The 52544-nt window shown below is 61.5% G+C and carries 61 protein-coding genes, 1 tRNA gene and 2 pseudogenes; 42 read left to right on the top strand and 22 right to left on the bottom strand.

Translation table 11 applies throughout. From position 1 onward, the window contains the following. Window positions 1-111, top strand: a pseudogene (locus tag D7T59_RS17285) (IS110 family transposase); the annotation flags it as partial. Window positions 112-335: 224 nt separating this feature from the next. Here D7T59_RS17285 and D7T59_RS17280 read toward each other — a convergent pair. After that, window positions 336-923 carry an FMN-dependent NADH-azoreductase gene (locus tag D7T59_RS17280; RefSeq protein WP_180853002.1) on the bottom strand — a complete coding sequence of 196 codons (588 nt, stop codon included), beginning with the start codon at window positions 921-923 and terminating at the stop codon, window positions 336-338. Window positions 924-1050: 127 nt separating this feature from the next. Between D7T59_RS17280 and D7T59_RS17275 the strand changes: the two genes are divergently transcribed. Continuing rightward, the gene (locus D7T59_RS17275) at window positions 1051-2043 is read left to right on the top strand and encodes a LysR family transcriptional regulator (RefSeq protein ID WP_049429058.1); all 993 of its coding nucleotides are present in this window, start codon (window positions 1051-1053) and stop codon (window positions 2041-2043) included. A gap of 55 nt (window positions 2044-2098) precedes the next feature. Here the strand turns inward: D7T59_RS17275 and D7T59_RS17270 are convergent, their stop codons facing one another. Continuing rightward, on the bottom strand, window positions 2099-3172 hold the full coding sequence (locus D7T59_RS17270; RefSeq protein ID WP_180853001.1) for a DUF4241 domain-containing protein: 1074 nt from the start codon (window positions 3170-3172) through the stop codon (window positions 2099-2101). A 125-nt stretch (window positions 3173-3297) separates the two neighbouring features. On the opposite strand from D7T59_RS17270, the gene D7T59_RS17265 reads away from it, so the two are divergent. The 9 genes from D7T59_RS17265 to D7T59_RS17225 all read left to right on the top strand — a co-directional run bounded on the left by D7T59_RS17265 (window position 3298) and on the right by D7T59_RS17225 (window position 10119). Beyond that, a tRNA-Ser gene (locus D7T59_RS17265) sits at window positions 3298-3387 on the top strand. Window positions 3388-3471: 84 nt separating this feature from the next. Next, entirely contained in the window at window positions 3472-4995 is a 1524-nt protein-coding gene (locus D7T59_RS17260) for a site-specific integrase (RefSeq protein WP_180853000.1), read from the top strand. After that, a complete protein-coding gene (locus tag D7T59_RS17255; RefSeq protein WP_180852999.1) occupies window positions 4995-5726 on the top strand; it encodes a hypothetical protein in 732 nt (243 codons plus the stop codon). The genes D7T59_RS17260 and D7T59_RS17255 overlap by 1 nt, the downstream gene beginning before the upstream one ends. Before the next feature lie 280 nt (window positions 5727-6006). Then, window positions 6007-6183 (top strand): hypothetical protein, encoded by a 177-nt coding sequence (locus D7T59_RS21360; protein ID WP_258013157.1) that lies wholly within the window; start codon window positions 6007-6009, stop codon window positions 6181-6183. 108 nt (window positions 6184-6291) lie between these two features. Beyond that, window positions 6292-6939 carry a DNA N-6-adenine-methyltransferase gene (locus tag D7T59_RS17245; protein ID WP_180852998.1) on the top strand — a complete coding sequence of 216 codons (648 nt, stop codon included), beginning with the start codon at window positions 6292-6294 and terminating at the stop codon, window positions 6937-6939. After that, the gene (locus tag D7T59_RS17240; protein WP_180852997.1) at window positions 6932-7183 is read left to right on the top strand and encodes a hypothetical protein; all 252 of its coding nucleotides are present in this window, start codon (window positions 6932-6934) and stop codon (window positions 7181-7183) included. The genes D7T59_RS17245 and D7T59_RS17240 overlap by 8 nt, the downstream gene beginning before the upstream one ends. Before the next feature lie 9 nt (window positions 7184-7192). Further along, a complete protein-coding gene (locus D7T59_RS17235) occupies window positions 7193-7456 on the top strand; it encodes a hypothetical protein (protein ID WP_180852996.1) in 264 nt (87 codons plus the stop codon). Window positions 7457-7947: 491 nt separating this feature from the next. Next, window positions 7948-8130 (top strand): ribbon-helix-helix protein, CopG family, encoded by a 183-nt coding sequence (locus tag D7T59_RS17230; protein ID WP_141098938.1) that lies wholly within the window; start codon window positions 7948-7950, stop codon window positions 8128-8130. A gap of 69 nt (window positions 8131-8199) precedes the next feature. After that, window positions 8200-10119 (top strand): DNA primase family protein, encoded by a 1920-nt coding sequence (locus D7T59_RS17225; RefSeq protein WP_180852995.1) that lies wholly within the window; start codon window positions 8200-8202, stop codon window positions 10117-10119. A 57-nt stretch (window positions 10120-10176) separates the two neighbouring features. Here D7T59_RS17225 and D7T59_RS17220 read toward each other — a convergent pair whose 3' ends face one another. Beyond that, window positions 10177-11139 (bottom strand): hypothetical protein, encoded by a 963-nt coding sequence (locus D7T59_RS17220; protein ID WP_180852994.1) that lies wholly within the window; start codon window positions 11137-11139, stop codon window positions 10177-10179. Beyond that, window positions 11130-11837, bottom strand: coding sequence for a YaaW family protein (locus D7T59_RS17215; protein ID WP_049408735.1), 708 nt, complete (start codon window positions 11835-11837; stop codon window positions 11130-11132). The genes D7T59_RS17220 and D7T59_RS17215 overlap by 10 nt, the downstream gene beginning before the upstream one ends. Window positions 11838-11984: 147 nt before the next feature. Here D7T59_RS17215 and D7T59_RS17210 point away from each other — a divergent pair, with 147 nt between their 5' ends. Further along, the gene (locus D7T59_RS17210; RefSeq protein WP_049408734.1) at window positions 11985-12200 is read left to right on the top strand and encodes a hypothetical protein; all 216 of its coding nucleotides are present in this window, start codon (window positions 11985-11987) and stop codon (window positions 12198-12200) included. 67 nt (window positions 12201-12267) lie between these two features. Continuing rightward, window positions 12268-13293: a zincin-like metallopeptidase domain-containing protein gene (locus tag D7T59_RS17205; RefSeq protein WP_180852993.1), complete on the top strand. Its 1026-nt coding sequence runs from the start codon at window positions 12268-12270 to the stop codon at window positions 13291-13293. A 4-nt stretch (window positions 13294-13297) separates the two neighbouring features. Here the strand turns inward: D7T59_RS17205 and D7T59_RS21440 are convergent, their stop codons facing one another. Continuing rightward, on the bottom strand, window positions 13298-14059 hold the full coding sequence (locus D7T59_RS21440) for a DUF4145 domain-containing protein (RefSeq protein WP_180852992.1): 762 nt from the start codon (window positions 14057-14059) through the stop codon (window positions 13298-13300). 130 nt (window positions 14060-14189) lie between these two features. Between D7T59_RS21440 and D7T59_RS17195 the strand changes: the two genes are divergently transcribed. The 3 genes from D7T59_RS17195 to D7T59_RS17185 all read left to right on the top strand — a co-directional run bounded on the left by D7T59_RS17195 (window position 14190) and on the right by D7T59_RS17185 (window position 16183). Next, on the top strand, window positions 14190-14765 hold the full coding sequence (locus D7T59_RS17195; RefSeq protein ID WP_180852991.1) for an outer membrane lipoprotein: 576 nt from the start codon (window positions 14190-14192) through the stop codon (window positions 14763-14765). Next, the gene (locus D7T59_RS17190) at window positions 14765-15097 is read left to right on the top strand and encodes a hypothetical protein (RefSeq protein WP_180852990.1); all 333 of its coding nucleotides are present in this window, start codon (window positions 14765-14767) and stop codon (window positions 15095-15097) included. The genes D7T59_RS17195 and D7T59_RS17190 overlap by 1 nt, the downstream gene beginning before the upstream one ends. Window positions 15098-15730: 633 nt before the next feature. After that, window positions 15731-16183 carry a hypothetical protein gene (locus D7T59_RS17185; RefSeq protein ID WP_180852989.1) on the top strand — a complete coding sequence of 151 codons (453 nt, stop codon included), beginning with the start codon at window positions 15731-15733 and terminating at the stop codon, window positions 16181-16183. Between the two features lie 28 nt (window positions 16184-16211). On the opposite strand, the gene D7T59_RS17180 is transcribed toward D7T59_RS17185, so the two are convergent. Genes D7T59_RS17180 through D7T59_RS17170 form a run of 3 tightly spaced genes read right to left on the bottom strand, consistent with a single transcriptional unit; the run spans window position 16212 to window position 17559 of the window. Further along, complete coding sequence (locus tag D7T59_RS17180) at window positions 16212-16523, bottom strand: hypothetical protein (RefSeq protein ID WP_180852988.1); 312 nt, start codon at window positions 16521-16523, stop codon at window positions 16212-16214. Window positions 16524-16567: 44 nt separating this feature from the next. Then, window positions 16568-17026, bottom strand: a complete 459-nt coding sequence (locus D7T59_RS17175) for an AbiJ-NTD4 domain-containing protein (RefSeq protein WP_180852987.1) — start codon at window positions 17024-17026, stop codon at window positions 16568-16570. 50 nt (window positions 17027-17076) lie between these two features. Beyond that, the gene (locus D7T59_RS17170; protein WP_180852986.1) at window positions 17077-17559 is read right to left on the bottom strand and encodes a GNAT family N-acetyltransferase; all 483 of its coding nucleotides are present in this window, start codon (window positions 17557-17559) and stop codon (window positions 17077-17079) included. A 329-nt stretch (window positions 17560-17888) separates the two neighbouring features. On the opposite strand from D7T59_RS17170, the gene D7T59_RS17165 reads away from it, so the two are divergent. The 7 genes from D7T59_RS17165 (at window position 17889) to D7T59_RS17135 (ending at window position 25941) form a co-directional block, all read left to right on the top strand. Further along, the gene (locus D7T59_RS17165; protein WP_180852985.1) at window positions 17889-18200 is read left to right on the top strand and encodes a hypothetical protein; all 312 of its coding nucleotides are present in this window, start codon (window positions 17889-17891) and stop codon (window positions 18198-18200) included. A gap of 65 nt (window positions 18201-18265) precedes the next feature. After that, the gene (locus D7T59_RS17160; RefSeq protein ID WP_180852984.1) at window positions 18266-18700 is read left to right on the top strand and encodes a hypothetical protein; all 435 of its coding nucleotides are present in this window, start codon (window positions 18266-18268) and stop codon (window positions 18698-18700) included. A gap of 587 nt (window positions 18701-19287) precedes the next feature. Continuing rightward, a complete protein-coding gene (locus D7T59_RS17155; protein WP_180852983.1) occupies window positions 19288-20064 on the top strand; it encodes a fimbria/pilus outer membrane usher protein in 777 nt (258 codons plus the stop codon). 325 nt (window positions 20065-20389) lie between these two features. Next, the gene (locus D7T59_RS17150; protein WP_180852982.1) at window positions 20390-22321 is read left to right on the top strand and encodes a site-specific DNA-methyltransferase; all 1932 of its coding nucleotides are present in this window, start codon (window positions 20390-20392) and stop codon (window positions 22319-22321) included. Next, the gene (locus D7T59_RS17145; RefSeq protein ID WP_180852981.1) at window positions 22311-24695 is read left to right on the top strand and encodes a DEAD/DEAH box helicase family protein; all 2385 of its coding nucleotides are present in this window, start codon (window positions 22311-22313) and stop codon (window positions 24693-24695) included. Before D7T59_RS17150 ends, D7T59_RS17145 begins: the two co-directional genes overlap by 11 nt. A 61-nt stretch (window positions 24696-24756) precedes the next feature. Beyond that, window positions 24757-25038, top strand: a complete 282-nt coding sequence (locus tag D7T59_RS17140) for a hypothetical protein (RefSeq protein WP_180852980.1) — start codon at window positions 24757-24759, stop codon at window positions 25036-25038. Window positions 25039-25128: 90 nt separating this feature from the next. After that, window positions 25129-25941 (top strand): hypothetical protein, encoded by an 813-nt coding sequence (locus D7T59_RS17135; RefSeq protein ID WP_180852979.1) that lies wholly within the window; start codon window positions 25129-25131, stop codon window positions 25939-25941. 23 nt (window positions 25942-25964) lie between these two features. On the opposite strand, the gene D7T59_RS17130 is transcribed toward D7T59_RS17135, so the two are convergent. The 5 genes from D7T59_RS17130 to D7T59_RS17110 all read right to left on the bottom strand — a co-directional run bounded on the left by D7T59_RS17130 (window position 25965) and on the right by D7T59_RS17110 (window position 29454). After that, entirely contained in the window at window positions 25965-27227 is a 1263-nt protein-coding gene (locus tag D7T59_RS17130; protein WP_180852978.1) for a Y-family DNA polymerase, read from the bottom strand. A 202-nt stretch (window positions 27228-27429) separates the two neighbouring features. After that, complete coding sequence (locus D7T59_RS17125; protein WP_180852977.1) at window positions 27430-27837, bottom strand: hypothetical protein; 408 nt, start codon at window positions 27835-27837, stop codon at window positions 27430-27432. Window position 27838: 1 nt separating this feature from the next. Continuing rightward, entirely contained in the window at window positions 27839-28300 is a 462-nt protein-coding gene (locus D7T59_RS17120; protein WP_180852976.1) for a LexA family protein, read from the bottom strand. Window positions 28301-28486: 186 nt separating this feature from the next. Next, on the bottom strand, window positions 28487-28987 hold the full coding sequence (locus D7T59_RS17115) for a hypothetical protein (protein ID WP_180852975.1): 501 nt from the start codon (window positions 28985-28987) through the stop codon (window positions 28487-28489). A 23-nt stretch (window positions 28988-29010) separates the two neighbouring features. Then, entirely contained in the window at window positions 29011-29454 is a 444-nt protein-coding gene (locus tag D7T59_RS17110) for a hypothetical protein (RefSeq protein WP_180852974.1), read from the bottom strand. 183 nt (window positions 29455-29637) lie between these two features. Here D7T59_RS17110 and D7T59_RS17105 point away from each other — a divergent pair, with 183 nt between their 5' ends. The 3 genes from D7T59_RS17105 to D7T59_RS17095 all read left to right on the top strand — a co-directional run bounded on the left by D7T59_RS17105 (window position 29638) and on the right by D7T59_RS17095 (window position 31272). Beyond that, a complete protein-coding gene (locus tag D7T59_RS17105) occupies window positions 29638-30336 on the top strand; it encodes an ankyrin repeat domain-containing protein (protein ID WP_180852973.1) in 699 nt (232 codons plus the stop codon). A 10-nt stretch (window positions 30337-30346) separates the two neighbouring features. Next, window positions 30347-30961, top strand: coding sequence for a relaxase domain-containing protein (locus D7T59_RS17100; protein ID WP_180852972.1), 615 nt, complete (start codon window positions 30347-30349; stop codon window positions 30959-30961). A gap of 98 nt (window positions 30962-31059) precedes the next feature. Further along, window positions 31060-31272, top strand: coding sequence for a ribbon-helix-helix protein, CopG family (locus D7T59_RS17095; protein ID WP_180852971.1), 213 nt, complete (start codon window positions 31060-31062; stop codon window positions 31270-31272). Here D7T59_RS17095 and D7T59_RS17090 read toward each other — a convergent pair. Then, window positions 31238-31537, bottom strand: a complete 300-nt coding sequence (locus tag D7T59_RS17090) for an HNH endonuclease (protein ID WP_258013159.1) — start codon at window positions 31535-31537, stop codon at window positions 31238-31240. The two genes, D7T59_RS17095 and D7T59_RS17090, sit on opposite strands and share 35 nt — an antisense overlap. Window positions 31538-31885: 348 nt before the next feature. Between D7T59_RS17090 and D7T59_RS17085 the strand changes: the two genes are divergently transcribed. The 5 genes from D7T59_RS17085 to D7T59_RS17065 all read left to right on the top strand — a co-directional run bounded on the left by D7T59_RS17085 (window position 31886) and on the right by D7T59_RS17065 (window position 37433). Next, window positions 31886-33766: a DUF262 domain-containing protein gene (locus D7T59_RS17085; protein ID WP_180852969.1), complete on the top strand. Its 1881-nt coding sequence runs from the start codon at window positions 31886-31888 to the stop codon at window positions 33764-33766. A 104-nt stretch (window positions 33767-33870) separates the two neighbouring features. Next, on the top strand, window positions 33871-34389 hold the full coding sequence (locus D7T59_RS17080) for an H-NS family nucleoid-associated regulatory protein (RefSeq protein WP_180852968.1): 519 nt from the start codon (window positions 33871-33873) through the stop codon (window positions 34387-34389). A gap of 2 nt (window positions 34390-34391) precedes the next feature. Continuing rightward, window positions 34392-34811, top strand: a complete 420-nt coding sequence (locus D7T59_RS17075; RefSeq protein WP_180852967.1) for a hypothetical protein — start codon at window positions 34392-34394, stop codon at window positions 34809-34811. 431 nt (window positions 34812-35242) lie between these two features. After that, window positions 35243-35662, top strand: a complete 420-nt coding sequence (locus D7T59_RS17070) for a hypothetical protein (protein ID WP_180852966.1) — start codon at window positions 35243-35245, stop codon at window positions 35660-35662. A 28-nt stretch (window positions 35663-35690) separates the two neighbouring features. Continuing rightward, complete coding sequence (locus D7T59_RS17065) at window positions 35691-37433, top strand: hypothetical protein (protein WP_180852965.1); 1743 nt, start codon at window positions 35691-35693, stop codon at window positions 37431-37433. A 147-nt stretch (window positions 37434-37580) separates the two neighbouring features. Here D7T59_RS17065 and D7T59_RS17060 read toward each other — a convergent pair whose 3' ends face one another. The 4 genes and pseudogenes from D7T59_RS17060 to D7T59_RS17045 form a co-directional block, all read right to left on the bottom strand. Next, complete coding sequence (locus D7T59_RS17060) at window positions 37581-37895, bottom strand: hypothetical protein (RefSeq protein ID WP_180852964.1); 315 nt, start codon at window positions 37893-37895, stop codon at window positions 37581-37583. A gap of 110 nt (window positions 37896-38005) precedes the next feature. Then, window positions 38006-39145 (bottom strand): HNH endonuclease, encoded by a 1140-nt coding sequence (locus tag D7T59_RS21350; protein WP_343203085.1) that lies wholly within the window; start codon window positions 39143-39145, stop codon window positions 38006-38008. 729 nt (window positions 39146-39874) lie between these two features. After that, a pseudogene (locus tag D7T59_RS17050) lies at window positions 39875-42625 on the bottom strand (UvrD-helicase domain-containing protein); the annotation flags it as partial. Between the two features lie 42 nt (window positions 42626-42667). Next, a complete protein-coding gene (locus D7T59_RS17045; RefSeq protein WP_164263279.1) occupies window positions 42668-43051 on the bottom strand; it encodes an HNH endonuclease in 384 nt (127 codons plus the stop codon). Between the two features lie 429 nt (window positions 43052-43480). On the opposite strand from D7T59_RS17045, the gene D7T59_RS17040 reads away from it, so the two are divergent. The 5 genes from D7T59_RS17040 (at window position 43481) to D7T59_RS17020 (ending at window position 44837) form a co-directional block, all read left to right on the top strand. After that, entirely contained in the window at window positions 43481-43690 is a 210-nt protein-coding gene (locus tag D7T59_RS17040) for a hypothetical protein (protein ID WP_180852963.1), read from the top strand. Window positions 43691-43740: 50 nt separating this feature from the next. Further along, window positions 43741-43935 (top strand): hypothetical protein, encoded by a 195-nt coding sequence (locus tag D7T59_RS17035; RefSeq protein ID WP_180852962.1) that lies wholly within the window; start codon window positions 43741-43743, stop codon window positions 43933-43935. A 170-nt stretch (window positions 43936-44105) separates the two neighbouring features. Beyond that, the gene (locus D7T59_RS17030) at window positions 44106-44474 is read left to right on the top strand and encodes a hypothetical protein (protein ID WP_180852961.1); all 369 of its coding nucleotides are present in this window, start codon (window positions 44106-44108) and stop codon (window positions 44472-44474) included. Beyond that, entirely contained in the window at window positions 44455-44643 is a 189-nt protein-coding gene (locus tag D7T59_RS17025; RefSeq protein WP_180852960.1) for a hypothetical protein, read from the top strand. Before D7T59_RS17030 ends, D7T59_RS17025 begins: the two co-directional genes overlap by 20 nt. After that, window positions 44640-44837 carry a hypothetical protein gene (locus D7T59_RS17020; RefSeq protein WP_180852959.1) on the top strand — a complete coding sequence of 66 codons (198 nt, stop codon included), beginning with the start codon at window positions 44640-44642 and terminating at the stop codon, window positions 44835-44837. The genes D7T59_RS17025 and D7T59_RS17020 overlap by 4 nt, the downstream gene beginning before the upstream one ends. A 144-nt stretch (window positions 44838-44981) precedes the next feature. On the opposite strand, the gene D7T59_RS17015 is transcribed toward D7T59_RS17020, so the two are convergent. Then, complete coding sequence (locus D7T59_RS17015; protein WP_180852958.1) at window positions 44982-45860, bottom strand: hypothetical protein; 879 nt, start codon at window positions 45858-45860, stop codon at window positions 44982-44984. 386 nt (window positions 45861-46246) lie between these two features. Here D7T59_RS17015 and D7T59_RS17010 point away from each other — a divergent pair, with 386 nt between their 5' ends. Further along, the gene (locus tag D7T59_RS17010; RefSeq protein ID WP_180852957.1) at window positions 46247-46948 is read left to right on the top strand and encodes a uracil-DNA glycosylase family protein; all 702 of its coding nucleotides are present in this window, start codon (window positions 46247-46249) and stop codon (window positions 46946-46948) included. Continuing rightward, window positions 46945-47733, top strand: a complete 789-nt coding sequence (locus tag D7T59_RS17005; protein WP_180852956.1) for a DUF6988 family protein — start codon at window positions 46945-46947, stop codon at window positions 47731-47733. The genes D7T59_RS17010 and D7T59_RS17005 overlap by 4 nt, the downstream gene beginning before the upstream one ends. Here D7T59_RS17005 and D7T59_RS17000 read toward each other — a convergent pair. Together D7T59_RS17000 and D7T59_RS16995 are read right to left on the bottom strand one after the other, a co-directional pair. Then, window positions 47730-48026 (bottom strand): hypothetical protein, encoded by a 297-nt coding sequence (locus D7T59_RS17000; protein ID WP_123958753.1) that lies wholly within the window; start codon window positions 48024-48026, stop codon window positions 47730-47732. The two genes, D7T59_RS17005 and D7T59_RS17000, sit on opposite strands and share 4 nt — an antisense overlap. Before the next feature lie 96 nt (window positions 48027-48122). Next, a complete protein-coding gene (locus D7T59_RS16995) occupies window positions 48123-48401 on the bottom strand; it encodes a helix-turn-helix transcriptional regulator (RefSeq protein ID WP_324618463.1) in 279 nt (92 codons plus the stop codon). Between the two features lie 230 nt (window positions 48402-48631). Between D7T59_RS16995 and D7T59_RS16990 the strand changes: the two genes are divergently transcribed. From D7T59_RS16990 to D7T59_RS16980, 3 genes are read left to right on the top strand one after another with little or no spacing between them, the layout of a single operon-like run. Continuing rightward, a complete protein-coding gene (locus D7T59_RS16990) occupies window positions 48632-49504 on the top strand; it encodes a hypothetical protein (RefSeq protein ID WP_180852955.1) in 873 nt (290 codons plus the stop codon). Then, window positions 49501-49863, top strand: a complete 363-nt coding sequence (locus D7T59_RS16985) for a hypothetical protein (protein WP_180852954.1) — start codon at window positions 49501-49503, stop codon at window positions 49861-49863. The genes D7T59_RS16990 and D7T59_RS16985 overlap by 4 nt, the downstream gene beginning before the upstream one ends. Window positions 49864-49922: 59 nt before the next feature. Then, window positions 49923-50405 (top strand): ABC transporter permease, encoded by a 483-nt coding sequence (locus tag D7T59_RS16980; RefSeq protein ID WP_180852953.1) that lies wholly within the window; start codon window positions 49923-49925, stop codon window positions 50403-50405. Window positions 50406-50617: 212 nt separating this feature from the next. Here D7T59_RS16980 and D7T59_RS16975 read toward each other — a convergent pair whose 3' ends face one another. Beyond that, a complete protein-coding gene (locus tag D7T59_RS16975) occupies window positions 50618-51202 on the bottom strand; it encodes a helix-turn-helix domain-containing protein (RefSeq protein WP_180852952.1) in 585 nt (194 codons plus the stop codon). A 131-nt stretch (window positions 51203-51333) separates the two neighbouring features. Between D7T59_RS16975 and D7T59_RS16970 the strand changes: the two genes are divergently transcribed. Beyond that, complete coding sequence (locus tag D7T59_RS16970) at window positions 51334-52200, top strand: DMT family transporter (protein WP_219629842.1); 867 nt, start codon at window positions 51334-51336, stop codon at window positions 52198-52200. Window positions 52201-52544: the final 344 nt, after the last annotated feature.

Raw genomic sequence — 52544 nt, 5'->3', positions numbered from 1 at the left:
AAGGCCAAGGGTAAAGCGAGCAAGGTGGCACTGGTGGCGGTCATGCGGAAAATGCTGGTGATCCTCAATGCCCGCAAGCGGGACGCCGAGGTGGCCCTCGGCAGCCCCTGACAAGACAGTTGCTACTGGAGGGTGTTGCACGCGCCCGGCATGAATTCACCGATGCCCCAGTAGATCCACGCCATGCGTGGATAGCGCGGACCCTCAGACCAGGCATCACAAAAAAAACGGCCCCGCACAGCGGGGCCGCCAGGGTGGGCCGGGATGGGGGAGGGGATCCCGGCCCGCGTTCAGCGCCCAGACGAGGAGAGAGCGGCGCCGAACGCTGGAACGCGTTACGCCGCGGCGGCTTCAGCCGCTTCGTGCGACGGCAACGCGGCCAGTGCGCCGGCAATGGCGTCTTCACGGTGCTGCGGCGAGTAGGCGATGCCCTCTGCACGCACGAACTCGACATCGTTGATGCCCCAGAATGCGAACGTCTGGCGCAGGAACGGCTCCTGGAAGTCGGCCGGCGAATCGGTGTAGATGCCGCCGCGGCTGCTGACCACGATCACGCGCTTGCCGCCGGCCAGGCCGATCGGGCCATTCTCGGTGTACTTGAAGGTGCGCCCGGCCACGGCCACGCGGTCGATCCAGGCCTTCAGGGTGGACGGGATGCTGAAGTTGTACATCGGCGCGCCGATCACCACGATGTCCGCGGCAAGGAACTGCTCGAGCACCTGTTCAGCATCGGTCGCTTCGGCTGCGTCCGCCTTGGCCAGCGAGCTGCTGCGCAGATGCGGTACCGGATTGGCGTCAAGATCGCGATAATCGACCTGCAGGCCGTCGATCTGCTGCTTGAACCGGGCCACCACGGCGGCGGTCAGGTGGCGGGAGACGGAGTTCTCGCCAAGCACACTGGCGTCGAGATGCAGAAGCTTCATGGCAGTCACCTATGTTCTGGAAGGAAGAAGCGGGTAGGCCCCGCCGACGGAGAGAACGATAGGTTGTTGCAAAGGCGGAATAAAGGTGATTGAATGCCACGTATTGTTCTAGATATGGAACTCGGGCATGCATGACCTGAATGATCTGTACTACTTTGCGATGGTGGTCGACCACGGTGGATTTGCTGCCGCCGAGCGCGCGCTGGGCATCCCCAAGTCGCGCCTGAGCCGGCGCATCAGCCAGCTGGAGACCGACCTGGGCGTGCGCCTGCTGCAGCGCTCCACGCGCCGTTTCGCGGTCACCGACGTCGGCACCAGCGTGCACCGCCACGCCCAGACGATGCTGGCCGAGGCGCAGGCCGCCCGCGAAGTGGTCGACCGCCTCAGCGCGGAACCGCGCGGCGTGGTGCGCGCCAGCGTGCCGGTGTCGCTGGCGCAGATGCAGCTGCCCAAGCTGCTGCCCAAGTTCCTCGAGCAGTACCCGAAGGTGCGGCTGCAGCTGAACATCAGCAACCGCCGCGTGGACATCATCAATGAAGGCTACGACGTGGCCCTGCGCGTGCGTTCGCGCCTGGACGACGACGGCAGCCTGGTGATGCGCAGCTTCGGCCAGGTGCAGGAACTGCTGGTGGCCAGCCCGAAGTACCTGGACCGCGCAGGCCGCCCGAAGGACCCGGAAGAGTTGACCCAGCACGTTACCCTCAGCATCAGCGAAGACGAAGCACGCCAGCGCTGGGAACTGCATGGCCCGGAAGGTGAAGTGCGCCGGGTCGACCTGCAGCCGCGCGTGGCCGGCTTCGACTTCCCGCTGCTGCAGAGCATGGTGAAGGACGGCTTCGGCATCACCATGTTGCCGGAAACCGTGTGCGCCGATGCCGTGCGCAATGGCGAGCTGGAAGTGGTGTTGCCGGACTGGTCGCTGCCGCAGGGCGTGTGCCATGCCGTGTTCGCCTCGCGCCGTGGCCTGTTGCCGGCGGTGCGCGTGTTCATCGACTTCCTGGCCGAGCACCTGCCGCCGCAGCTGGAGGCCTCACGCCTGCATTGTGATGGTGCGTGTGAGAAGGCCAAGGAGCGGATCAAAGCCAGTGCTCTGGGCGCGCTGGCGGTGGATGCGGGCTGAGAGAGCTGAACGGTAGCGCCGGGCCATGCCCGGCGTTGCTGTATTCCGGCGCCGATCAGTTCCGGCCGAACAGCCGGTCCCAGAAGCTGCGCTGCGGTGCCGGCATCGGCGTGGGGGCGGCAGCCACGACCGGCGCTTCCAGTACTGCCATCAGCTCCGCGCTGCGCGGCTTCTTCAGGAAGCGCGCGTAGTCCAGGTAACTGGTCACCTTGCTCATGTGCAGGCGCTCCGGCATCGCCGGCAACGCGCCGCCCTGCAGCAGCACCCGCAACGCCCCTGGACGGTCCAGCCGGATCGCCTCGAACACTGCGGTGCCGCCACAAAGCGGTTCGATCTGGTTGGCGCGCTGCGGCGCATCCTTCAGCAGGATGTGCAGCGCATCGGCATCATCGCGTTCCACGGCCGCAACCAGCCGTGCCAGTGCTTCAGCTTCTTCGGGTGGAAGGCTGTCGCGATAGGCCTGGTCGGCGATCTCGCGCTCGTCGCGCCCGTCACCGCCCTGGATGCACAGGAAATCGGTGACCAGTGCTACCGGAATGCCGGAGGTATCCAGCGCCCAGTAGCTGGGATAGACGCCGTCGCCCCAGCCGCTGGTGAACACCACTAGGCCGTGCGGCGAGTCCTCGCCCCAGGGGCGGTACTCGGCGCCTTCATCCAGGCCATCGTGGTCGATCAGTGCATCCGACCATTCACTCTCTTCGTCGCCATCGGCCTGTTCGATCAGGGCCAGCAGTGCCTGCTGGGTGTCGGTGTCCATGAAACAGCCGATGCCGGCGTCGACCGGATAGCCGATGAAGCTGTCGTCATCCAGGCCGGTCAGGTCCTGCGTGGTCCAGCGCGCCATCTGCCAGTGCAGGGCAGACGCAGTGAGGGCTTCGCGGGGTTTGAACCAGACCACGGCCAACGCCGGGCGGCCGCTGTGCACGATGATTTCGACCGGATGCCGGCCCAGCGGGGCGGTGTAGTCGGCCAGCGCGGGCGCCTCGGCCTGGACCAGCGGATCGCAGACCACCAGATGCCCGCTGCTGACCGGCAGGTGCCCGGCGAACGTGCGATGCAGGGCCATTGCGGCCAGCTGGGTGTCGTCCAGCAGGGTGGTGCGCAGGTTGGCCAGATCGAGATGGGCCATGGCGGCTCCGAGTGCGGTGAAGGCCCCCACCGTGCCGGATGCGGAGGGCAGGGGCAAGGTGGTCTTGGGCAAATGCCCTTCACGTGCGAGAATACGGCGCTGCCCGGCGCGACCGGGACCCGATTGGAGAGATGGCCGAGCGGTTTAAGGCACCGGTCTTGAAAACCGGCGAAGGGTTAAACCTTCCGTGGGTTCGAATCCCACTCTCTCCGCCAATCCTGAGTAAGTGCTTGTTTTTTAAACGACATTTTTCAGGGGTTTGAAGGGCGGCTTGGGGCACAAATCGGGGCACAACTCCGATGCGGTTACCAAGCTATCTGACTCGCTCTTCCACTGGCCGTTACCAGTTTCGCATGCGCGTTCCGACGGACATGCGCGGCATCGTCGGCAAACCCTTCGTCAAGCATCCCCTGGGCATCCACCTGCATAGCGCAAGAGTGGCTGCCTTGGCTATCGCACAGCGTTATGCTCAAGCATTCGATGCGATCAGGGATGGGTGCATGACCAAGAAGGGACTCACGGTTGAGGATGTTCTGCGCAGCGTCGCGGAGAACGGCTCCCGGCGTTATGAAATTGACTTGCCGGGCTTCCGTCTTCGGACCACGGATGCGGCCGACCATGCTCGCGCAATGGAGGCGCTGGAAGAAATCGGCAAGTTCCACTTCCGTGATGCGGGTGCAGTTCCGGCGGCGGCTGGGCCAAGCCCGTTGGAATCAGCGGCGGCGCAGCCCCTGCCAGCTGAGACCATCAGCCTGATCGATGCGAAGCGAATCTGGCAGGACAAAGTCGCCGCCGAGGACATTGAGGTCAAAACGGTCGGCATCAAACTGCTTCCCGTGACAGAGCTGATCGAGTTCTTGGGCGCCGAGCGCGAGCTGCACACCATCACGCGGCCTGAGATGGCCCGCTTCTACGACCATTTGACCAAACGCGGGTTAACGCGTTCTACGCTCAACAATCGCCAGAGCTACCTCGCAGGAAAGAGAGGATTTTTCACTTGGGCAATGGCTTCAGGCTATGTGCTCAAGGGAGACAATGTCGCCGCAGGTCACGTCAGCGTTTCGATGGCGGAGAAGCGCAAGCGCAGGAAGTTTGGCTTCCAGGCCTTTACCTTGGATCAGGTTCATCAACTCTTCGCGCCCGATAGCTTCAAGCAGCTTTCAACGGGAGCGCGCTGGGCGGCTTTGCTGGGCCTGTATACGGGCGCCCGGGCGGGTGAGGTGGGGCAGCTTTTCACCCTCGACGTCAAGGAGGAGGAGGGAATCCCGTGCATACGGTTTACCGATGAGGGGGAGGATCAGCGGTTGAAGACCGATGTTTCCAATCGGGTCGTCCCGTTGCATCCCGACCTGATCAAGCTCGGTTTCTTGGACTACGTCGCCGAACGAAGGGAGAGCGGGGACTGGCGGTTGTTTCCGCAGGCCGACAGTAAGGCGAAGAATGGTGCGGGGAACTGGATATCGAAGGCGTTCAGCTACTACCTCCAAAAGCATAGCGGAGGGTGGCCGAAAGCAAAGCGTGGTTTCCATAGTCTCCGAAAGACCGTGATTCAGGAGATGCAGGGCAGCGGTGTGGCCTCTGAAATGCGAGCCCAAATCGTCGGCCACGAATTGGACGACGAACACCACGCGACTTACAGCAGGCCCTTTACGGTGAGTGAGAAGCTCAACGGTGCCGGAGGAACGCCAGCTTTGGGTGTCCTAGATTACGGAATCGACCTAGAGGCGCTGAGCACCCTGCCGGCACGCAAGGTCGGGCGGCGCAGCAGCAATACCTCTGCACGCCCTACGAAGGTCGGTGGTAAGGGGAGGGAGCGAAACTAATGGCCCTCACTGCCGCCGATGCTTACCGCCGAGCCATCGACCGCTTTCTCGGCAAACTCTCTGGCTCCGAAAGCGTGGGCCAGATGGAGAAGAAGGTTGCAGACCATTTGCGCCTAGCGAAGCAGCGCCCCAAGGTGGACGTGCCGTTGAGCTTCAATGAGGCCGCTGGGGTATTGGCGATCAGCACGGCCCAGTTGCAACACCTCTTGAAGGAACACCCCCCAACGGGGACGCTGTTCACGGTGAAGGGAACTCGCAAGCGCTCGACCACCCTTGTCCCGTTGATGGCCTGGGCAGCCGAGCTCAAGGCCAAGGGCCTCTGGAAGCCGCTGAGCGAACGGGGCGTTGCGATCGACACCCTCCTAACTGCAGAACTGCCGTTTCTGGTGGCCAAAGGGTCCAAGGCTAAGCAGTTCTTCCTGGAGCCACTGACCGACCAACCGATCACCGATGCGTTGATTCGCCGGCTCCAAGCATTGGGCGCGCAGATCGGGCTTGGGATTCGGGTCTGCACGCTGGCCGAGGCATTCGCCCAGCCTTGGCAGAACCCTGACGTAAAGCGCCAGTGGGTGGACGCATTCAACAACGCAGCCCAAGCCCAGGCCAGCCGTCTGCGAGACCTGGCTCAGCAGCTCGACGCCTCGCGAGCTAGGCTGATCGAACAAGCGCTGGACGAACGCCTGCGGCCGGCGCCTCCAAAGATGCCCGACAAGCGCAATGGGCGAATGTAACGGCCGCTAACGGATATTGGAGGCCTCCAATATCCGTATCGATGGAAGCTCTCAGTTCGGATGATTACTCCAACGCCTCGGTGGTCGGGGCGATGGAGCAAGCCGATGGGCCTCGATATGAATGCGGTCAACCCGCACTGATGTGCGAGATCGCACTCAAGAACTATTTTTCTACTGGCGAAAGCATCCGAACCTTCACGGTTGGATGTGCAAGTTGCACAGTGCTAGGACGGGGCATGTTGATCCCTTCGACTTCAACCAAGTTCCCGTATTCCTTGGATTGGACGATCTTGATGCGTTGGAACTGGCTGTCCTGAACGATGATTTGCCTTATACCCAGGGCTTCTTCTTCGGTGAATCGGATCCCGATCGAGCTGAAGAAGATCTGGACTTCATTGCGCAGGCCCGCGCATTGATCAACGACGGTTGGGACGTGTTCTACAACTCTTGGTGGTAACCCGCCGCCAGCAGCGCCTCTCGGGCTGGTTCAAGCCCAACTCCCGAAACCCATTCCTTCAACGCGGCAAAGCAGCCGTGTTGGCGGAGCTTTGCCTGGAGATCTCTCATGCAACCCAAAACCAATGTTGTGCCGTTCAAGACTGCCAACCGCCTCGCAGCGGCTAAACCCACCCGGCTCAGCTCCGTTTGCTACAAAGCAAGCGACAAGGCCCACACGAGCGTGGATTGGTATACCCCGCCTGCCATCGTCAAGGCGCTGGGAGGAAGGCGCGGCTTTGACCTCGATCCTTGCACGCCCGAAGATCCGTCGCGGCTGCCCGCGCCCACGGCTCGCCGGATGATCCCGCCGAGCCAGGACGGCTTGGCAACGCCGTGGCCGATGCAGGCGTTCGTGTGGATGAACCCGCCCTACGGCAAGGGGATGGAGAAGTGGCTGAGCAAGCTGGCCAACCACCCCGGCGGCGGTATCGCCCTGGTGCCGGTCAGCATGGAGACGGGATGGATGCACGACTGGGTGCTTTCCCACCCCAACGCGACGGCGATCCTGCTCACCCGTGGGAGGCTGAAGTTTGTGCGTCCCGACGGAACCACCGGCACGGCAGCGCCTTCGGGATCGTTGGTGGTGGCTTACGGCAAGCGCGCCGCCGGTCACCTTCAGCAAGCGCAGGCAAGCGGTGTGCTGCGCGGGAAGTTCTTTGTCATCCAGCGCGTGGCGCAGGTTGCCACTGCGAACCAGGAGAGCTGCAATGGCTGATCAATGGAGCGTTGTTGTCTTGGGCCGCGCGACGGCCGAATTGGAAATCCGAATCGACGCGGACTCAGAGGCGGCAGCCCTGGAGATTCTGAACTCGATGGGAGTGGCTGACATTCATGCCGGTGGTTGGCGTACCGAGTTGGAGGAGGTCTACGGCTTTGTGGAGGTCATCAGCCCCGATGGTTCCGATCGCGAAGATCTCAACTGGCCGTGTCCACCCATGCGCAACCACCTCAACTATTAGGAGAAGCCGATGGGAACTTACGAATTCGTCGTCCGGGGTGACTACTTGGTGAGCAAGGTGATTGAGGTCTCCGCCCAGACCCAGTCCGAGGCAATGGAGGCATTCGCGCGACTGTCCTTGGCGGAGTTGGATGCCATCGATTGGCACCATGGCGCCCTTACGATTGAAGAACACGTGGTGGTGACGGAGGTGGAAAGCGGGAGGGAGATTCAGCACCCGTTCTTGACCGTTTGCAAACGCGAACAACTGGAGTGTTTGGCCGAAGATGAGTAGGAACTTCCGGCTGCTGGTCTTCCACTAGCCAGCAGCGATCGAAGGCCAGCAGGAAGACCGGCAGTGCAAGGTCGTTGAATCCCAAGGGATTTCTGTGACTAAAAAGTGCGCTGCTGGCTTGCTGGCTTTCGATTCAACTCCCCTGTGCAAATGCGTCCAAAGAGCATGGAAAGTGTTGGTATCTCAAATTTCAAAACCGATTCTTTTTTGACCCAGCAGACCAGCGGAACGGTTTTCTATGAATGGAAAGCTTTTGGAATCAAGGGTTTGTAGGTGCTGGTCTTCCTGCTGGTCTTCTCTTTCTGCTGGCTAATGGAAGACCAGCAGGGAAGGGAAAGTCAGCAGAACAGGGGTTCCGGAAAAAGTGCGAGAGATTCCGCAGTTTTCGTGTTTAGTCAAAAACCGTGGGTTGCGGAAAGCTCTTGGAGTGGTTGAGTGGAAGTGTCCCCCATGTGGGACACACCAAACCTTTCACCTTCGGAGTTGCCACCGTGAACGCCGCCACCCATCCCTCATCGCCGCCGACTTACAGCATCCGCGCCAGCGTGAAAAAGCACGTTCGGATCAAACGCCCCTTGGCGGAACGCCTTCGTCTCGCCGCGGCCGAAAACGAGATGACAGAGAGCGAGTTCATTCGCCGCGCCTTGGAAACCGCTCTCCCACGCGCTGCCTGAGCAAGCCTGTCCCCCCACAACGACAAACCCCCACCGGCCAGGGCGAGGGTTTGAGAGGAGCCAACAACAATGTCTACAACCAATGTGTCCCCAAAAGGGAAGGCTGTCAACCCGACGACGGAAGAGCCGAGCAACATCGTGCCATTCGAAGCGTCGCGTTTCCTGGGTGCGGAAGCCTCCGCCCGCAAGATCAACCTGGAGGCAGAGGAGCACAAGCAGCTCTACCGCCACTCGGTTGATCGAGAGGGCCAGCGCAAGCCACCGTCGCTCCCCATCCTGTTTGCCCGCCGCACCACCGAATGCGTCGATCGCTTGTGGGCGTGCCAAGCCACCAGCGGCACCGGCGAGATCGTACACCATTGGAACGGTACCTACTGGCAAGCGATCAGCGACGCGGAAGGTGTGGGTGTGGCATCCGATTGGATTGACCGCAACGCCGATTTCGCGGGCAGTCCCAAGCTCGCCAAGGACTGCTGGGACATGGCTTCCCTTCGGCTGCGCCAGAAGAACCCCATGCCGACCCAAGCCAAGCGGGCCATCGTGCCGGTGGCAGACGGCTACGTGGAAATCCTTCCCGGCGGTTTCCATGTGCTCGCTCCTGATCCCGCCTTGGGCATGACCCACGCGGTCAGGGTGGCCTGTGGTGGCAGGCAGGGTCATGCATACAAGCCCCAGCCTTTGCCGGCTGACTCGCGATTCGCCAAGTTCCTCCGCCAAGCCCACGACGACCCGCGCGTCATCGACCTGCTCCAGGAGCAGTGCGGCATGACCCTGTTGCCGGGGGTCTACAGCCAGGCCGCCTGGTGGCACGGCGTCGCAGGCTCTGGCAAATCCACCCTGGCGGAAATCGTGGAAGCGATGCACCGTCAGGTGGCCCGCTGCAACCTCGAAACTTTGGGCGACCGCTTCAGCCTGGAACCCATGATTGGCGCCAGCCTTATCCTGGTGGACGAGGTGGAGTGCGAGAAGTGGGCCGAAGGTCGGTTTAAGACGATGGTCTCCGGCAATGGCATTGGCATCGACCGGAAGAACCAGAAGCAGCTGGCGAGCTACCATTCCACGGCCAAGTGGATCATCACGTCCAACTCGGCACCCTTCATCCGCGACAAGAGCAACGGGGTGTGGCGCCGCCTCACCGTCGTGCACTGGAAGAAGGCGGTACCGGTCAACCAGCACGACCCTGATCTGGTCAAGAACATCCTGGCAGAGGAAGGCCAGCTTGTGCTGGACTGGATGCTCGAAGGCGCCCGGCGCATCGTGGCCCGTGGTAGGGCGTTGTCCGACACCGACGCCGACATGCCCGAAGCCGTGCGCGCAGCGAAGCTGGCCGCCCGCCATGGCAGCGACCAGGTCATGGCTTGGGCTCAAGCCGAGCGCGTGGTGCGCATTGAGACGGATGAGTGCACGCTTTCCATGCGGCAGGTCTACGAGAACTACAAAAACTGGGGCTACCGGCAAGGGCTGGCGGACATCGATCTCCTCACCGGTCGCCAGTTCTGGCGAGGCTTGAAAGAGATGGGTCTGGACGACGGCGCCCGCTCGAACCGCCGCATCAACGGCAAACAGGAAGAATGCGTGCGCCTGCGGATCAATGGAGCAGCCACCGTAGGCGAGGCCTGTGGCGATGTGCCGTTGAGGTCATCGGCGACCGTGACAGCACTGCACGTGGCGCAGGAGCGCTCTCAGTCTTTGGAGCCTTGGGAAACCGATGTGACGCCCACCCTCGAACAACAAGTGGCTCGGCAGGAAGAGATGGGGCGTCGATTCGACCGCTTGAGCGCTCAGCAGCAGGCGGCTGAGGTGGAGGCTCTTCAGGCGGATGCACTGAGGGAGGATGTAGGGCGCACCAGAGCCCGAGTGATTCAATTCCAGCTGCAGGAGCGTATCAATGAGCTGGAGATTCGCGCGCTGTTCGGTGAGCCGTTGTCGGCCCTTGAAAGCAGCGAGGCTCAAACTGACATTGGGCCGGTAGGTGGGGCCGCGAGCTGAGGGTGAACGCGAAAGCGGGAGAGGCCAAGGCAGACCTTGGCCTCCCCCGAGTGCCGATCAGGCAGCCACAAGCCTGATTTCCGCGGATTCAGAGGCCTGCTCAAGGAGGCCGCGACGACGGATTTCCAAGTCGATGACGTCGGCTTGGTAAGCCAGCGCCGGGACCATCTCCTTCCCAGACTTCAAGAACGAGGTGATCTCGCTGAAATCGCTCTTGCGTACCTGTGTTGCAACTTCGCTGCCAAGCATTGCTTCGATGCGCTTGGCGTTGAGGGCGCTCACGGTCTCGGCCAGATTGACGAGCGATGCTTTTCCATAGTCTGGAGAGCCGCTCTTCAGTTGAACATGAGTCAAGCCAAGGCCAAGGTGGATCAAGCGTTCCTGCAGCAACTGAATTTCGCCGAATCGATCCAGATTGCTGCTGCCGATGGGAGCATGACGCTCCAGTATGAGCTTGGTGAACTCGTATTCCTCGTGGAACCTAGGGATCAACGTCCGGAGTTGATGCGTGTCACCCTCACCACAAAACTGTTGGGCGGACAGAAGGAGAGAGCGGAACCTTGCTTCATCGTTCAGCAGGCTTCTCTCGTGCACCTCGCCTACCAAGTGAAGTGTCCGCGCGATGCCTTCGGACTGCTCTTGTATCTGGGCGCTGATCTTGTTCAATTTCTTGCATACGACCACGAACCCGGCTGTCGTGACCGCAAGATTCAACCCCGTCATGGCCAAGTTCGCGACCTGTAGGCCCTGCAGAACATTCATGCTCTGCTGGAGGCCATCCATTCCGGTTTGGATGCTGTTCATGCCCTTGGACAAGGCTGACTGGAGCTCTTGAAGTCGCTGCTGCGTCTGGAGCGCATCTCCTGGGAAGATCAAGTGGCCTACGATCTGTCCTCCTCTGCCAGTGCCGGCTGCGTGGCGAATGACGCCGCCATGGAGCGTGTAAGTGCCATCGGTCAGCTTGGCCAACACGTCGGGAAACTCGGGCAGAGCCCGAGAGAGGTCGGGATTCACTTGCATGCTAGTAGAGCCTCGCGGTATGAAGCCAGGTCAGAATCGAACTGGCGGCGACGTATGACAGCAATTTGGAGGACGGCTGGCACCGTGATACGGAAGGCTGGCGTCGCCGCTTGAAGCGCGGTCGCCCCAACCGCAGTGGCCGCCAGAGGGACCAAAACTAGGGGGGCAACGCGAGCGCCCAAGAACCCTGCGATCCCAGAGGCTCCGCCATTGGCGAGGGCGCCCCAGGCCGATCCTGCCTCTTTGATCATTCCGTTGATGGTTGGCCGCATGAGGTCCGCCAACTGCGCACCGCTTTTCTTGGAGACATCGACGGCAACGTCCTTGAAGGCCTTCTTCACCGCTTGGATCAACGCGATCTCTTCAAGATCCCATGGAGCAAGCCCGCTGGAGGGCTTTCCATCCAACTGCTTGGCCACGTCCGATGCCAGTTCTTGATAGGACACCCCGCCTTTGCGCACGGCATTCACAAGGGTGTTGCCACCGAATGCCGAGATTTCTCCGGCAAGAAGTTCCGAGATGTCTTGGAGGCGACCTCGCTCCTTACAGGCCAGAATCTGAGACTTGACCGAGCCATCCAAGGCGACTCGGCCCTTGCCGAAGTCGGTGATGAGGTCGGCGAGCACATTGAGATCGCCGGATGAAGCACGTGAAAGCAAATCGGGCAGCTCCCGATCGCGCGGAACAACCAAATCCATGTTTCCCCCTGTATCCATCGCTAAGCCTGGCCGTCTGAGGCCAAGCGAGGCCAGTATCCACGGCCTCAGTCTCAATTCTAGCGGATGGATTGCCCTGTAGATCGATTCAAGGCTTGCCAAATCCCCATCCTGTCGCATGCTGAAACCATGACTGCTTCCAATGCCTTCGTGGATAACAGCATGGACCGCCAAGACGCCCTGGCGGCCTCCCCCCGTTTCACCGTGCAACGAACCCCGGATGGCGTCCGTGTGCAGCTCCAGGAGGGCGACGGAGACCCCGGCACCGGTTTGACCATCGACCGGGCCTTGGCGTTGCTGGAGAACCTATTGGAGCAAGGACGCGCCGTCACCATTCGCGATTGATGTTCCCAGCCCAACCCCTTGGCGTTGCCGACAGGCGCCTTTTCTTGCCTTCCAGGAGAGCCTGTCCGTGTCCGATGCCACCCCCAACGAAAGCTTCCTTCAGCGCCACTCCCGCGACGTCGTCGAACGCCTGATTCGGCAAATGGAGGAGGGCACCGGTCCCTTCCTCAAACCCTGGGACGCCCGCGTGGACCTCGGATTGCCAATGAACCCCACCACCGGCAAAAACTACCGGGGCGGTAACTTGCTCCACCTGTGGGCCCTGCAGAGCACCTGGGACAGCCAGGACAACCGGTGGATGACTTACAAGCAAGCCGCGGCCGTGGGCGCGCAGGTTCGCAAGGGCGAGAAAGCCAGCGTTATCGAATACTGGGATTGGTCCCCGGTCGAAGAGGCAAAGAAGAGCGGGGACCCAGAGCTCATCGCCAAGGCCCACCCCAAGGTCTTCTTCCCCCGGGTGTTCAACGCAATGCAGATCGATGGGTTGCCGGCACTGGTCCTGCCACCCCCGCGCCCAGAGCCCGACATCCACCAGGCCTGCGAAGCGGTGCTCAAGGGCAGCGGGGCTGAGATCCACCACGACGGGGGCAACCAAGCGTTCTACCGTCCGATGACGGACAGCATCCATTTGCCCCGGCGCAACAGCTTCCACTCGGCCAGCGGCTACTACGCCACCGCGTTGCACGAGCTGGGCCACTGGACCGGCTTTCCCACCCGCCTCAACCGCGACCAGAAAGGGGCCTTTGGGAGCATCGACTACGCCAAGGAAGAACTGGTCGCGGAGGTGTCATCCATGCTGATGGGCGAACGCCTGGGCATTGGTCACGACCCTACCCAGCACGCGGCTTACGTGAAGTCCTGGATCCAAATCCTCCGGGATGATCCCCGGGAGCTCTTCCGAGCCGCGGCGGCGGCCGAGCGGGTGGTGGAGTTCTTGAAGGTGCCCGAGTTGGTTCGCGAGCCGCTCCCGAAGGTTGATTGGGAGCGGCAGCCGGTGGCGGCCAACCAGCAGGAGCTTGAAAAACCTGCAGGCAAGTCTTCCACAAATCCGCGCAATCGGACGAAGCAGCGAAGCCGCACGATGGTCGCGTGACGACCTAGCTGTATTTCCCATTCGTTGCTATCAGCTTCTGCCTCAGCGCTTCGATGCGGTCCTTCCGTTGGCCACACAGCGCGTCGAGGGTGTATTCGTAGACTTCGAAAGCGTCCAGGATTGCTTCCTGTTGGACGTCTTCTCCGTGCGAGCCTAGGTTGCCGATCATTCGCAGGGCCGTCAGCGAAGGCGCGTGCTCGGCGTTTGATTGCTCGTAGTGTGCAATCCGGGCGTTCAGATCCAGACGATTTGTTTTTCCGCTGCTGGCATTGACGGTTTCGCGAGGGATCTCAAGGAAATCCAGCAGGAACTCAACGCTGGCCCGGAGTCGATTGGCGGCTGCACTCGTATCAAACCAGTAGTGTGAGGAGGCAAGGCGGATGTTGTCCCTCACGTTCCTTGGAGCCTGAGAGGGAACCTCAATGGTGAGCGGGGCTGGAAACATCGCGCGCGGGCGAAGATAAGACGAATACACCCAGCGGTCATCTTCATCGTCGTAATACTCGACCAGTGACGTATCTCCGGAGACAACCACCACTTCACCGCAGCTGCCGTTGTCGCAGATCAGTTGGAGGCTGAAACGCTCCACATCCCAACGCGGCTCCCAATCCGGGTGGTCGCGGTCTTTGGTTGAGTAGGTGGGTTCGGAAATCTGGACAGTCTTCCCATCGTGCCTGACGCGTCCCTTGTCGCATTTCGGGCAAGGGAAGTGGGGGAAATGGGCTCGGTCGTAGGTCCCGGACCAGCGTTCACGATCGAATGCCACGGATGACTTCCTTAGTGGTGGTTGCATCGATTATCTGGCTTGGATCGTTGGTTCTCAAGCCGCACCCCCTTGCGCATTTCCAGAATCGATCTATGCATAGGTGAACCTACTCACGAAATGGAGGTGCACCTTGAAACCCATCGTTCTGGCCCTTGCATTGGCGTTGTCTGCTCCGGCCGCCTTTGCCGCCGATTCCACCTCCGCTCGCCGTTACGGCTCGTCCGAAGCCCTGTCCGTCCAGGACGCCCGCTTGGGCGAAGTCCTGATGGTCCGCACGGTTCAACTGAAGTCCGACCAGCGGCTTAACGCTGGTTCTGCCATTGGGGCGGCCGTTGGTTATGGGGCTGCTAACCAAGTCAAGAACCGGGATTACCGCAATGCTGCCCGCGTGGCCGGTGGCATCATCGGTGCGGTTGCTGGAACCGCCGTCCAGAAGGGCCTGAGCGGCCGGCGCGCGGTGGAGATCTACGTGCGGGACTTGTCCGATCGCCGCCAGCGCGTCCTCGCGGTAGTCCAAGACGCCGACGTGCAAGTGCGCGAAGGTGATCGGGTGTTCCTGGTGGGGAAGGGTAAGAAGACCCGGGTGGTGCCGATGGCGCGGATTGAAGTGTGGGGTGGTGCCGAGAACGCAGCGTGGGGTGGTGCCGAGAACGCAAGTGCGTGCGGGGTGGGCGCTTGTGGCGTGAGTTTAGGGGACATGCGCTGATGGACATCGCGAACCCCATCCTTGCTGTTCTGTTCCTTGGCGCGTTTGCCTACGTAACCGCGTTTGCGCCGATCTGGGCCGGGCACCGTTTCCGACTGGTGTGGGACGGACTGCGCCGACGACGCAAGGGAATCTCCACGGTCGTCGTTCTCAATGCTTTGGCTGGGCTGCTCAGCGTGTTGTTCCTGCTCGGAATCTGGTTGGTCTTGTTCTCAGGGGCGCAAACGGAAATCTCAGCTTCCAAAGTGGTTGTTCTACTCGCAGTTGTCCTCGTGGACGCTCTGCTCTTCCAAAAAGGGTGGAGCCGGGCAGCACTGAGAAGCCAGGGTTGAGCCGAGACCTTACCCACCGCCGCTCCGAGGTCGCCCGGATGTTTCGAGAGGGACACCGCCGGGCCGCCATCGCCCAAGCCTTGGCCGTTCCATCGCCTGTGGTGAGCGCCGACCTGGCCCACCTGGGCTTGCGTCAAATGCCCCGGCGCCCACTGGCTGACCAGCACGGCTTCGTGGTGCGCCTCTTGGAGGAGGGGAACAACGGCCCTGCAATTGCCCAGCGCTTGGGCGTGACCCGACAGGCGGTTCACGCTTACCTGCAGGCCCATGGCCTGCTCCCAACCCAGAGGAGGACCCCATGACCGTTTTTCTGGTGGTCGTGCTGTTTGAGCTCGCAATGTTTGCGGTCACCTTCGGAATTGCGTGGCTGTGCGCCTCCAAAGCCCGCAGCGCACGCAGGGGCTGAGAGGCGTTCCAAGCCGGCCGAGAAGACGCCCCATCCGTGGCTGCGTTGGTGTGGCATTTGGCCGTGTTCTACGTGTGTCTGGCATTGCTGGCCTACCAACTTCAGCACCTAGTGACCGGGGTCTGGCTGAATCCTTCCAACTTATACCTGTCATCCTCGCTGGCTCTTGTGGTCTATTCGATCGCGTGTGGGCTGCTTCAGGGCAGCGGGATGGCACGGAGGCGAGCATGAGGACCAGCCACGGCCGGTTTCGCCAAGACCCCGTCGACGCCCGCCCTCGCCACGATGGGCTGTTCCAGGGCGAAGGCACGGGCGAAGAAGCTCATCAAGAGCGTGACTCATTGCTTCAAGCGCTCTACATCGAATCGCTCCACGCCCGCGAGGACGTGGACGCGGTTGATCGCTTGCTTGACGCTCACCGGGAGGCGTTTGGGGAGCCCGAGCAAGTCGCCCATGCCCGTCAGCAAGACGAACGCCATGATCGGGTGTTGCCCTTGCCCAACATTGGTCGGCCGTTGAGACCGTCCCTGGAGCGCTACCTGGACGAGCATCGGGGGTGGAACCCTCCGACCGCCAAAGAGGCCGCGATCGCACGTTCCAGAGGCCCCTCCATGGTGCTCGAAGGGAAGGCATGGCGTGCTGCAGACGACGTTGTCGAGGTTCCCGTGGAGGCGCCCTAAGACGCCCCACGGCAGCGGATGCGCTGAGTTAAGGACGGCGGACTTTGTGTCCCAAGTAGCGGCAAAGCACCCCTGACAAGCCCACGATCAGTTCGGCCTCTTCCAACGACGGGTCACCGCCCTCCTTAAGGTGGCGCCCGTTGTTAGACGCGAATCCATAGACTTTGGAAACTGCTTCTCCAAGAGGCGAGGGGAACAGGCTGGGGTTGTTTTTCACCAACGCCCCCAGCGTCTCCTTGTCACCACCCGTCAAATCCTTTGCCAAGCATTCCAACGCAGCCATTCCGTGTTGAATGGCGCCGGTGAGCTCGGGGTTGGGGCGACGAGACAGGTCGCGCAATGCCTCGTGCAGTTCGTTTGCCGTCGTGTTCTTCCCAGCGCTTCTCAACTCGCTGGTGCCCTTCCTGATGGCGACTTCAAACGCCTGTGAACCGGGAACTCAATGCGGTTTCCCAACATCTGCCAACCGATTCCGTTCTTCCGAAAGACCTTGTTGATTCCGTCCGAGAAGACGTCCGAAGGTGCTTTGGGCTGCCCATAGGCAGGTGGGCGACCTTGAAGGGACGTGGCTATGCTTTCGATGACGTCATACACCTCAAACCATTCGCACTCTTCCAAGTGATGCTGCACCTCCGCAATCACGTTGGGTTCGCTCCAGTTGCCCCGGGTGTCTGGTGCCACGCCAAGCGCACCGCAGACTTCCTTGCGCAGGTTGTCGTATCCAATCCCCGCTTTGCCAGCGATGGCAACAACGGCTCCGCGCAAAACTTCGGGCGCATCTTCACGAATGGTGATGTCTGCATCGGGTGAGCTGTAGTTGTGGCGCTCTGAGAAGGTGCTCATGTGCTTTCCTTGCTGTATGTAGGGTCCAAAGTAGGCGCGGCCGTCGCCGTCTACTTGCCGGTTGGGAACAGTTTTGCGTATCGAAGGGCGGGCTCGTCCGAATGGTTGTCCACGATTGGCTCAGGTTCGCCGCCCAGAACCTCTTGGGCCACGTTCTGCGAAGCGGGGTTGTTCACGCTCACCACCGCTTCGATGTAGAAGGGCGGATGCCCGCGAAAGCCGTTTTGGAGCTCTGCAATGCCGGCCGCAAGGATGGCTTTGGCGCGCCCCTGGTTTCGATAACGCTCGGGAACCGCGTAGCCAACCGCTAGGTTTGGATGGCCTTCAAAGGTTCCATTGGGAACGAATTTGGCAAAAGCCGTTACGGTCTGCCCGTCCATCTGAACGTAAGTGAATCGCGGTTTGCCTTGGAGGTGATCCACGTGCAGGTAGACCGTTGGATCGATGCGGCCCCGCTCCAGCCGAAGGCCGCCCGCAGCCAGGGCTTCTTGGAAAGAGATTAGGGCTTGATTGGGATCGGCCATGTTGGACATGGGGGCTTCGTGAGAGGACAGGTCGTCCCATCGTCGCTGTTCCGACCGAAGCTCTCAAGTTCCCGATGGCTGGCCCACTTGGGAGCAAAGGCCAGTGCCGGAAGCCGCCGCCGGTCGCTGCGCGCCGGCATCTGAAGAAGCATCCGCATGGATGGAAAGCACAAACGCCTTCGGCGCGAAAAACGATGAGGTGGAAAACTGCGGCCTTCGCTTCGCACTTTTTGTATCTAGTCAAATTATTGTCCACTCGTGGTGTGGACAAAATGCCGTGGCGATCTACCTTGAATCTATAGGTAGGCAATACCGCCGACCAAGCCAAGAGGTGTCACATGAGCGCAGCCGTCACAACCAACGAAGCCGCGATGACCGAGTTGGGGTTGAACCCCGGTTTGATTGAAGATTATGCAGCGGTCTCCTTGGAGCCCGTGAGCTTTGAAGAAGAGGACCGCCTGGGCTGGGCGACCACTTGGAGTGCGGTTCATGCCGTCGAGCTCCACAACGGCGGGAAGGTCTACGTTAACGGCCGATCCTTCCACGTCACCCAAGCCAAGCCCGGCTACAAGCATTTGCTCAGGTGCTGGCGAGAGGAGCAGGGTCGGCGCGCAGAACTGGCTTACTGGAAAGCGCGGGGAGGGCACTGACCTTGGCTCCTTTTCTCACCCAGGCCAAAGATGCGCCGGTTGTGATGGGGGACTCGATCCCCCGGATGAACGGACATTGGGGGGAGGGAGAGCTCGGAAAGAGTGAGAGGGCAACCGTGCTTCACGGCATCCATTTCATCAGTCCCTCGGTGGGTGGCCCGCTGTTCAATACGGTGTGGCTTCCCACGCTGGTCGACTTGCGGGCGCTGCTCGCTGACGCCGACCTCTGCAAAGCAGCCGAAACCGAGGTGGGCGCGTTCATTGACGCGCGCGTTGATCCGTTGCCTCCTGAGCTCGATGAGGTCATTTACCAGCCATCGATAAGGCAGATTTCCAGCCTGCCGGATAACTATGGGATCGGCGTGGGCGTCTTTGTGACTGACGCTTTTGCGTTTGTCCTTCAGCGCATGATTCAGGAGGCAATGGCTCAGCACCGGGCGCGTGAGCTGGATCGGGTATGGGAACAGTCAGCCACCGGTGGCAAACGTCCTAGGCTCTAACGGCTGGCTGGGTGGCCCCCTTGCGAGCTTTCAGATTCGAGGTATCGGTAAAGGGATGGCCTTTTCGGGGGCTACTCATCCCCACTCAATTCCTCGCCAAGGAGACGATACCCATGACATGCAAGACCTTCCTTCGCGCCCTGCTGCCCATCGCCCCGGCTTCGCTGGCGCTGCCCGCCTTCGCCGCCGACACCACCGCAGATCTGACGATTCAGGGCACCCTGACCAACACCTGCAATTTGTCCGTTTCTCCGGTCACGGACATGGATTGGTCGGGCACTTCTGACAACTCCACCCGAACCTCTGCGTTGAGCATCGTGTGCAACCAGGGAACCACTTACTCCATTTCCCCAGGACAGGGACAGAAGGTTTGGCGTGCGCCTGGAGCACGAGCGCCAACAGGACTACTGGCGCCTGCGCGCCCCCGGTGCGGTGGAGTTGTAGCAGCGCACCCGGGGTTCGGTGTTCTGGCGGCCCACGCCCCAGCGGCCCCTCCGAGCAGGGTTCTCCGACGTGCGCACGCCACGCTTTCGCACCGCTTACGCCGACGCCGCGCTGAGCTGAGCTGGCGTGGCAAAGGGCACACCGTGGCCGTCTCCGCCTTGCGGCATCTGGAGCGCAAGGAAACCTCGGTGGAGCTGGGCTACAGCTACGATTTCGGCCGGGGCAAGGGCGTGAGCGTTAGGGCCCGGCAAGCCACCGATGCCACCGCCTCGGCTGTTCAAGGACGCGTCCGTCCCACGCTGTTGGGAACCCCGGTCGCCTTGTCCGCTTCGGTGGACGAGGGAGCGGCCGGCCAGACGGCCCGGGCCAACGCCAACCGGACCACCCGGGCAGGGTGGGCGCAGATCAACGCCGAGCACGGGCCCAGCGGCACGTGGGCTTCCGGTTCGATGGCCGGTGCCGTCCACCTGGACGGCCAGGGCGTGACGTTCCTAGGGCCGGCCGAATCCTTCGCCGTGGTGGACGTGCCCCGCCAAGCCGGGGTGCCGGTGAGGCGGGGCGGCAGATTGGTGGGGAAGACCAACGCCCAGGGCCGCCTGGTGGTGGGCGAGGTGACCCCGATGGTGCCCACCGAAGTCCGAGTGGACGATCGGGCCTTGCCGCTGGGCACTCAACTGGCCGAGATCGAGCAAACCGCCACCGCTGGCCGCCAAGCCGGCATGCACCTCACGTTCCCGGTCCTGACCGAGACCGCGCGAACCTTCCGCCTCACGGGCGTGGCCCAGGTGGGCTACGACGGGGTGCTCTACCTGGAGCAGCCGCGCCCCGGCCAGACGGTGGACGTGGAAGGGGTCTGCAAGGCCCAGCTGCCTGCGGACCTTGGGGCTGCGCAAACGGTGGCCGAGGTGGCTTGCCGGTGAGTGGGAAAAGCGCTGTCTGCGCAGTGCGAGTTGGATGGCATAGATGGTCCCCTAGCGCCTTCGTTGCAGCTCAACGGTTTGCGGGTCCTACATCCATGCGCGGAGGGGCTAACTTGCTGATTGTATTGGTCGAGGCGAAAATGGCGAAGGGGATGAGTTGCGACCATTCGGAGGCGCAACGGCTGTGCGGCGGCGCAGCCCATGAGACGGAGTTCGGGTATGTTCCGAAGCGTCGTCCTAGGGCTTTTTCAGCGCACAGGCTTCCCATGGCCCTAAGGGGCCATTTTTGCGGCTGGTCCGCGATCGAAGAACACAAGGTAATCAGATGAAATACGAAGAGCTGTCCAGGGCAGCGCTCATCAAGCTGCTGCAAGAGCACGATGCCGAACGCGCTGAAGCAGGGAGAGATGGCATCGTCTTGAACTACAGTGGGCGCACAGCTCCTTGGCAGATCGTTCGTCAGGTCAAGCCTCGGATGTTTGACTTCAACAAGCGCGCTTCCGTGGGCAGCGCTGACGAGGAGTGCGTTAACGAACTCTGGGATGGCGAGAATCTCGCCACCATGGTCACGCTTTACAAGTATCGTGGCCAAGTGGATCTCGTGCTGACGGACCCGCCATACAACACCGGCGAGGACTTCCGTTACAACGACAAGTGGGACAAAGATCCCAACGACCCGGATATGGGCGATTTGGTGGCCAAAGACGATGGTTCGCGCCACAGCAAGTGGCTGCGATTCATGACGCCTCGCCTTTGGATGATGCGAGAAATGCTCAAGCCTGGTGGCGTCATCGCCATCTGTATCGATCATCGAGAACTCTACAGGCTGGGGATGCTGATGGATGAGATTTTCCACGAGGAGAATCGCATTGGCATCATCAATTGGCAGAAGAGCTACTCTCCAAAGAATAATGTTGGCAAGAAGTCCCATGTGTCCACTTCCACAGAGTATGTGTTGGTGTATGCCAAGGATATTGATCGCGCTAAGACCACCTTGATGGAGCGCAGCGAATCAATGAACTCGCGCTATGGTTCCCCCGACGGGGACCCCGAGTTGTGGACACCTGGTGACCTGACGGGGCGTGGAGCGGACACTCACTGGGGGCAGGTGTATGCAGTTCAATCGCCTTTTACAGGCGAATTGATGTCTCCATCGGAGGGGCGGTGCTGGGCGCTCGAAAGGTCGAAGCTTAAGGCGCTGCTTGAGCAATGGGGTTGTGAATACCGGAACGAGGACCAACACGATGGCCGAGCTCCAGCTCTGGTCATCAAAGGGTCTTTGAGCGCAGCAAAGAAAGCCGCTGAAAAAGTGCTCAAGGCTGGGAACTGGCCCCGCGGATACTGGCGCGACCAAGGAAAGGGCCATTTCCGTGCGAAGGTCTACCTCAATGAGGTCAAGAAGGGCGTTGTGCCAATGACCTACTGGGCAGATGAGTCATTCGACTCCATCGATGATCTGGGTAGCACGTCTTGGGATCATGAGCAGAGCGGGCATAGCCAGAGCGGGCTGAAGGAGCTCGGTGCTGTCGTTGGGAAAGATCACGGATTCACGACCGTAAAGCCGCTCAAACTGTTCAAAAAAATTATTCAAATCTGGTGTCGAAAGGATGGAATCGTATTGGATCCGTTCGCTGGGTCCGGGACAACGGGGCACGCGGTTTTGGAGCTGAATAATGAGGTGGCTGCCACTCGTCGCTTCATCATGATTGAGCAGGGGAACGACGAGAAAGGGGATCACTACGCCAAGACCTTGACGGCTGACCGCATTAAGCGCGCCATCACGGGGAAGTGGAAGTCAGGTGAGCGGGAGGGCTTGGGCGGAGGCTTTCGATACTTCTCTCTCAAACGAGAGAAAGTGGATGCCAACGCAGTGAATGCTCTCGCTCGCGAAGAGATGATGGACCTGCTGTTGGTCAGCTACTGGGATCGCAATGACAAGGCCAAGTCCTATCTTCGGAGATTGGCTGCCGGGGATCATAAGCACCTGTTTGCTGTGAACAGCCGCAACGAGGGCTTCTTCTTGGTGTGGAGCGCTCCTGACCAACCTTCGGCGCTGACGCGGGCCGTATTCAAGGAAATCGCGCAGGAAGCAAAGGGAGCTGGCTTGGCGGGGCGTTATCACGTCTACGCTGCACTGGCGCCTTACACCGGCAGCGACATTGAGTTCTATCAAATTCCGGACAAGGTGTTGGAGCACATTGGCTTCAACGCCCGTGCAGACGCTTACAACAACGATGGTGGCATGGATGCAGATTGAGCTGAAACCCTTCCAGGTGCGTGCAGCCCAGCAGATCGCTGGGCGATACGCTTTTTTTGCTGGACACCCCTACAGGCCGACCTACAAGGGCAAGCTCCCGCGTCCGTTCTATCAGGCGCTGTCGGCCATCACGGGCGCTGGTAAAACGCCGGTGCTGGCCGAGGCCGTCACGTTGATGCGCATGCACATGGCCGTTGAGCCCATCGTGTTTTGGATGAGCAAAGCCAAGTCGGTTGTCCAGCAGACGTATACAAATTTTTCCGGTGGCGGAAAGTATGCCGAGATCGTTGACGATTTCCGTGTCATCCGGGCGGCGCAACTGGAACCCAACCTGATCTCGGATGGGAGCTCCCCCCTCATCGTGATGGCCACGACCGGGCTATTTAACAACAAAGAGCAAGCCGACGGCGCGCTGAACATCTACAAGAAGGATCAAGACCTGTTCGGTGACCAATCGCCCTGGGAGCGATTGATCGCCCGTGACGCCGGTGGGGTTCGGCGGCCGTTGATCGTCGTCTACGATGAAGGCCACAACCTGTCCGAACAGCAGACCCAGATCTTGGCAGAGTTGGAGCCGGAGGCCTACCTCTTGGCCAGCGCGACGCTCAAGCTGCCCTTGAACTTTGCCAAAACCGTGCTGGCTCCCCAGGAAAGCTGGGTTGAAGAGGCGGGCGAGGATGAGGCCAGTCTTGAGCGTTTTGCCCTGGTGGCAGCGGTCGACGGGAAGGGTGCTGCCGACGCCACTGCATTTGCCATCACCGCGGTGGACAGCAACGCGGTCATCAAGGCTGAGCTGATCAAGACTTCCATTCAGTTCGACGGCACCACCGCGCCGATGGAACGTTGCTTGGATGATCTCCATGATCGGCTCCAACTGATTGAGCACGAAATTCAGGGTCGGGCGCTGGGGTTCACACCGAAGGCCATCTATGTGTGCAAGACCAACATCACAGACGACGGTGATAAGGACGATCACACCAAGCCCTTTGAACACCGCAATGCGCCGCCGATCCGCATCTGGCGCTATCTGGTTGAGCAGAAGAAGGTGGACCCGGCCAAAGTGGCCATTTACGCTGACCTGAAATTCGCCGATGGCAACAAGCCCGACGCAGTGAATTTGTTCTCGAAGGGCGAGAGCGATTTTGACGAATTTCAGGCCGGCGACTTTCAGCACATCATTTTCAACCAAGGCTTGCAGGAAGGTTGGGACGATCCCGCGTGCTACCTTGGCTACATCGATAAGTCGATGGGTTCTCAGATCAAGGTTGAGCAGATCATTGGCCGCGTTCTGCGCCAATACGACGCCAAGCATTACGATTCACCGTTGCTCAACAGCGCCCATTTCTTCTTGCGTGTGGACAAGAAGAACGTGTTCACCGAATCGATCGAGGCCGTGCGGGCCAAGCTCCAAGAATCTGGAGCAGCCATTGAGATCGTTCATACCTATGGCGGTGGGGATGGCGGTTCAGAAGATATCGCCCCCAAAGAGGGGGTTTCAGTGCTCCTTCACCAGGTCCATGCGGACGCCGACGACGCAGTGGGTGCCATTGCCCAGTTGGTAGCGCAGTTCCCCACCTTTAAGGAAGGAGAGATCGATACTCAGGGGGACGCGCACAGCAAGACCGAGACGGTGGACATCTCTGACTTGGCCAAGGAGATCGGCCACGACTGGACGGCCAGTGGGCACGCGAACCGGGTGCGCCTGCGTTGGCTGGTGAGCAACGCCATCCGTGGGCGCTCTAGGGCCGCATTGGCCGTGGTAGACCTAAAGGCTTCCAAGTTTGACGTGAGGGTGGAAGCCGGTAGCAACGCTGCAGCTGCAGCTGACACCCTGGCTAGGGAGATCGTGTCCACCTACTACCAGCTGACCTCGCTGGTGTATGAATCCGAGTTGGAGTTCACGTTCTCGACCATGCGCGTGCCGAAGAAGGCGCAGGCCTTCGAAAACGGCCTCTATCCGCGATACGCAGGCCTCAACAAGTTTGAAGCTCCGTTCGCTGCCGCCTTGGACAATGCCGGACACACATGGCACCGGAACCCAAGCAATGGCGGTTTCCGTATTCCGCTGTTGTCGGAGGGGGACAGTGCCTCCTTCTCGCCGGACTTCCTGGTCTGGAAGGGCAAGTATGTGTTCTGCCTGGACACCAAGGGCTCGCACCTGCTCACCGATGCCGTGGCTCGCAAGCTTTTCGATATCCAAGACGAGGGGGCGACCAAACTGTGGACCCGCTTCATTTCCGAGGGCAAGCAAACCGTGATCGGTGGCAAGGCAACAAATGATGGCTACACCGTATGGAAGATGAAGAACGGGTCGCCCACTCCGATCCATGTGTCTAACCTCGATCAAGCCGTGAAGGAATGTTTGAAGGCTTAACAGACTGACCCTAGGCATGTCCCATGACTAAGGAATGCTGTCTCACATTGGAGAATGTTGGATGAGTGAAGCGGAACTCGTATACGAAAGCGTCGAGTGGGTGAGGCGCGAACTGCGTGACCTTATGGGTAAGCAAAAGCGAGAACGTCCGTGGCTCAAGTGCCCTACTGAGCGGGAGTGGGCCATTGCCAAGCTTTGGGATCCGGAAATGTCTGAGACCGAGTGGGCTCACGTTTTGAAGGTCCTGCGCCCGATCATTGCCGAACGACAGCGCAGGCGCATCTCGGACATGATCGGCGGTGCCGAAGCGAATCCAAAAATGAAGCCTCGTCGAAAAATGTAGACCCTTCATGCGGCCGTTTTGTGGCTGTGGCGACTGGATGGGGCGAATCGGGATGCGGTGCTTTTTTCCGCCTCAATGCATATCTGAAAGATGAAGATGGCAGCCAATTTCAACCAAATTCTGATCGTGGATTCCCTCCCGGAAGGCCAACTCAACACCGCAGCCCGCCTGTTCGCGGATGCCCAAGACTGGGCGCGGGTGATCGGCGACGTTCCTCACATCGCCAGCGTTCGTGTTCCTTCCAGCGGGGCTTTTCTCGATCTGTTGGCCCAGCTGGCTCATCAATCGGCTAGGGATAACTACGTTCCGTTGCTGCACATCGAGTGCCACGGCCGGGAAGAAGGGCTGGAGTTCGCAGATGGATCCGGATTGACGTGGGACGAGATGAAGCCGGCTTTCGTAGCCCTCAATGTGGCCACCCGCTTGAACCTCATCGTGGTGGTGGCCGCGTGCCATGGCGGCGCGATCGCTGGTTTTGTTCGTGCCGAGCAACGTGCGCCATTTTGGGCTTTCCTGGCTCCAAAGCGACAGATATCTGCAGGTGATCTGGAGGCGGCTCTGTCTGCGTTCTATCAGGCGCTGCTCATGACACGATCGTCAGAGCGCGCGATGGACGCCCTCCGCGCAACCCATGCGGGGCAGGAATTCTGGCAGCTGAGCGCACAAACCATTTATCGATTGATAGTTGAGGGCTACGCAGAACGCCGCCTTACGGAAGATGCTGTGCAGAAGGACGCAGAACGTCTGCGAGCTCGCGCTGCCGCGCATGGCGCGATGTGGTCACAAGCTCAGGTTGAGGCAATGATCCGCGATCCCGGAATCTTTGAAGGATTTCGCCGAGAGTTCTTCATGGTAGATCTGTATCCCGACCACGCAGAGCGCTTCCCCGCCGTGGCGGCTTAGCTTCGAGTCCGCGCGACGACAGGTCATCTGACCCGCACCAGCTGGTCCCACCGGGTCGTGTAGGCCGGCGACAAGTTTTTCTCGTTCATGGCCCACACCGGCTTGGCGAGCGCCGGCCCTTTCGACCGCCAGGCCGAAGACGCCATACCCATGGTGCCTCGGCCGAACTTCGCGTTGGCCTGGTCCATGACCTTCATGAGCGCTTGCGATCGTGGATCGATGCCGGCGAAGAGGTCGCCTTGCTGGACGTCCCCGTGCGTCAGACCCAGCAGGCCCACCCCGGCTTTCTTGTAGCGGTAGCCGGTTTTCCACATGGCCTTGGCCAGGCCTTGCGCCACCAGCAGCACTTCGCGCGTGTCGCTCGTCGGCCCGATGAAGTTGAACGCCTTGCTGGGGTGATACTGCGCCGCGCCGGGTTTGAACGGATTGGTGTTGAGCCACACCCACACCCCGCCGGCCTGCAGCGAGCGTGATCGCAGCTTCTCGCACGCCCGCTGGGCGAACGTGGACACCGCCTGCTGGAGATCGTTCAGGGAAGTGATCTCTTGGCCGAACGAGCGGCTCACCACGATCTGCTGGCGCTCTGGTTCCACCTCCTCCAAGTCGCTGCACACCACGCCCTGGAGCTCCCGCTGGGTGCGGGCCAGCGTCACCCCGTAACGGGCGCGCAGTGTGTCGGGATCGGCGCGGGCCAAGTCGGCCGCCGTCAGGATGCCTTCGGCGCCCAGCTTGGCCGTGAGCTTGCGCACCACGCCCCACACGTCTTCCACCGGAAAGGTTTCCAGTTCGGGCGAACCAGACAGGGCGGTGACCACCCCTTGCGGGATCTTCTTCGCCAGCTTGTTCGCGAGCTTGGTCAGGGTCTTCGTGGGGCCGATGCCTACGCAACACGGGATGCCGACCCGTTGCAGAATCTGCGCGCGCGCCTGGCGGGCCATGGCTTCGCGTTGATCCGCCGGCACACCGTCGAACGTCACGAACGATTCGTCGATGGAGTAAACCTCCACCCGCGGGAACCACTCCCGCAGCACCGACACCACGCGCCCGGACAGGTCGCCATACAACCCGAAATTGGCCGAGAAGATCCGCAGCTGCCGGCGGATGTGGGGCGGCACCTCGTGGATGGGCTGGCCCATCTTCACGCCGAGGTCCTTGCACTCCTGACTGCGGGCGATCGCGCAGCCGTCGTTGTTCGACAAGATGCACACTGGCTGGCCGAGCAGCGAGGGATTGAAAACCCGCTCGCAACTGGCGTAGAAATTGTTTCCGTCAACGAGGCCGAACATGGAGTGTGTATGTGCTACCGATGTGAGGGACTTACCAGGAAGCCGATCACTACACCTGAGGACTTTGAGATTTACTCTGGCAGGGTGCCTGGAAAGAGCTGGCCTCAGATTGAAGAGCAGGAGGTATCGGCGTGCTCCAAGAAACGTCTCGAAGAGGGTTTAGCAGAGCGATTGGCTGAGGCTCCTGACGAGGATGACTCAATCATCTGACTGCTGTCCCCATGAGCAGCATCTGGTTATGCACGTCAGCTTCGCTGTCGCGCCGCCGCACCTGGGAAAGTACGCCCTCGAACCGTTCGAGTTCGCCTTCGTCGGTGGCCGCACGCCGGTAGGTCTCCCCGTCGTCGAGCACGTCCACCACCACGGCCACCCCTGTGCCGTCGTCGGACAAGGTCACCAGGCTTTCGTAGATGCAGGTGCCGGTCCACGAGCGCCAGCAGCGCAGCGTGTTGCCCTCCAGATGGACCGCCCACCGGTCGTCCATGTCGCGCGGCCAGAGGCCCTCGCGCAGGCGCACCAGATCCTCGGCGGTGAACACGTGCCCGCATCGGATGGGCCAGCGCGGGCCTTCCATTGGTTTGAGCTTGCTCCAGCGGCTTGCGTCGTCCATGTCAGCGCCTCAACTGTTCGCGGAAGGACCAGGTCACCACGCCCCACACGTCCAGCTCCACGTCCTCCGGGACGAGAATCGGCGCATGGGTGGGGTTGCCCGAATGGAGCTCGTATCGGCCCGCGCGCAGGCGCAGCTGCTTCACGGTGAAGCCACCCTCCCAGCACACCATGACGATGTCCCCATGGCGGGCGGTGAGCGAGCGATCGACCACCAACGTGTCCCCGGGGAAGATCCCCAACTCGACCATCGACGTGCCCGTGTCGGCTTCGACGTAGAACGTGGCCACGGGGTTTCGAACGACCCGCTGGTTGATGTCCAGCACGTCCTGGGAGCCGTAGAAGTCCTCGGCGGGCGAGGGGACGCCGCAGGTGGCCCGCACCGGCAGCAAGGGCAGGTGCAGCGGCAGGGGATGGAGATGGGCGGCGCCCAGGTAACCGGGCGGGAGCGTGGCGTCGAGCATGGCGGAAGGCTCTACAAGTCAGAATCACCCGGTGAGACGCACCGGGGAGACAGGCTAGACCGGTCCGGCGGAAGCCGCCAATTAGTATTTCGCTGAACGGGACCAACCCCTTGTCCCAGCGAGGGGGATACGGGCGTGAAACCGATCAGTTGTTGCGCCTAGTCGGTTCCACGCGCAGATGCGATCTCAAGGCACGGGCGGCCCGAAAGCGTTCCGGTCCACCAACGTCAGCAACCGCTGGGCTATGTCGAGCGCGACGCGCGCCCATTCGTCGTCGTCACCATCGAATGGCTGCTCGCCATCATCTTCCTTGCCGCCGTGAAACAGGTTGTTGCGCACCCGCTTGGCCGCTTCCACCAAGGCGCGGGCGTCGGACGGAACTTCGTTCGGTGGCTGGAGCGGGCGTGGTGCAAAGGTGGCCTGCCGCTGACCACCCACCTCGATGACCACTTGAACTTTCGGTCGCTCACGTGCGCCGTCGAGCACCTTCTGTCGGGTGAAGGCTTCGAGCTGCAGGGCGAAGTCAGCGGCTGGAAAACCGTCCACCGCTGCCTTCACTTCGGACCAGTCCACCATCGCGTTGCCGAACCGATCCGCCTTCAAGAAGGCAGGTCGGCGCTTGAGCTGGTATTCGAGCAGGCCGAATGCGCGGAAGAGGGGAACGGCGAGGTGATCGGAGACGGGCATGGCCCATCTTAGTCCGACTGCCGTTACCCCGCAGCCTTCCACGGGCGCCCCTGCCGTGCGGCCAAGTCCGCGGCATCCTCCACCCCTTTCATCCACCAATGGGTGTCGTCCAGGGTGGCTTCTACACCCCGCTCATTCAGCAGGCGATTCAATGCTTCGCACGTGGCGAACTCGGCCTCCCGCTCCCGGCTGCCCGGTGAGTGCGCGTGTGCCCGACCGTGGCGATACGCCACCAGGGTCTTGGCGCCCATGCTCCTCCCCTGGGCCAGCTTCGTGATCACCCGCTGATCGGCGCCTCCGTCCAGCAGGGCCTGAGCCGTGGAAGCGTCGGCCGTGAGCAACGCAACGTGGAACGGCGTGTAGCCCCGGGCGTCGTGCGCGTTGGGTTGGGTCCCGCGCCCGATCGCCAGGGCCACCTGGGCGGGGTTGCGCTGTTGAATTGCAGCGAGTAAGTCGGTGTTGGCCATGCGTCCTCCTGACCCACTGATTTTCCGCTGTAGCGGAAACGCGCAAGGGGAGGGTGACAGTTTGGCAAACTGTCGTGCAACCCCAGCATTTTTTCGCTTTAGTCAGTAAAGCCCTCTGGACAGGATGTCCCTTTCTGCTTGCATGGATCTGAAGGGATACAAATGTATTCCATGGGGGCTGACATGAGTTTCGTGGCAAGTATCAAAAAGGGTGTGCGGGGATGGTTAAAGGATTTGCGCGACCCACCAAATATATTTCAAGAGCCGATCTGGAAGGTTCGCGTGGAGTTCCTTGTATTGACGCTGCTGTCTCCAATCCTGATCCCCCGCTATGTCATTGAGAAACGCATGGGTAAATGGAGGATGCATCGCCGGATGCCACCCATCTTTCAGCTATTCGACCGCGAAGGAGGGTTCCAGCTGAGGGAGCTTGAGCAGTTGATTGCAAATGGCGCTGATGTGAACGCTCGGGAGCGAAAAGATGGAAAAACGCCACTTATTTTTGCTGTTATGCAGGACAGTCCATGGGAAGAAAATGGGCGAAGGTGGCTCGAGGTTTGTCGCGTGCTGCTCGAAGCTGGCGCAGATCCGGACGCGGATTACGACTGTGGCGAGATAAGGCGGTCACCTATCTATTTCGCCTATCTGGCGGGCAACGTGGAGCTGCTCGACCTGTTGTTGCAGGCAGGGGCCAATCCGCGTTCGAAGGCTTGGTTGCAGTTTGTCAATGCAGAGCCACGTCCCGATGCGTGGCTCGAACAGCAACGTCCGGAAATACGCGATCGCCTATGCAGATGGGAAACGGAACAAGAGGCCCTGCGTTTGGATGCGACTCTCTCTGGCGCAACGAAAGCCGCTCCGAATAGTAGGGCACGGCTATGAGGGTGATCCCATGAACCTGCAACTCACCTGCCTCTGCCGGGAGGACGTGTTCGCCGATGGGTTTTCCTTCGCAGAACTGCTGGACGCGCCCTTGGCCGCGTTGCGCTGGGGTGGTGCGTGGTTGACCCAGTTGAAGCCCGGTGGGCCGGTGACCGAGGACGCCATGCGGCGCTTTGCTATGGGCCAGGAGCTCGATGGGCAACAGCGGTTGTGGGAAGGCGAAGACCACCACACCTGTGCGGCGGGCTACCGAGTCTCGTTGCGCCTGCCCAAAGGGTTCGCGGCGTTACTGGACACCGACGGCGAGGAGAGGGCACGGCTACAGGCTGCCCACCGCCACGCCGTTGACCATGCGCTGTCGTCCCTGCCGTTCCAGCGTGATCACCGGGTGCTCTTCGTTGCATCCGATCGGTTGGAGGATGACTGGACGCACCACTGGTTGTTCGCCATCGCATGCGCACCGAACGGAAAGTGGGAACGGCTTGCGCTGAGCTTGTGGTTGGCGGCCAGCGAGGACGCTTACACCCACGCCATGGGTGCCTTCATGGAAGCGTTGCTGGAGACCAAACGATTGGAGCGCTTCTTCCGCCCAGCCCCCGTGGGCCGACTGAGGCAGAGGCTGTGACGCTGACGTCCAAGCCTCCCTTGACGGCCGTGCTGCCGAAAGTGTCCCTTTCTTCAACCTTGCGCCAGGCATTGGCCGCACGCGCTAGAGCAGCCGGGGTGAGCGAGAGCGAAGCCGTGCGCCAATGGCTCACCGCCTACCTGGCGCGCCCCCAGCTGCTGCGCTTTTCCGTTGCCGGTCCCAGGGACGACCGCTTGCCGCCTATCCGGGCTTCCCGAGACCTGGCCGACCGCGTCCGCCGCGAGGCGCAGCGGCAGCACGTGAGCGTGGCGGAACTCATCCGTCGGGTGGTTGCGTTCCACGCGTTCTGAGGCGCAACTTGGCCACGCTCGGCGGGTGCCACTTGCCCTTCGCCAAGCGTTTCTGCACGAACGCGCGGTAAGCCTCGGGGGAGGGCGGCGATTTGCGTTTGTGCCGACGTGTGTTGCAGAGCCAGCAGGCGGCAGCGATGTTGCCTAACACGTCCTTGCCGCCCTCTTGCTGGGCCACCAGGTGCTCAGCGGTGCAACGGAGCGGCGTGGTCGTTTTGGCGCGCAGGCCGAACGGCTTTAGTTCATCGGGAGAGGCGTTCCACATCGGCACGCTGCAATAGCAGCACCGGCCCTTCTGGGCGAGGAAAGCCTCGGTTCTCAACCGTTGGAGTTTGGGCATGCTTAGATCTCAAAAGACAGGAAAAAACCATCCCGTCGTCGCTTGTGCGATCGAATCGGGAACCTGTTGCCTTGAGCTAAGCAGGCAATACGCCGGGGGCTAAGGCCCGCGCGGCAGCGGATTTATCTCGCAGGACTGGGGGGGGGGCAAGAGGGCACTGGGGGCAATGCCAGACGGAGGGGCGGGACGCCAAACCAGAAGCAACCCGTGAGATGGAAATGGATCCGCGTTAAGCTAGCTTCTGGGACCAGCCATGACTGATCAGAGGGAAACTTGGACGCGAATACCCGTCAGCTGGAAGCTATCTTCGATCCGAACGTATTCTTTCAGGTGCCGCTCTTCCAGCGGCCTTACGTCTGGAACGAAGCGGAGAATTGGGAATACCTCTGGGAAGACATTCGTGCGCTGCTCGACAAACAGCTGCGCACCGGAAAGACACGTGCGCACTTTCTCGGTGCCATCGTGCTAGAGCAGTTGCCGCATTCGGCGGGGTCCATTGAGACGCGCCAAGTCATCGACGGGCAACAGCGCTTCACCACGTTGCAGCTGTTTCTCATCGCCGCTCGCAATCTTGCGGCTGGGCACGGCGCTGAAAAATATGCCGAGCGATTCTCGGCGCTCGTGGAGAACAACCCATCGCGGGTGGAGGACCCTGTCGAGAAGTTCAAGCTTTGGCCCACCAATAGCGATCGCGCGCCTTTCAAGACCATCCACGGTTGTGCCTCGTTGAAAGACCTAGACCAGGCTGTCAAGGGCAAGCCCGCGCTGGCGGGTAGCAACCTCGTGGGTGCCTACCGCTACTTTCACGGCAAGCTCGACGCGTGGGTGGCGGGCAAGGACGACGACGTCGACGACCAGGGGGACCTGGCCGACAAAGCCGTCGAAGACCGCATCGAAGCATTGTGGCAGGTGGTCAAGGGAGGCCTCCAGTTGGTCGTGATCAACCTCGACCGCGATGATGAAACCCAGGTCATCTTCGAGACGCTCAACGCGCGCGGCACGGAACTGCTACCAGCAGACCTCATCAAGAACTACCTGTTCCGCAAGGCCTTGGTCCAAGGCGCGGACGTGGAAGCGCTCTACGAGGACAACTGGAGCCGCTTCGAAACCGAGTTCTGGCGCGAGGAAGTCCAGCAGGGCCGAATCAAGCGGCCTCGGATCGACCTGTTCATCAATCACTACCTCACGCTCATGACGCGGGATGAGGTGAAAACCACTCACCTGTTCAACGCCTTCAAGGCATTCGTGGAAGGCGATGAACCGACCACGGTATCCAAGATTCCGGTGCCCACGGACGCGGCGGGGCATATCCGGCAGTTGACCCGCTATGCCGACGTGTTCGAGGCTTTCCACCACCCCGACGGGCACGCTGCATTGGCCCGGTTCCTGCGCAACCTAGAGGCAGTGGACACCAGCACGGTGTATCCATTCATCCTGCACGCTTACGCAGAGCTGATGCCAGATGACCTCGCCGAGTTCGACAAGGTGTTGGCGGTGCTCGACTCGTTCCTCATGCGCCGGCTCATCACCAACTACACCAGCAAGAACTACAACCGCCTATTCGTGGATCTGATCAAGGCTGTGGAACGCGGTGGTTCTCTGTCTGCCAAGGCAGTGGCCGAGCACCTAGGGAAGGGAACGGGCGACAGCACCAAGTTTCCCACGGACGTGGAAATGCTCATGGCCGTATTCGAGTGGCCTCTGTATGGGCGGATCGCTCAATACAAGGTTCGAGCAGTGCTGGAGGCATTGGACGCGGCCTCTCAATCCACCAAGAGCCCTGTGCTCTCAATCCCGACTAACCTTACGATTGAGCATGTTTTGCCGCAAACCTGGCAGACGCACTGGCCTTTGCCGGCTGAATTGAAGTCAGATCCGGTGGCCGAACGAGAGACAATCGCGAAGCGAGAAGTAATCCTCAACACGCTGGGTAACCTCACGCTCATCACCGGATCGTTCAACTCTTCACTCCAAAATGCAGCTTGGACCGGAAAACGGCCCGAGTTGTTGAAGTATTCGAAGATCAATCTCACCCAGTATTTTCACGGCCCGGAGGCGGACGTGTGGAACGAGGCTGCTATTCGAAAGCGCACCGAGCACTTGTTCAAGTTGTTGCTCCAGGTTTGGCCTGAAGCCAGCAAGGTCGCCGGATAGGAAGAGCGCCATGCTGGGCGCTCTAAATCTATCTTCTGGCCACTATTTGGCCTCTACCCAACCTATGGGCTATAACCCATGGCTCCCTTGAACGGAGGTGCCCCTTGGCCCTGACCACCTTGAAGTCCCTCAACGCTAAGATCAAACAGCTCGAAGCCCAGAAAAAGCTGGTGGAGAAGCGCGACGGTGAGGTGCCCAAAGCCCTGGCGGTCCTCCAGAAGTATGCGAAGGTCCTCAGTCCGGCCCAGCGGCGGCAGGTGGCCAAGCTCATCGGGGAAACGATCGACGCCAAGCCGGTGCGTGCCGCCAAGGCTGCCGCGGGGCCCCTCAAGGGACGCAAACTTGGCAAGGTGGCGCCGAAGTATCGCCTCCCAACCGGTGAGACGTGGGCGGGCCGTGGCTTGGCCCCCAAGGCCTTCACCGTGTGGGCCAAGTCCGCCGAGGGCAAGGCGTGGGTGCAGGCCAACCCGGGCAGCAAGTTCCCGTCGGCCGATGGGACGGTCAAGAAAGCTCCGGCCAAGGCGGCCAAGACGGCGGGCAAGCCGGTGAAGAAAGCCGCACGGAAGGCCGTCAAGAAACCTACTAAAAAGCCCGTTGCCAAAAAGGCGAGCAAGAAGGCCTGACCATGCGCGGCCTGTTCCCCAAGAAGAAGAGCCGGCTCTCGCCCCAAGGCAAGGCCATTGCGGCCGCCCACGCACTCCTGGACACCATGGAGGGCCATCTTGACGAGAAGGCGGCTGGGCGTTGGTTGCGAGAGGAAGTCGGGCTTCAGTGGTCAATGCTGACCTGCCTTCAATACCTCTCCGGAAAGGAAGCCCTCGCTGCGCTAAAGGCGCTGCCAAACGACTGGTCGGAGCGCGGTCGCACCAAGCAGCACCTCCAAGCTGCTTCCATCCTGGCCGCCCATGCCGTCGCAAACATGAGGCAAGACGGGAGAATGCTGTGCGCCAGCGACTTTGCTCACCAATTCAAAGGAAAGACAGTCGAGCAGTGGTTGGCTGAGGCTTCTAACGGTGCGGCGAGCGGCGCGGGGCCAAGCGTCTAACAAAATGGCATCGGGCCGTTGGCAGCGGATCCGTCAGCTCAATCTCCGTCTGTGATCGGAGGCGCCACCACCCCTAGCGCCTCTAGGCATGCTTTGACCTCGATCTTGCCCCTGGTCGCCGATTGTGGATAGAGCATGTTTGGCTCCAGATGCTTTGTCTTGTTGGCATTCTTTGGGCCGGCAATGCCGTGTTCGAGAAGCCCCTCTATTTTCAGATCGTTAGCTCCTTCGATCGAGGCCGCGCTTCACCCAGTGGTTGCAGTAATCGGGATCTCAAGCTGGGCGCTTGTCGGCCGCTAACCTCACGGACGACCAGGCTTGTGGTGCCAGTTGCGCAAGGGGCGGGGGCACAAACCATGTTCTCCGCTTTCTCAATGCGTGCGACAAGATTCGGTTCCACTGGCGTCCCAACCAACACAAGGAGCTTCAAGATGGCATTGGATATTTCGGCCGCCCAGGCGCGCGACAACATGTCCGCGGTGCGCGAACAGTGGGTGACGGCACACTTGGAGCAGATCACTGCGGTGATTTCGGCCGCCTCCGATAGCGGCGAGATGGCAGCTTCGTATGAGCTACAGGTGGGCGTGAGCGAGGAGGCTGGGCTTGAGCGAGTCATGGAGGCCTTGACGGTCCAAGGATTCTCTGTAGTTCGGCGTGGTAAGCGCACTGTTGTTAAGAAGTCGGCTGTGCGACGCAGCCTTGCTGACCTCGCTGCCGGCAATCCGGTGCCGGAGGGCGAGACGGGTCACAAGGAAGATGTGGTGTTGGATATCAGCTGGGCCGAGGAGGAGGAAGTGTCCGAAGACGCAAGTGATTTCAGCCTGCCGCTGACCCCGGCGCCGTTGATCTGATCACCTCGCCAAGCGAAAGGAGCTCGTTTTGAACACGATTGTTTCGGCTGCAGACCTCCGCCGGACGGCGCAACAGCGTTCCGACGCCTGGGCGGATAAAGTCCTCTCCACGTTGACTTCCCACATCGACGCGGCGTCCCGTGGCGGTCATGGCGGTCTGCGTTTTGTGATCGATACCCCGGCAATCGTTGGCGGGCTGGAGCGGGTGTTGAAATCACTCGATGCTCAGGGTTTTGTGGTCTCCAACGTCGCAGGGGGGGGCGAATCCCCGATTCTGATGATCCGTTGGGATGAGACTGCTGCGTCCGTGGTCATGGGAACGGTGGCGTTGTCCGATCCGCCCGGTATCGGCAACCTGTATGAAATGTTGTCAACGTCGGCGGTAGCCGTCGCCTTGGAACGCACCCAGATCAACAAGTTCCACACCAAAGGTGGAACGGGCTTCGCCGCCGAAGAGGCAAACGCGTTTGCCGACATCCTTGCTGGCCGTAAGGTTGAGCAGGTTGGCGCGGACAATTCGCTCAATGGCCCGGATCGAATCGTCGATGGCGTTCGGATTCAGACCAAGTATTTCGCGACCGCGAGGGAAACGGTTGGATCGGCGTTTGGAGCGGATGGGTATCGATACGAAGGGCAGTTGCTCGAAGTGCCCTCCGATCAGTATGAGGACGCAATCGAGCTGATGCGCAAGCGCATCAGCAGCGGTCAGGTGCCGGGGATCAGCGATCCGGCGGAAGCCGAGCGCATCATCAAGAAAGGCAGCACGACTTATCGCCAGGCGAGGAACATCGCCCGGGCCGGCAACATCGATAGCCTGACCTACGACATGAAGACGCAGAGCATCGCCTCCAGCTATGCGTTTGCGATCTCCTTCTCCATCAACTTCGCTCGGCAAAAGTGGGATGGACGGACCAACATGGAGGCGCTCAATGGTGCGCTGACCATGGCACTGGAATCCGGTGCAACTTCCTTTGTTTCTGGGATTGCCACCGCCCAGATCCTGCGAACCAAGGCCGCGGCCATTGGAGTGGTGGCGGCCCGGGATGGAGTCAAGTTCGTGTCCCAGAGCGCCCTTGGCCGCAGTGCAATTCAGAAGGTCGCTCAGGTGTCCTTGGGCAAGGCTGTCTACGGGGCCGCTGCAGTCAACCACGTCGCCAAGCTGTTGCGGACCAATGCTGTCACAGGGGCTGTGACCACTGCCGTGATTTCTGGCCCGGACTTCTACCGGGCTGCGTTCAGTCGCAACATTTCTTGGGCGCAGTTCGGTAAGAATCTGGCGGTCAACGGCGCAAGCGTAGCCGGTGGTGCTGGCGGCTGGATGGCTGGCGCTGCGGGTGGGGCTGCCGTTGGTTCGGTGGTTCCGGTCATTGGCACCGCTGCTGGTGGGGTGATCGGTGGCATTCTGGGGGCGCTGGCAGGTGGCACTGCGTCGAGTGTGGCGTCCAAATACCTGCTTGATGGGCTGGTGGAGGACGATGCCAAGGAGATGCTCCGCCTGCTTCCTGGCTATGTAGAAGCCGTGGCGAACGACTACTTGCTGTCCGAATCGGAGACCAACGCGTTGGTTGAGATCATCAAGTCTCGGCTCAATGCGGCATTCTTGAGGGACATGTATGCGAGCAAGGACAAAGCTCGGTTCGTCTACCAAGCCTTTGAGCCGGATTGCGAGAAGATGGCCAAGGCCCGACCAACGATCACGCTGCCGAAGGAGACCGTCGTCCAGGCTTCCCTCGACGAGATCGAGGAAGAGGTGCTGAACCAGGTTGAGTGACGCGGCTGGCCGTGGCCCGGTGAGTTGTCGCCGGGCCACTAGGTTGGGATTGCTGAAAGTCTCATCGAGCGTCCCCTAAGAAAAGACCCAGCGCCTGATCAGGCGCTGGGTCTTTTTTTGCCCGGTTGGCATCTCTGCGGCGCGGTGTCAGTCCTGGTGCTTCTGGCCGCTGTTCTCCACCGTGGTCACTTTGACGATGGTCGCATTGTCGATGTCAAAGTCTCCGGTGATGGCGCAAATATCGTCGATCTTGCAAGCAGCAAAGATCTTGGGTGCAACGTTCTTGTCTTCCATCTCGAAATCGAAGGTGCCTGCATCCGGCGTTTCAAAGTTGCAGATCATCGTCCCGCATCCATAGTGGCCGACGATGCGCTCACCCTTCAGGATTTCCGCATGGGCAAGCGCTGGCAGGGCCAGGGCGGCGGCGAGAGCGAGGGTGGAGGTGCGATAAGAGAGCTTCATCCCGAGTCCTTGAGAAGTTGTCAGTTCGCTTGGGGTCCAAGCATTACGAGCCAATTGTCTGGCACTTTGGTTTATCGGAAGGACATCGGGAATCTTTAGGTTCTACGTTTTTAGTTCGCCAAACGAGCCCGACAGCGGTCGCCATGTTCCTTCAGATGTGCAGGGTTAGGTCGATTCGTGGCCAGCTGGGGGAGCCGCAAGGAAACGCCCTGCAGGTGGGCGTAGTCCGTCTGCAACAGCGATGGAGCCAAAGCAACGGTTTGTTCCTCGGTAACCCAGAGCAACCCGCAATCGAATAGCGTGTGAAGGTCTGCACGCAGCAGTAAGCCGTTGTCGATTCGGTCAGTGTGGTCACCGCGGTAGGGCAGCACATGGGCTGCTTCCAACACCTCCACGGCTGAGCAGCCAGTGATGGCGCAACGGCCACCGTAGGCGTCCAGCAGCCTGGCGCGGAACAGCGGCTGGCCCCTGCGCTGGGCAACGGCCCTCATGCTCCAGACGCGTGCATCGTGTTCTGAGTCAAGGGGGGGCTGATGTTCAAAGGCTTCTTGTAGCGCCTGCGCCTCGACCATCAACTCGGGAGTCGATGCAATCTTGACCGCAACCCATGTGCCGTCACCGTTCTGCTGCAGGCTCCAATGACCATGCACGTTGGCGTTGAAGGGTTCATACGTCACCTCACGTAACCGCCCTTGGCGGAACACCAGATCCTGGGGATGGCTTGAAGTGGAGCGCCAGTCTGTTCGAGCCTTGTTGTAATGCCTGCGATTGGCATCGTTCACGGTCAGCAGCGTGAGGTTATCGCCGGCGTCAGAGTGATTTTCGGTGGGGTAGCGCTCTTTCAACCAAGCGCGGATGTCCGCGATCGAGGACGGGCCTCCAAGCGCTGTGACAGCTTCGGCCACGTGCCAGTATTTGACCGGTGCTCGGTCACTTCTGTTTCCGTCGCTATTGGGCGCCACGCCCATCCGGTCGAACGTCAACTCAAATCCGTTCGAGCTAAGTGAGGCCACCTGGCCTACCAAGCTGAAATCGGGCTCAAAATCGTTGCGCACACGGGCTGCATTGCCCGCGGTGACTTCATCGGGCCTTTCAGACGTAGCCACCACGACACGGATGGGCAGCCCCTCATCCAGGGCTTGTTGGAGATGGCGTCGGAAGAAATGCTTTCCCTGTCCCTTCCACTGAGACGTATCACCAACGTAGCGCGATCGGTCCGGCTGGAAGTTGTGCGCCCAGAGACTTACCACCACTTGACGTGGATCGCCCCAACGGCAGAGGAAGTGAACTGAGGGTTCTTCAGTTCCACGCCATACTGGCGGAACGCCTCTGTGATTCGCATGCTGAGTTCCTTAGATTGGTTTCCAAGAGGATGTAGGGTCTAGGACTGCGAGGTAGTGGCCTGCGGACAGCTTTTCGATCGAAGTAAGAAAGTGCCTGCGCAGGACGGGGTCCGTCGCGAGCTGGCCATGGATTGCAGAAAGGAATGCTTCCCGGTCCTCCCTCAGCCCGTCAAACGACCGCTGGATCGCGGCTTCAAAGTCTTCGTCTGGATGCTGCTGGCTGCGCGAGAACGTTGGCAGTGGGGTGTTGAACGGCGGCCGAGCGTCTTCGGGGGCGTCCCGGTGTGCCTCAATTGCTTCCGACAGCGATTCGTAAGCTTCTCTGAAGCGAGGGTCTTTCAGTTCTTCTTCCAGAGAGATTGCGGATCGCGCGAGATCCAACGCGCTTTCTATCGCGCTTCTTTCAACGAAGATTCGGTGCTTCAAGTCGGACGTCGCGCTTTGCACAGCGCTGGCGCGGGCAACGTTGCGGTTGATTTCCGCCAGCCCATTGTTGAAGGATTCGAGCATGGAGAAAAGCGTTCGCCTGGGAGATGCAGGCTGGGGAACGGAGGCGGGGCGGACTGGCCGGCTCGGAGGCACCACCGACGCGCGTTTGTGGGGCGACGGTGGAGTGGTGGGGAGGGAGCGGGCTGCACCGCGCCGCGTCGGCTTGTAGCTGCAAACGGGGAAGTTGGAACAGGCGCGAAACTCCCCGTAAGGGCCCGTGCGCAGCACCAAGACTCCTTGCTTGCAGGCCGGGCAGGGCGTTTCCTCGACGGCCTCGCCATCGGTGTTGGTGAGCACCACGGCCCCGTCTTCTTCCAGTTCGCGAAGGAACGTCGAGCATTGCCCCTGGGCGGTGAACATCGCCACGGTGCGCCGAGCCCGGGTCAGGGCCACGTAGAACAGCCGGCGCTCTTCGCCCAGCGGGAAGGTTTCTCCTTCGGGCATGGCAAGGGCCAACACCGGATCGTCGGTGCGGGTGTTGGGGAAGCTGCGCCGACGCGGGGCGCTGATCATTTCCGGGAGGATGACGTAGTCTGCTTCGCTGCCTTTGGAGCGGTGGATCGTCAGGAACGACACCTCCACCCAGCGGTTGAACCGGCTCTGCTTCGTGGGCACATACTGCCGATCAGCGTTGTAGCGGCCCAAGACGTAAACCGACACCTTGCCGTTACGCCCCGGCGGGATCGTGCCATCGCGCACGCCCTCGGCCAGCTTCACCACGAAGCAGTCGATTGCATCGGCCAGCTGGTCCTTGGTGTCCACCTGGAACGCTTGGAGCACTGGGCCGTGGGCGGGGGTGGCCGAATGCACGCGCTTGGCGATCTGCCCCGGGTTCTTGGAGACAAACGCACTGGATACGTCGCACAGCGCCTGGGGGCAGCGGAACGTTTGCTCCAGCTTGAGCACCTGGCCGTGGCCGAACCACTGGCGAAAGCCGGTCATCACCGACACGTCCGCGCCGGCAAATCGGTTGATCGACTGCCAATCGTCGCCCACAGCGAAGAGGAAGCGGCCCTTGCCTTGGACCAGTGCGCGGCACAACCGGGCCCGGGCGCGCGAGGCGTCTTGGAACTCGTCGGCCATCACCAGGTCGTAAGGCGATTCCACGCGCCCGCCTTCCAAATGGCTGGCGGCGAGGTTGAGCATATCCTCAAAGTCGATGCCATCCTCTGCTGCCAGGGCTTCGTCCCACGCCGCCATCACCGGAACGGCGATGTCCAGGAACATCTGGTAGCGCAGCTTGAAGGTGTCGGCGGGCATCGCGTCCAACCGCTGATGCAGATCCGATGCGCTCAAGCCGTTGCTCTTGGCGTGGCTCATAAACGTGCGCACCAGCCCAACGAGCTCGACCGATGCCATGGGCTGCTGGCCTTCCTTGGGAATCTCCCGGTCAGGGTTGGGATCGAGCACCAACCCCCGGTCGGTCAGTTCGCGCTCCAGCCGATCGAAGTCGTCGCCGTGGCGCAACCCGTGGCTGGTGGTTTCAAACAGCTCGGTGCCTTTCTCCGCGTGAAGCTGTCGCTTCCAGATCACCCCATCCATGTAGCCTTCGAAGTGCGCTGGTGGCACGCCGTTGGCGTCGAGCGCGAAGTGTTCATGGAACAGGTTCAAGTCGGGGTAGTAGAAATCGGGCTTGTATTGACGGTGCGTTTCGTCGGCGGTGCGGTGGGGGTATGGGGCCTCGTAGCGGTAGTTGACCCCGTTCAAGAAGAGCAAGTTGGCGATCATCAACTCTTCCACGCTCTTCACCCGCTCGCCGCGGTTGGTGACCAGCGCGCCCTTGCCCTGGGCGTCCCACACGTCCGACGGCTCCGGTGCACCAAACGCCGGAAGGTCCTTGCCAAAGACGAAGCGGAACAGGTCCCACTGGCGGCGGAACGCGAGCGACCGGTCTTTGAGCTGGTCCACGATGTCGGTGAGCTTTCGCACCCCGCCGGCCGCGTCGGTGGCCCAATCGGGAATGTCGGGCTTTTCCCCGGTGGCCTTGCCGATGAGGCGCAAACCCAGCGCGTGGAAGGTGGATGCCTCCACCGTCACCTCCGCCATGCCCAAACGCTCAAATGCCAAGGCCGCGCGCTCCTTGAGCTCTTCGGCGGCCTGCTTGTTGAACGCCAACAAGACGATCCGCTTGGGGTCAACGAATCCGCGGTGGATGGCGTAGGCCGCCTTGGCCACCATGGTCGAGGTTTTGCCTGAGCCGGCCGAGGCCACCACCTGCACGCGGTTGTCGAAGCACACCACGGCCCTTGCCTGTTCCGGGGTGAGCGGTTTGCTCTCCACCCGGTCCAGCAAGTCTTTGCAGGCCACCAGCTCGCGTTCCACGTGGGCAGCGTTGAGCGCGGCCCAAGCCGGGCGGTGGTCGGCTTCCCACGCGGCCAGCGAGCGTTCGATCGCCTGGGCAGCCGGTCCCAACCGAACCGCCACGCCGGGCTTCTTCAGGCGCGATCGGAGGACGGCCGGGTCAACCGTGGGGCGGGCAGCGAGGACATCCTCCTGCTGCTCGTGGGTGAACCAGCGGCGTTGCTCGAAGCAACCCCGCTCTTGTTCTGCCTTGTGGGCCAGCCACGCGTCGATCGTGCGCTGCTGGCCCTTGAGGAACGCCACGTCCTCGCGCAGGCGCTTCTCCGTCAACGCCACGTTCAAAGCTTGAACCAAGGCGGCGCCTTGGGCGTTGGGCAACCCGTCGGCCCTTACTTCCCGGCCCTGTCCAGGATGGAACGTGATGTCGGTCCAGAAGGTGCCGGCGTTAACGCGGTAAGTGGCCTCGTCCTCGACGTTGACCCGATAGGTGCGACCGTCCAGCGCCAGGGCGAGCTCCAGGCCCTCTAGGCGCAAACGCCAATCCGATGATCCCGTTACGTGTTGGCCCACCCACGATGGGCCCCATTCCTTTGCCATTCCTTGTCCCACATGTCCCCTGGAAACGCCGGTGGGGAGACGTCACCGCACCGACGGTTCCATGGTAATCGCTTGGGCGCGGCTGGAGATGGCCAATCGGGGGCAGGGCACGTGCCACTTTCCTTGGGCCACGCGCCGTTGGACCCGGTCGCGATACACCTGCGGTGAGGGAGCTGGAGTGGGGCGTTTGTGGCGCCGCAGGTTGCACAGGTGGCACGCGGCCACGACATTGCCCGCCACGTCCTTCCCACCGTCCTGGCGGGCCAGCAGGTGTTCTGCCGTGCATCGGAAAGGGGCGGCCGAACGGGGGCGCAGGCCCAACTCGTCGGGCGAGCACAGCCACATCGGGCCGCTGCAGTAGTAGCAACGGCCTTGCTGGGCGTGAAAAGAACGGGTGCGCAGGGTTTTGAGGGTCTTCGTGCTCAACGGTGGGCTCCGGAATCGAAAAGGATTCCCGCGCCCCCATTGGGTGGACCTCGGGCACCCGGCCCCTAAGGCGGCCGAGCACAGCACCGACGCTTCAAGCGACCGGCACGGTGGTTATACGACGCGTTGTGGGTCCTTTGCAACGGACCGGGTCACTCCACCCTTGGGATGCGAGCGCTTGGACCGTCTTCCACCAAGCCCACGAGGGGAGGGCGTTCTGAAACCGGGCCACGTCCCCGGTGGGCGCGATTGCCGGGTGCGAAACCTTGGGTCCACGCGTCCGAGCGCAAGTGCGTTGCACTCCTCCACGGTGTTTCGGCCTCTCTGGCCTCCTGCGCTGCCGCTTCGTCGCTGCCGAGGTGCTGCACGGCCTTTCGTCTCCCCGGATCGGTTCGCGAGCAATCCGCTCGAACCCAACGGAGCAACACCATGGCCAAGAAGAACTCCCAGCCCGCCACCGACCGCCTCGACGCCTTTCTGGTGGAGGAATACGAAGTCCAGGGCGAGAAGCACAGCAACTGGTCGAAGATCGGCGCGGCCTGGCCGCACCAGGACGGCAAGGGCTACCGCCTCGTCCTCAACGCCCTGCCGTTCAGCGGGGTGGTCGTGCTCCGCCTCCCTGAGCCCAAAGACGCGTGAACCCCACGGGGCCCTTCGGGGCCCCTTTCATTTCCTCAGGGAGAACACCCATGACGACCATCAACGCCCAGTGGTGCACCGCCTTCAACGCCGCTCTGCAAGCGCACTTCGCCCTCACCATCCAGGACGCCGGGTTGACCGATACCGAGCTGGCCCGCTACGCCGACCTGCAGCCCCGAGAGGCTGCCCTCACGTTCGGCGAAGACCACGATCTGGACCGCGTCGATCTCGGGTGGTTCACCTGAAGGGGCATTGAGCCCCTTCGTTTCACTCCCTCAAAACCGGGCTTTTCTCCCGGTTCTTCTCTTTAGTCAAAGCGATCCCCTTGCGGGTTTTTCGTGCAGGTGTATCCCAAACGTATGACGTTCGCGATGCGTTCGTCTGACACCGACCAACGAAATACAAAGGGGGAGAGATGTTCATTGGATTCAGACTGACGAAGCGGCTTGTCGTCAACATCGTGGTTGCCCTGGTGCTGGGGCGATTGTTTTTCATGGGCATGGACGGCTTGGACCGGTTTTCCGATACGTGGAACCGCACCTTTGGGGCGAGCATGCCCAACGCCAGCGGGTTGCGCGGCGCCGTCAACGGCGCACGCCAGGTGTTCCCGTCGGGGCTGGACGAGTATGCGCGCCAAGCCGAACTGGACGCGGCCCAAAGCACCTCGCTCAAGGACGTGTTTGCCAGCGTGTTCGGGCGCGCGAAAAACGAGGAGATCATGTTGCCCTCCACCATCAATTCCGCTGGAGGGGAGGGCTCGATCTATGACCGCTACGACCATTGACTTTGAGTGGCTGTCCATTCTCTCCGGGTGGTCCTTGCTCAACGACAGCGCGGCGCTGCTGCGCACCCCCGGCCAACGCTGGGCGGGCTTGGAGGGATTGCTCGTCGGCTACGGCCTCATCGCTGGACAGTGGTTCGTCCTGGCCACCATGGCCGGAGCGCTGGCATGACCACCGTGGGCGCGGTGCTGGCCGCCATGTTGGCTGCAGCGCTCCTGGCCGCTGTCCTGGGCCTGGCCGGTATCCATTGGGTCAATGCCCGCCACGCCAGCGGGGCGCTTCGTGTGCGTTACCGTTTGCGTGCCCAAATCCTGGCCGGTTTGGCGTTGGCGTGGGTGCTGACCCTGGCGAGGCTGTCCACGTGAGCCGTCCACCCTACGTGCAGATGGCCGTTCGTGTGCCGCAGGAGTTGAAAGACCGGCTGGAGCAGGCGGCAGCCCGAGAGGGGCTGCATGCCAGCGAAATGGTTCGCTTGTTGCTTTGCGAGGGCTTGGCACTCCGTGCGGCGATCAATGGGCAGGGGTCCTCACGATCCGGTGGTTGAGCAGCGGCCGAACAAAGTTGGCCGGGGTGGACTTGTCCAACGGTTGGGCGCGCACCTGGTATTGCCCGCTCTCGCACAAGCGCAACAACTCAGCTTCGTCGTGGATCTCGCGCTGGCCATCCTTGGTGTTGCCCATCTTGGCTACCCGGAACGCCACGTTTCCCGTGTCTCGGTCCCTCATCCGCACCGGGACGATCACCCTTCCATCGTGGCGAACCAGGTGGAAGGCTCGGGCAAAGCGGTCGCCGTTGGACGCCCTAGCTGGTGAAATCGGGTCAGGCGGCGCGGCACGCTGGATCGGTGCCGGTGCGAGGCAAGACGGAGTTGGCGAGGGCTGCGCTGGGGCCTTGTGGCCCAATGCTTGGAGCGCCAGCTGTTTCTTGCGGCCGGGTTCGGTGGTGACGTCGCCGTCGATCCACGCTTGAAAAGTGCCGTTGGCCGGGCTGGGATGTGAGGCAAATACCCACGTCCGGCCCTGGGCGCGAAAGGCCACCTCGTTGAGGTCTTGGAAGTCGTTGAACTGTTGGCGCATGAGCGCCTTGACCCCCTTCACGTAGGCATCGGTGGTCCCCAACAAGACCACGCGCTCCACGCTGTCAGGAAGCGGATCCAAGTGGCGTGCCACGCATGTTTTCATGGTTTCCAAAGGCAACGACGAACGCATGGCCTTGGGCATGATGGTGCCACTGCTCACCAACTTGCCGTTCTCCATCAACGACAACCCACAGCGCACCAAGGAGGCGGCGCCCATGTGGCGGCTTTCGGCGGTCAGGGCGTCGTCGATCGTCTGCCCACCCAGATCAACCCCAAGCTCGTGCAACACGGCTGCGAGGCGAGGGCGCATGGCACCTGCAAAGGCGACCCCATCGAAGCTCCCCTGTTGGGCGGCGGCAATTTGGGTGGCCCCTTTGGAAAAGCCCAGGACCAAGGTTTTGGGGGCGCTGGTTCCCCAGTAGCCGGGATTGGCACGGAGGTGCCAGCCTCCCTCTACACGCACATCAAGCCCTGGTGCATGGCATGCGCGGCACGCCTGCCAGCCGTGGTGAGTTGTCATCGGGCCCCCCCCGCATGATCCTTGAAGGCCCATACAGTTAATGCACGTGCGAACGGTATGCAAGAGATTTTTGTCGGCTAGATGTGGCGAAAAATCGGATGGCATGGGATGGTGTGCAATAGTGCGTGGCAGCACGGTGTGGAGTAGCCTGACACCATCATACGAAGGTCAATGGCATGGATGATTCGGCTGAATTGAACATGGAAGCGTGGCCGTCAGAGGTGGCCTTCGTGCCCTACGTCGGCCGCGGCTACTGGAAGGGAGTTGAAGGGCGCCGCGTCTTGCTACTTGGCGAGTCCCACTACCGGGAGGCTGGGTGGACCGACGACCCCGTTATCACTCGTCCTTTCACCCGCGAAACGTTCGGCGACATGGAGACTTGCAACAGGAAAGGTGGTGGGAAGTTCTTTGATGAGCTGGATCGCCTGCTGACTGGTCAAAGCAGCCCAAAGGTTGTGGATGCCGCCAATGCCTGGCAGCACGTTGCATTTTGCAACTTGTCCCAACGCTTCGCCGGCACGAGAGCTGGGCACCGTCCGTTTGGAACCGACTTCAGTCAAGGCGGGAAGTTGTTGGTAGAGGTGATCCTCCCTCTGCTTCGGCCAGAGGTGATTCTTGTGCTTGGCCGCACCGCTTGGCGAATGTTCGAGCACGGGAAGCGGTCGGACCAGCCTACCTTCCAGGCTCGCCATGCAAACTCACAGGGCAGGAGGCGGCGCTATCTGGAGGAGCGCCACGTGTGGTCTCTCGATTACGGCAATGGATGGGCGTGGATGACTTGGGTCTACCATCCATCTTGGAACGTAGACCGCTGGGAGGATCGTGCCGCAGCTCTGAGGCATCTTTTGAAATGCGGGAGTGAAAGGCAAAGGACATGACGCAAAAATCGTTGAAGGATGCGAACCGTGATGCGCGGGAGTCGCAGACCGCAAAGCGCCTGCCCACGGCGTTGGACATCGCACAGGAGGCCAGAGAGGCCAAGGCCAGTCTGGAATTGAACATGTCCTGCATGGCCCGCATCACTGTTCCCGCCAGCAGTGAGCGGCACCGGGTGACGTTCCAGCTGTTGAGGGCCTCGATGGACTACGGGCGTGCGTTGCTGTTCCTCCTGGAGACCCATCCCGTCGATCTTCCAGCGGTGGCCTTGGCGATGCACCGCTCCCAGATTGAGCAATTCCTGCGGGCGGTGTTTGTCCAGTTCCTTGCCGACGACGAACAGCTGGCGGACTTTCTCCAGGAAGATCGCGGCCCCCGAAAGAAGAACGAGAAAGGAAAGTGGGTGGCTATTGCCCTCAAAGACCTTGCCGCGGACGTGGAGCAGGCCATTGCACGCATCGGGCAGGACGATGAGCCTCAGAAGCTGGCTCGGACGGTGACCAATTCGTGGGACCCTCTTTGCGGGCTGGTCCATGGCGGGAAGGCCATTCGGGTGATGTATCAAGATCCCAATGGACAGATCGGAGCGCACGTGCCGGCGGCCATTCTGTTTCAGACCACCGTCAACGCGGTGGCCACCACCAACTTGTGCGTCATTGCAGCACTGACGGCGGTTGGGGTTGGGGCCTTTGAGGAAAGCCCCGTTGTTGAGCAGTGCGCCAGCGGGATGTTGCACTACATGCAACGGAGGAAAGCCCGCATGGAAGAGCTGGCCTGGCCGTCTTAAAGGACCGGACGCGTATTGTCGCGCCGCTCTGTATCCCCACCAACGATCGCTGGCGGGGAGAGTTGCAATCGGAGGTCTGCGAATCCTCGGTTTAGGCGGCGTGCCTTCTGGCCAAGGGATTCCCAGGTCGAGTCTGCGGCGTCGGATGGAGGCTTTTCGTTGAGGATCAGCTGGGCCGATGCCTTGAATCTCTCAAGAAGTGCTGCTTCATGCCCCGGTGGGTCCAGTTCAACGCGGTTGCGGGCCTCCGCTGCGTTGAGCTCCAGCATGTTCAGTTCGATCAGCGTGGCCATGGCAATGGCGGACCGGGTGGGCTCCGTCCTATTGCGGCGGCAGAGGTGGGTGATCCATGTCCACATCGGGTCGATTCGTCCTTGTTCGCCGATGTCCTAGTCCTTGGTGGGCGACAACACTTGTTCGATGAGTGCGTTGCGCTTCTTCGCCGGCAGCTCACCCAAAACGCCCAGCAGTTCGGCAAAACGTTCCTGCTGAGCCGCGCTCTGCTCCCCCAAAGCCAAGATCGCATCGGCCATCGCCGGGCTGGTCGCCAAGAGATAGGCCGGGGGCACTTCCAAGGCCTGGGCCAGCTCGAAGAGGGCTTCCAGGCTGATCGACATGCCCTCGGATTCATACCGAGAGATGCGGGCCGACGCTGCGTCCTTGTCCATCCCCATCCGCACTCCGACCTCGCGTTGGCTAAAGCCCCGCAGGACGCGGGCTTGGCGCAAACGCGCGGCCACCACGGCTCGGGGAGCGGGCGGGGCAGAGGTCACTGGCTGAACGGATGCAATGCAGGCATGCGGACAGGATGACCCAGAGGCTACGCCCCGGGTAGACTCTACGTGGCACGTAAGTTGGCTGCAAGGTCCCAAATCAATCGGTGGGAACAGGGGGTTCCATGAAGGGAGTTAGAAGGGCCGTGCTGACCGGGGCGTTTGCCCTGACTGCGGCGGCTGGAGCGCAGGCACAATCGGGGGCCGGATCGGACCTGCTTCGCCACATCGGCCGAGCCATCCAAGGCACGCCCAAAGTGGTCGGCGATAGGACGCGGAGCCCTTACCTCGAGCCGGCCGGGACTTACTGGGATCTGGACCAGGATGTCTTGGAAGGGATTCAGCACCTGCGGGCCGGGGTGACGGCTGTCGGGGGTGGGGGCGTGGACACCTGCGACATGCAGTTGCTCGCCATGGCCCATTCGACCTATCGCATCGACGCCGACAAACGCCAATGGTGCCTGAGGCAGTGGTGGCTGATGGACACGAAGGCCCAGGGCGCCAACGGCATCTCGGGCAATGATCCGGCCGCCATCGAGCGCCGTTATGGGCCGGCTTTCGACGCGCGCCTGCAGCGCTTCAAGGGCATCCGGCGGTTCGCCCTTCGTCCCACGTTCCAATCCATGGGGGACGTCGCCTACCGAGCCGACCGTGGGGTGCTGGAAGGATTCATCCCGATGCCGCAGGTGTCCGCGGCGGGACAAAGCGTCACCGGCAAGGGCTTTGTGCCGTGGGGCCACCGCACCACCGGTGGTGTGTCCAGCCCACCCAACGCCGGCCGCTTCCACCTGCTGGTCCGAATGGACACCCAAGAGGCCGCCAATCTCGCACGACAAGGTCGCAGCTACCGAGACGATCTGGTGGTGTTCTCCGTCAACCGGGTTTGGGTGGACGGCACGGTGCCGAAGATGGACGTGACGATAGAGAAAGTCAGACTGGGTTACCGCGACGAAACCATCGACGTTGATTTGACCAAAACGCAAGGAGCACCGGCATGAAAGCAACCCTCGTTTCCCTCGCTCTGATCACCGTGGGCTTGGCCGCCTGCAGCAGCAAGGCGGATTTGCCCAACATCGAACAGGTCGCCCACGCTTACGAGGCGCATGCCAATGCCAACCTCTCCAGCGAAATGGGCCAACGAATCGAGGTTCGGGGTTGGAAAGACCTCACCGCGGATTGCACGTCCAGTGGTCCTCAAAGGGCCACGTGCGTGACCGGTGGAACGTTGGACGTGGTCGGGTTCCAGGGCGAGCAGCAGTTGAAGCCCGACCCCGTCCCCGTGCCGTCGGCCTACGACTTCGTCTTTGAGAAGCAACCCACCGGCTGGGTGCCGGTCGGAGCCCAGAAAAAGGGTTGACCTTGCCAGGGCGCCAAATCGCGCTATGCATGAAGGGAACACCACTTCAAGGAGGTCCCATGTCTTACAACGCTCATCACAGCCCCGGCGGTCACATGCAGTGGGGCTTGCTGGCACCGGCCACCGTCATCCTCGGTGGCGCGGGCTTGCTGTTTCTTGCCGGTGCTCAGGAGATCGGCCAGAACCTGGGTTACGGCTGGCAAGCCGGCGTGTCTGCTGCGGGCGGGGCAGCCGTGCTGCTCCTGTTGGCCTTGCTCTACGTGTTGAACTGGCGAGCGGCCCGTGTGCGTGCCGCAAGGGCCAGCGGGCTCCTGGTGTCGCCACGCAAGGGAGGCTTTGGAAAGGGCGCCTTGGTAGGCTTGCTCTTCGTCGTCGCCCTGCAGTTGGCTAGCGTTGCCGTGGGCCTGTTCTATCCGGGCTTGGGGGAGGGGGAGCGAAACTTTTTCACGTTCGTGCCCCCAATGGCTCTGATGGCACTCCTGCCCGTGGCGCTGATCGCAGGTGGCGTCTTAGGCAATCTTTGGCGCTCTACCAGCCTGTGAGATCGGACCATGTCCTTTGGGCCCCCGCGAGGGGGCTTTTTTTGTTTCACTCACCCGTCCTGTTCCCTCAGGAAAAGGAATGCTCAATGAAATCAACAATCAGGCGCAGCCAGCGGGACTACTCGCTGGCCTCGTGGGAGATTGGGGCGACACACAGGGCCGGCGATTTCCTGACTCCGTTTAGTTGATCGCCCTGCATCGGTTGTCGTGCATCACGTGTGCTCGATCAACATGACGGCAGTGGTTCCAGCTTCGAGTGCTTCGAACATGTGGGCTTCGTCGGCCGAATAGGTCGCATAGTCGCCTGCGGACAGTTCGACGAGATGCCCGGCCGGCCCCAGTCGGGCACGTCCGCGACAGAGGACGACATGTTCAATCGTTCCCGGTGGATGCGGCTCGGACAGCCGTGGCGCGCCTGGCTCGACCGCGAGCCGATAGAGGTCGCGCTGAACACCAGCAGGACAGACGGCCAGCAGGGTGGCGGTGTAGTGGGCCTGCTCCGAAGCCACGGTGGGGCCTTCATCGGCGCGGATGACTTTGAGGTGGCTTCTCTGCTGGCCGATTAGCCGGGTCACTTGGACATCCAGCGCCATAGCCAAGGCCCAGAGCGTTTCCAAACTCGGGTTGCCGGTGCCCGCCTCCAACTGCGAGAGCGTGGACTTGGCAATGCCGGCTCGCTTGGCTAACTCGGAAACGGACAGGCCCTGGCGCTCCCGCTCACGCTTAAGTGACGCCGATAGCAAACCGATTGGCGAAGGCTGCGCGGCTTGTGAGGTTGACGCCATACTGTTCACCATAAAAAACGATCGTTCGACTTGACGAACGGAGTCATGGTGATCATTATGTCGGTCGATTGTTCGTCCTGTCGAACCGTTTCATCTTTTTCTGATAAAGGCCGCGTCACTTGAACACTAGGACTCGGGGAATCATGGAGATGACCACGGCGATGGTCATCTCTGGCACGGTCGGCTGGTTCGTGCTCGAAACACGGATGCCGGCCGCCTCCGTCGTGTTCTGGCGCTGCGCGTTCGGAGCAGTCGCTATGCTGCTGGCCTGCGCCTGCCTGGGCCTGCTGCGCCGGGATGTCCTCAATGCTCGGCAGGCGGGGATGGCTGCGCTGGGCGGCGTGGCCTTGATCGTAAACTGGAGCTTGCTGTTTGCAGCCTATTCTCATGCGTCTATCGCCGTCGCCACCGTGACCTACCATACTCAGCCCTTCATGCTGGTGGCCTTGGGGGCGCTGTTTTTCAACGAAGGGCTGACGGCAAACAAGCTCGGATGGCTGGGGGTGGCCTTTGGTGGCGTAATGCTGATCGTCATCGGTGGCCTGCAGGCCGGCTTCCACACACCGGACTACCTGGCCGGCATCGGCCTAGCACTGGCAGCCGCGTTCTTCTATGCCATAGCCGCAGCCATCACCAAGAGCCTCAAGGGAGTTCCGCCGCACGTGATCGTCGCGATCCAGATGATCGTAGGCAGCGTGCTGCTGGTGCCGTTCGCCACCTGGCCCTGTGACGCATCCTCGCGGCATGCTTGGGGCCTGCTGCTGGCCATCGGCTTCATCCATACCGGCCTAATGTCCACCTTGCTGTACGGTGCGATCCAGAAGATATCGACCTCGCTGGTGGGCGTGCTCTCGTTCATCTATCCGATCGTCGCCATCCTGGTCGATGCATGGGCTTTCGGGCACCTGCTGGGTGCGACGCAGGTCGGAGGGGCCGTTGCCATTCTCGTTGCCGTGGCGGGGATGAATTTCGGGTGGAACCTTTTCCCGCTGCATCGCGGAAATACATAGCCTGTGGAACTACGCCTTCTTCGCTGCTTCCTTGCCGTGGCCGAAGAACGTTGTCTTCTCCGGCTGAAGTGAACTGTGGTCCAAGGCCGCGGAGTGCATTGGCTTGACTCTGGACTTCTGCCCAGATTCCAGACCAAGCAGTCCATAACCGGCCTTCCACGTCGAAGTAGCATCGACGCTTGGAGCATTGAGCACTTCCGCTGAATGCGTTCGGTCTACGGAAGCTATTGGATGAACATGAAGCGGACGACGGCGGGCGGCCCCGGCCCCATGCGCGGTGATCGGCGGGATACCGAGATCCGGAACTACGTGATGAACCTCGGCCCCCAACATCCTGCGGCACA

Origin of the sequence: Stenotrophomonas maltophilia (genome assembly GCF_013464915.1) — a bacterium.
In the GTDB taxonomy this organism is placed as follows: domain Bacteria; phylum Pseudomonadota; class Gammaproteobacteria; order Xanthomonadales; family Xanthomonadaceae; genus Stenotrophomonas; species Stenotrophomonas maltophilia_AT.
The sequence above is the reverse complement of the archived record's forward strand: the minus strand, read 5'-3'. Positions and strand labels throughout refer to the sequence as shown.

Excerpts from the sequence above, each read along its gene's own strand:
- D7T59_RS17115 (WP_180852975.1), bottom strand. The coding sequence starts at position 28,987 with ATGCCCGTCTCCGATCACCTCGCCGTTCCCCTCTTCCGCGCATTCGGC.
- D7T59_RS17075 (WP_180852967.1), top strand. The coding sequence starts at position 34,392 with ATGCGCGGCCTGTTCCCCAAGAAGAAGAGCCGGCTCTCGCCCCAAGGC.
- D7T59_RS17210 (WP_049408734.1), top strand. The coding sequence starts at position 11,985 with ATGACTGCTTCCAATGCCTTCGTGGATAACAGCATGGACCGCCAAGAC.
- D7T59_RS16990 (WP_180852955.1), top strand. The coding sequence starts at position 48,632 with ATGAAGGGAGTTAGAAGGGCCGTGCTGACCGGGGCGTTTGCCCTGACT.
- D7T59_RS17010 (WP_180852957.1), top strand. The coding sequence starts at position 46,247 with ATGGATGATTCGGCTGAATTGAACATGGAAGCGTGGCCGTCAGAGGTG.
- D7T59_RS17130 (WP_180852978.1), bottom strand. The coding sequence starts at position 27,227 with ATGTTCGGCCTCGTTGACGGAAACAATTTCTACGCCAGTTGCGAGCGG.
- D7T59_RS17275 (WP_049429058.1), top strand. The coding sequence starts at position 1,051 with ATGCATGACCTGAATGATCTGTACTACTTTGCGATGGTGGTCGACCAC.
- D7T59_RS16970 (WP_219629842.1), top strand. The coding sequence starts at position 51,334 with ATGGAGATGACCACGGCGATGGTCATCTCTGGCACGGTCGGCTGGTTC.
- D7T59_RS17170 (WP_180852986.1), bottom strand. The coding sequence starts at position 17,559 with ATGTCCAACATGGCCGATCCCAATCAAGCCCTAATCTCTTTCCAAGAA.
- D7T59_RS17260 (WP_180853000.1), top strand. The coding sequence starts at position 3,472 with ATGCGGTTACCAAGCTATCTGACTCGCTCTTCCACTGGCCGTTACCAG.
- D7T59_RS17160 (WP_180852984.1), top strand. The coding sequence starts at position 18,266 with ATGAACGGACATTGGGGGGAGGGAGAGCTCGGAAAGAGTGAGAGGGCA.
- D7T59_RS17225 (WP_180852995.1), top strand. The coding sequence starts at position 8,200 with ATGTCTACAACCAATGTGTCCCCAAAAGGGAAGGCTGTCAACCCGACG.
- D7T59_RS17220 (WP_180852994.1), bottom strand. The coding sequence starts at position 11,139 with ATGCAAGTGAATCCCGACCTCTCTCGGGCTCTGCCCGAGTTTCCCGAC.
- D7T59_RS17120 (WP_180852976.1), bottom strand. The coding sequence starts at position 28,300 with ATGCTCGACGCCACGCTCCCGCCCGGTTACCTGGGCGCCGCCCATCTC.
- D7T59_RS17040 (WP_180852963.1), top strand. The coding sequence starts at position 43,481 with ATGGCCAAGAAGAACTCCCAGCCCGCCACCGACCGCCTCGACGCCTTT.
- D7T59_RS17020 (WP_180852959.1), top strand. The coding sequence starts at position 44,640 with ATGACCACCGTGGGCGCGGTGCTGGCCGCCATGTTGGCTGCAGCGCTC.
- D7T59_RS16975 (WP_180852952.1), bottom strand. The coding sequence starts at position 51,202 with ATGGTGAACAGTATGGCGTCAACCTCACAAGCCGCGCAGCCTTCGCCA.
- D7T59_RS17135 (WP_180852979.1), top strand. The coding sequence starts at position 25,129 with ATGAAGATGGCAGCCAATTTCAACCAAATTCTGATCGTGGATTCCCTC.
- D7T59_RS17235 (WP_180852996.1), top strand. The coding sequence starts at position 7,193 with ATGGGAACTTACGAATTCGTCGTCCGGGGTGACTACTTGGTGAGCAAG.
- D7T59_RS16985 (WP_180852954.1), top strand. The coding sequence starts at position 49,501 with ATGAAAGCAACCCTCGTTTCCCTCGCTCTGATCACCGTGGGCTTGGCC.
- D7T59_RS17025 (WP_180852960.1), top strand. The coding sequence starts at position 44,455 with ATGACCGCTACGACCATTGACTTTGAGTGGCTGTCCATTCTCTCCGGG.
- D7T59_RS17215 (WP_049408735.1), bottom strand. The coding sequence starts at position 11,837 with ATGGATTTGGTTGTTCCGCGCGATCGGGAGCTGCCCGATTTGCTTTCA.
- D7T59_RS17190 (WP_180852990.1), top strand. The coding sequence starts at position 14,765 with ATGGACATCGCGAACCCCATCCTTGCTGTTCTGTTCCTTGGCGCGTTT.
- D7T59_RS17165 (WP_180852985.1), top strand. The coding sequence starts at position 17,889 with ATGAGCGCAGCCGTCACAACCAACGAAGCCGCGATGACCGAGTTGGGG.
- D7T59_RS17125 (WP_180852977.1), bottom strand. The coding sequence starts at position 27,837 with ATGGACGACGCAAGCCGCTGGAGCAAGCTCAAACCAATGGAAGGCCCG.
- D7T59_RS17105 (WP_180852973.1), top strand. The coding sequence starts at position 29,638 with ATGAGTTTCGTGGCAAGTATCAAAAAGGGTGTGCGGGGATGGTTAAAG.
- D7T59_RS16980 (WP_180852953.1), top strand. The coding sequence starts at position 49,923 with ATGTCTTACAACGCTCATCACAGCCCCGGCGGTCACATGCAGTGGGGC.
- D7T59_RS17150 (WP_180852982.1), top strand. The coding sequence starts at position 20,390 with ATGAAATACGAAGAGCTGTCCAGGGCAGCGCTCATCAAGCTGCTGCAA.
- D7T59_RS17185 (WP_180852989.1), top strand. The coding sequence starts at position 15,731 with ATGAGGACCAGCCACGGCCGGTTTCGCCAAGACCCCGTCGACGCCCGC.
- D7T59_RS17110 (WP_180852974.1), bottom strand. The coding sequence starts at position 29,454 with ATGGCCAACACCGACTTACTCGCTGCAATTCAACAGCGCAACCCCGCC.
- D7T59_RS17070 (WP_180852966.1), top strand. The coding sequence starts at position 35,243 with ATGGCATTGGATATTTCGGCCGCCCAGGCGCGCGACAACATGTCCGCG.
- D7T59_RS17005 (WP_180852956.1), top strand. The coding sequence starts at position 46,945 with ATGACGCAAAAATCGTTGAAGGATGCGAACCGTGATGCGCGGGAGTCG.
- D7T59_RS17245 (WP_180852998.1), top strand. The coding sequence starts at position 6,292 with ATGCAACCCAAAACCAATGTTGTGCCGTTCAAGACTGCCAACCGCCTC.
- D7T59_RS17280 (WP_180853002.1), bottom strand. The coding sequence starts at position 923 with ATGAAGCTTCTGCATCTCGACGCCAGTGTGCTTGGCGAGAACTCCGTC.
- D7T59_RS17145 (WP_180852981.1), top strand. The coding sequence starts at position 22,311 with ATGCAGATTGAGCTGAAACCCTTCCAGGTGCGTGCAGCCCAGCAGATC.
- D7T59_RS17000 (WP_123958753.1), bottom strand. The coding sequence starts at position 48,026 with ATGGCCACGCTGATCGAACTGAACATGCTGGAGCTCAACGCAGCGGAG.
- D7T59_RS17035 (WP_180852962.1), top strand. The coding sequence starts at position 43,741 with ATGACGACCATCAACGCCCAGTGGTGCACCGCCTTCAACGCCGCTCTG.
- D7T59_RS17255 (WP_180852999.1), top strand. The coding sequence starts at position 4,995 with ATGGCCCTCACTGCCGCCGATGCTTACCGCCGAGCCATCGACCGCTTT.
- D7T59_RS17270 (WP_180853001.1), bottom strand. The coding sequence starts at position 3,172 with ATGGCCCATCTCGATCTGGCCAACCTGCGCACCACCCTGCTGGACGAC.
- D7T59_RS17100 (WP_180852972.1), top strand. The coding sequence starts at position 30,347 with ATGAACCTGCAACTCACCTGCCTCTGCCGGGAGGACGTGTTCGCCGAT.
- D7T59_RS17090 (WP_258013159.1), bottom strand. The coding sequence starts at position 31,537 with ATGTGGAACGCCTCTCCCGATGAACTAAAGCCGTTCGGCCTGCGCGCC.
- D7T59_RS17030 (WP_180852961.1), top strand. The coding sequence starts at position 44,106 with ATGTTCATTGGATTCAGACTGACGAAGCGGCTTGTCGTCAACATCGTG.
- D7T59_RS17015 (WP_180852958.1), bottom strand. The coding sequence starts at position 45,860 with ATGCGCCCTCGCCTCGCAGCCGTGTTGCACGAGCTTGGGGTTGATCTG.
- D7T59_RS16995 (WP_324618463.1), bottom strand. The coding sequence starts at position 48,401 with ATGGACAAGGACGCAGCGTCGGCCCGCATCTCTCGGTATGAATCCGAG.
- D7T59_RS17140 (WP_180852980.1), top strand. The coding sequence starts at position 24,757 with ATGAGTGAAGCGGAACTCGTATACGAAAGCGTCGAGTGGGTGAGGCGC.
- D7T59_RS17175 (WP_180852987.1), bottom strand. The coding sequence starts at position 17,026 with ATGAGCACCTTCTCAGAGCGCCACAACTACAGCTCACCCGATGCAGAC.
- D7T59_RS17240 (WP_180852997.1), top strand. The coding sequence starts at position 6,932 with ATGGCTGATCAATGGAGCGTTGTTGTCTTGGGCCGCGCGACGGCCGAA.
- D7T59_RS17060 (WP_180852964.1), bottom strand. The coding sequence starts at position 37,895 with ATGAAGCTCTCTTATCGCACCTCCACCCTCGCTCTCGCCGCCGCCCTG.